46 protein-coding genes and 8 pseudogenes (2 of these 54 running past the window's edge) are annotated in these 56,589 nt (G+C 74.2%); 27 read left to right on the forward strand and 27 right to left on the reverse strand.

Annotation, left to right across the window (positions count from 1 at the left end):
* On the forward strand, positions 1 to 212 hold the end of the coding sequence (locus GA0070558_RS15175; protein WP_091280053.1) for a phospholipase D family protein. It extends 1,378 nt beyond the left edge of the window; the window shows 212 of its 1,590 coding nt (coding positions 1,379-1,590); the start codon falls outside the window, past its left edge; it ends in the stop codon at positions 210 to 212.
* Here GA0070558_RS15175 and GA0070558_RS15180 read toward each other — a convergent pair.
* The gene (locus GA0070558_RS15180) at positions 161 to 871 is read right to left on the reverse strand and encodes an acetoacetate decarboxylase family protein (RefSeq protein ID WP_091280055.1); all 711 of its coding nucleotides are present in this window, start codon (positions 869 to 871) and stop codon (positions 161 to 163) included. The genes GA0070558_RS15175 and GA0070558_RS15180 overlap by 52 nt on opposite strands.
* Positions 872 to 1,170: 299 nt before the next feature.
* On the opposite strand from GA0070558_RS15180, the gene GA0070558_RS15185 reads away from it, so the two are divergent.
* Positions 1,171 to 1,995: a SigB/SigF/SigG family RNA polymerase sigma factor gene (locus GA0070558_RS15185; RefSeq protein WP_091280057.1), complete on the forward strand. Its 825-nt coding sequence runs from the start codon at positions 1,171 to 1,173 to the stop codon at positions 1,993 to 1,995.
* A gap of 69 nt (positions 1,996 to 2,064) precedes the next feature.
* Here GA0070558_RS15185 and GA0070558_RS15190 read toward each other — a convergent pair whose 3' ends face one another.
* The 3 genes from GA0070558_RS15190 to GA0070558_RS15200 are packed head-to-tail and all read right to left on the reverse strand — an operon-like array spanning position 2,065 to position 4,856.
* Positions 2,065 to 2,661, reverse strand: coding sequence for a GNAT family N-acetyltransferase (locus GA0070558_RS15190; RefSeq protein WP_091280060.1), 597 nt, complete (start codon positions 2,659 to 2,661; stop codon positions 2,065 to 2,067).
* On the reverse strand, positions 2,658 to 4,184 hold the full coding sequence (locus GA0070558_RS15195; protein ID WP_091280062.1) for an APC family permease: 1,527 nt from the start codon (positions 4,182 to 4,184) through the stop codon (positions 2,658 to 2,660). Before GA0070558_RS15195 ends, GA0070558_RS15190 begins: the two co-directional genes overlap by 4 nt.
* A 45-nt stretch (positions 4,185 to 4,229) precedes the next feature.
* On the reverse strand, positions 4,230 to 4,856 hold the full coding sequence (locus GA0070558_RS15200; protein ID WP_077937187.1) for a GOLPH3/VPS74 family protein: 627 nt from the start codon (positions 4,854 to 4,856) through the stop codon (positions 4,230 to 4,232).
* 144 nt (positions 4,857 to 5,000) lie between these two features.
* On the opposite strand from GA0070558_RS15200, the gene GA0070558_RS15205 reads away from it, so the two are divergent.
* From GA0070558_RS15205 to GA0070558_RS35215, 4 genes and pseudogenes are all read left to right on the forward strand, one after another.
* A complete protein-coding gene (locus GA0070558_RS15205; protein WP_091280064.1) occupies positions 5,001 to 5,843 on the forward strand; it encodes a helix-turn-helix domain-containing protein in 843 nt (280 codons plus the stop codon).
* 39 nt (positions 5,844 to 5,882) lie between these two features.
* Positions 5,883 to 6,083 (forward strand): DUF397 domain-containing protein, encoded by a 201-nt coding sequence (locus GA0070558_RS15210; RefSeq protein WP_091280068.1) that lies wholly within the window; start codon positions 5,883 to 5,885, stop codon positions 6,081 to 6,083.
* Between the two features lie 30 nt (positions 6,084 to 6,113).
* Positions 6,114 to 7,619: pseudogene (locus tag GA0070558_RS35210) on the forward strand (helicase-related protein); the annotation flags it as partial.
* Positions 7,620 to 7,811: 192 nt separating this feature from the next.
* Positions 7,812 to 8,822 (forward strand): annotated as a pseudogene (locus tag GA0070558_RS35215) (ATP-dependent helicase C-terminal domain-containing protein); the annotation flags it as partial.
* 139 nt (positions 8,823 to 8,961) lie between these two features.
* Here GA0070558_RS35215 and GA0070558_RS15220 read toward each other — a convergent pair.
* Positions 8,962 to 9,690, reverse strand: coding sequence for a PP2C family protein-serine/threonine phosphatase (locus GA0070558_RS15220; protein WP_043962844.1), 729 nt, complete (start codon positions 9,688 to 9,690; stop codon positions 8,962 to 8,964).
* 208 nt (positions 9,691 to 9,898) lie between these two features.
* On the opposite strand from GA0070558_RS15220, the gene GA0070558_RS15225 reads away from it, so the two are divergent.
* Positions 9,899 to 12,520, forward strand: a complete 2,622-nt coding sequence (locus tag GA0070558_RS15225; protein WP_091280074.1) for a glycoside hydrolase family 9 protein — start codon at positions 9,899 to 9,901, stop codon at positions 12,518 to 12,520.
* Between the two features lie 110 nt (positions 12,521 to 12,630).
* Here the strand turns inward: GA0070558_RS15225 and GA0070558_RS15230 are convergent.
* From GA0070558_RS15230 to GA0070558_RS15255, 6 genes and pseudogenes are all read right to left on the reverse strand, one after another.
* A pseudogene (locus GA0070558_RS15230) lies at positions 12,631 to 13,197 on the reverse strand (snapalysin family zinc-dependent metalloprotease); the annotation flags it as partial.
* Between the two features lie 135 nt (positions 13,198 to 13,332).
* Positions 13,333 to 13,590 (reverse strand): UBP-type zinc finger domain-containing protein, encoded by a 258-nt coding sequence (locus tag GA0070558_RS15235; RefSeq protein ID WP_091280079.1) that lies wholly within the window; start codon positions 13,588 to 13,590, stop codon positions 13,333 to 13,335.
* Complete coding sequence (locus tag GA0070558_RS15240) at positions 13,587 to 15,161, reverse strand: Na+/H+ antiporter (protein ID WP_043962840.1); 1,575 nt, start codon at positions 15,159 to 15,161, stop codon at positions 13,587 to 13,589. The genes GA0070558_RS15235 and GA0070558_RS15240 overlap by 4 nt, the downstream gene beginning before the upstream one ends.
* 37 nt (positions 15,162 to 15,198) lie before the next feature.
* A complete protein-coding gene (locus GA0070558_RS15245; RefSeq protein ID WP_091280080.1) occupies positions 15,199 to 16,161 on the reverse strand; it encodes a TIGR03885 family FMN-dependent LLM class oxidoreductase in 963 nt (320 codons plus the stop codon).
* 31 nt (positions 16,162 to 16,192) lie between these two features.
* Positions 16,193 to 17,605, reverse strand: a complete 1,413-nt coding sequence (locus tag GA0070558_RS15250; RefSeq protein WP_091280085.1) for an NADP-dependent succinic semialdehyde dehydrogenase — start codon at positions 17,603 to 17,605, stop codon at positions 16,193 to 16,195.
* A 12-nt stretch (positions 17,606 to 17,617) separates the two neighbouring features.
* Complete coding sequence (locus tag GA0070558_RS15255; protein ID WP_077937179.1) at positions 17,618 to 17,881, reverse strand: DUF6343 family protein; 264 nt, start codon at positions 17,879 to 17,881, stop codon at positions 17,618 to 17,620.
* 219 nt (positions 17,882 to 18,100) lie between these two features.
* Here GA0070558_RS15255 and GA0070558_RS15260 point away from each other — a divergent pair, with 219 nt between their 5' ends.
* Complete coding sequence (locus tag GA0070558_RS15260; RefSeq protein WP_091280087.1) at positions 18,101 to 18,949, forward strand: GDSL-type esterase/lipase family protein; 849 nt, start codon at positions 18,101 to 18,103, stop codon at positions 18,947 to 18,949.
* A gap of 74 nt (positions 18,950 to 19,023) precedes the next feature.
* Here the strand turns inward: GA0070558_RS15260 and GA0070558_RS15265 are convergent, their stop codons facing one another.
* From GA0070558_RS15265 to GA0070558_RS15275, 3 genes are all read right to left on the reverse strand, one after another.
* Positions 19,024 to 19,842 carry an EcsC family protein gene (locus GA0070558_RS15265; protein WP_176734218.1) on the reverse strand — a complete coding sequence of 273 codons (819 nt, stop codon included), beginning with the start codon at positions 19,840 to 19,842 and terminating at the stop codon, positions 19,024 to 19,026.
* Positions 19,843 to 19,886: 44 nt separating this feature from the next.
* Complete coding sequence (locus tag GA0070558_RS33410) at positions 19,887 to 20,033, reverse strand: hypothetical protein (protein WP_176734219.1); 147 nt, start codon at positions 20,031 to 20,033, stop codon at positions 19,887 to 19,889.
* Between the two features lie 134 nt (positions 20,034 to 20,167).
* Positions 20,168 to 21,169 (reverse strand): peptidase M23, encoded by a 1,002-nt coding sequence (locus GA0070558_RS15275; protein WP_091280094.1) that lies wholly within the window; start codon positions 21,167 to 21,169, stop codon positions 20,168 to 20,170.
* Between the two features lie 436 nt (positions 21,170 to 21,605).
* On the opposite strand from GA0070558_RS15275, the gene GA0070558_RS15280 reads away from it, so the two are divergent.
* From GA0070558_RS15280 to GA0070558_RS15290, 3 genes are read left to right on the forward strand one after another with little or no spacing between them, the layout of a single operon-like run.
* The gene (locus GA0070558_RS15280; protein ID WP_077937173.1) at positions 21,606 to 22,526 is read left to right on the forward strand and encodes a proteasome assembly chaperone family protein; all 921 of its coding nucleotides are present in this window, start codon (positions 21,606 to 21,608) and stop codon (positions 22,524 to 22,526) included.
* 37 nt (positions 22,527 to 22,563) lie between these two features.
* On the forward strand, positions 22,564 to 23,361 hold the full coding sequence (locus GA0070558_RS15285) for an exodeoxyribonuclease III (RefSeq protein WP_091280099.1): 798 nt from the start codon (positions 22,564 to 22,566) through the stop codon (positions 23,359 to 23,361).
* Positions 23,362 to 23,374: 13 nt separating this feature from the next.
* The gene (locus GA0070558_RS15290) at positions 23,375 to 23,707 is read left to right on the forward strand and encodes an antibiotic biosynthesis monooxygenase family protein (protein WP_077937171.1); all 333 of its coding nucleotides are present in this window, start codon (positions 23,375 to 23,377) and stop codon (positions 23,705 to 23,707) included.
* Positions 23,708 to 23,723: 16 nt separating this feature from the next.
* On the opposite strand, the gene GA0070558_RS15295 is transcribed toward GA0070558_RS15290, so the two are convergent.
* Positions 23,724 to 24,437, reverse strand: coding sequence for a TetR/AcrR family transcriptional regulator C-terminal domain-containing protein (locus GA0070558_RS15295; protein ID WP_091280104.1), 714 nt, complete (start codon positions 24,435 to 24,437; stop codon positions 23,724 to 23,726).
* A gap of 107 nt (positions 24,438 to 24,544) precedes the next feature.
* Between GA0070558_RS15295 and GA0070558_RS15300 the strand changes: the two genes are divergently transcribed.
* Both GA0070558_RS15300 and GA0070558_RS15305 read left to right on the forward strand, forming a co-directional pair.
* On the forward strand, positions 24,545 to 25,303 hold the full coding sequence (locus GA0070558_RS15300; protein ID WP_091280108.1) for a DUF4386 domain-containing protein: 759 nt from the start codon (positions 24,545 to 24,547) through the stop codon (positions 25,301 to 25,303).
* Positions 25,303 to 26,013 (forward strand): VOC family protein, encoded by a 711-nt coding sequence (locus GA0070558_RS15305; protein WP_091280110.1) that lies wholly within the window; start codon positions 25,303 to 25,305, stop codon positions 26,011 to 26,013. The genes GA0070558_RS15300 and GA0070558_RS15305 overlap by 1 nt, the downstream gene beginning before the upstream one ends.
* Before the next feature lie 50 nt (positions 26,014 to 26,063).
* On the opposite strand, the gene GA0070558_RS15310 is transcribed toward GA0070558_RS15305, so the two are convergent.
* Together GA0070558_RS15310 and GA0070558_RS15315 are read right to left on the reverse strand one after the other, a co-directional pair.
* Positions 26,064 to 26,753 carry a class F sortase gene (locus tag GA0070558_RS15310; RefSeq protein ID WP_439709601.1) on the reverse strand — a complete coding sequence of 230 codons (690 nt, stop codon included), beginning with the start codon at positions 26,751 to 26,753 and terminating at the stop codon, positions 26,064 to 26,066.
* 8 nt (positions 26,754 to 26,761) lie between these two features.
* The gene (locus GA0070558_RS15315) at positions 26,762 to 27,487 is read right to left on the reverse strand and encodes a hypothetical protein (RefSeq protein ID WP_256091951.1); all 726 of its coding nucleotides are present in this window, start codon (positions 27,485 to 27,487) and stop codon (positions 26,762 to 26,764) included.
* A gap of 213 nt (positions 27,488 to 27,700) precedes the next feature.
* On the opposite strand from GA0070558_RS15315, the gene trmB reads away from it, so the two are divergent.
* The 3 genes from trmB to GA0070558_RS15330 all read left to right on the forward strand — a co-directional run bounded on the left by trmB (position 27,701) and on the right by GA0070558_RS15330 (position 31,964).
* Positions 27,701 to 28,333: a tRNA (guanosine(46)-N7)-methyltransferase TrmB gene (gene trmB, locus GA0070558_RS15320; RefSeq protein WP_439709604.1), complete on the forward strand. Its 633-nt coding sequence runs from the start codon at positions 27,701 to 27,703 to the stop codon at positions 28,331 to 28,333.
* Between the two features lie 137 nt (positions 28,334 to 28,470).
* Complete coding sequence (locus GA0070558_RS15325) at positions 28,471 to 30,984, forward strand: DEAD/DEAH box helicase (RefSeq protein ID WP_091280114.1); 2,514 nt, start codon at positions 28,471 to 28,473, stop codon at positions 30,982 to 30,984.
* A gap of 2 nt (positions 30,985 to 30,986) precedes the next feature.
* A complete protein-coding gene (locus GA0070558_RS15330) occupies positions 30,987 to 31,964 on the forward strand; it encodes a CehA/McbA family metallohydrolase (protein WP_256091952.1) in 978 nt (325 codons plus the stop codon).
* 94 nt (positions 31,965 to 32,058) lie between these two features.
* On the opposite strand, the pseudogene GA0070558_RS15335 reads toward GA0070558_RS15330, so the two are convergent.
* Positions 32,059 to 32,733 (reverse strand): annotated as a pseudogene (locus tag GA0070558_RS15335) (helix-turn-helix transcriptional regulator); the annotation flags it as partial.
* Positions 32,734 to 32,773: 40 nt separating this feature from the next.
* Between GA0070558_RS15335 and GA0070558_RS32835 the strand changes: the two are divergent.
* Positions 32,774 to 33,175: pseudogene (locus tag GA0070558_RS32835) on the forward strand (zinc-binding dehydrogenase); the annotation flags it as partial.
* Positions 33,176 to 33,282: 107 nt separating this feature from the next.
* On the forward strand, positions 33,283 to 33,930 hold the full coding sequence (locus GA0070558_RS15345) for a hypothetical protein (RefSeq protein ID WP_091280121.1): 648 nt from the start codon (positions 33,283 to 33,285) through the stop codon (positions 33,928 to 33,930).
* A 136-nt stretch (positions 33,931 to 34,066) separates the two neighbouring features.
* Here the strand turns inward: GA0070558_RS15345 and GA0070558_RS34370 are convergent, their stop codons facing one another.
* From GA0070558_RS34370 to GA0070558_RS15375, 7 genes and pseudogenes are all read right to left on the reverse strand, one after another.
* On the reverse strand, positions 34,067 to 34,258 hold the full coding sequence (locus tag GA0070558_RS34370) for a hypothetical protein (protein ID WP_256091954.1): 192 nt from the start codon (positions 34,256 to 34,258) through the stop codon (positions 34,067 to 34,069).
* Between the two features lie 145 nt (positions 34,259 to 34,403).
* Positions 34,404 to 35,015: pseudogene (locus GA0070558_RS34375) on the reverse strand (ABC transporter substrate-binding protein); the annotation flags it as partial.
* 51 nt (positions 35,016 to 35,066) lie between these two features.
* Positions 35,067 to 35,870, reverse strand: a complete 804-nt coding sequence (locus GA0070558_RS15355; protein ID WP_091280124.1) for an ABC transporter ATP-binding protein — start codon at positions 35,868 to 35,870, stop codon at positions 35,067 to 35,069.
* A 74-nt stretch (positions 35,871 to 35,944) separates the two neighbouring features.
* A pseudogene (locus GA0070558_RS34975) lies at positions 35,945 to 37,006 on the reverse strand (FecCD family ABC transporter permease).
* The gene (locus tag GA0070558_RS15365; RefSeq protein ID WP_256091955.1) at positions 37,003 to 37,698 is read right to left on the reverse strand and encodes a FecCD family ABC transporter permease; all 696 of its coding nucleotides are present in this window, start codon (positions 37,696 to 37,698) and stop codon (positions 37,003 to 37,005) included. The pseudogene GA0070558_RS34975 and the gene GA0070558_RS15365 overlap by 4 nt, the downstream one beginning before the upstream one ends.
* Before the next feature lie 90 nt (positions 37,699 to 37,788).
* On the reverse strand, positions 37,789 to 39,780 hold the full coding sequence (locus GA0070558_RS15370; RefSeq protein ID WP_091280127.1) for a multicopper oxidase family protein: 1,992 nt from the start codon (positions 39,778 to 39,780) through the stop codon (positions 37,789 to 37,791).
* A 94-nt stretch (positions 39,781 to 39,874) separates the two neighbouring features.
* Positions 39,875 to 40,249 (reverse strand): cytidine/deoxycytidylate deaminase family protein, encoded by a 375-nt coding sequence (locus GA0070558_RS15375; RefSeq protein ID WP_043962821.1) that lies wholly within the window; start codon positions 40,247 to 40,249, stop codon positions 39,875 to 39,877.
* Between the two features lie 124 nt (positions 40,250 to 40,373).
* Here GA0070558_RS15375 and hrpA point away from each other — a divergent pair, with 124 nt between their 5' ends.
* On the forward strand, positions 40,374 to 44,417 hold the full coding sequence (gene hrpA, locus GA0070558_RS15380) for an ATP-dependent RNA helicase HrpA (protein WP_256091956.1): 4,044 nt from the start codon (positions 40,374 to 40,376) through the stop codon (positions 44,415 to 44,417).
* 27 nt (positions 44,418 to 44,444) lie between these two features.
* Here the strand turns inward: hrpA and rfbB are convergent, their stop codons facing one another.
* Both rfbB and GA0070558_RS15390 read right to left on the reverse strand, forming a co-directional pair.
* Positions 44,445 to 45,485: a dTDP-glucose 4,6-dehydratase gene (gene rfbB, locus GA0070558_RS15385; protein WP_091280131.1), complete on the reverse strand. Its 1,041-nt coding sequence runs from the start codon at positions 45,483 to 45,485 to the stop codon at positions 44,445 to 44,447.
* Positions 45,486 to 45,655: 170 nt separating this feature from the next.
* A complete protein-coding gene (locus tag GA0070558_RS15390) occupies positions 45,656 to 46,591 on the reverse strand; it encodes a LysR family transcriptional regulator (RefSeq protein ID WP_091280134.1) in 936 nt (311 codons plus the stop codon).
* Between the two features lie 29 nt (positions 46,592 to 46,620).
* Here GA0070558_RS15390 and GA0070558_RS15395 point away from each other — a divergent pair, with 29 nt between their 5' ends.
* The 8 genes and pseudogenes from GA0070558_RS15395 to GA0070558_RS15430 all read left to right on the forward strand — a co-directional run.
* A complete protein-coding gene (locus GA0070558_RS15395) occupies positions 46,621 to 47,352 on the forward strand; it encodes a succinate dehydrogenase cytochrome b subunit (RefSeq protein ID WP_091280137.1) in 732 nt (243 codons plus the stop codon).
* Between the two features lie 2 nt (positions 47,353 to 47,354).
* Positions 47,355 to 49,292, forward strand: a complete 1,938-nt coding sequence (locus GA0070558_RS15400) for a fumarate reductase/succinate dehydrogenase flavoprotein subunit (protein ID WP_091280139.1) — start codon at positions 47,355 to 47,357, stop codon at positions 49,290 to 49,292.
* Positions 49,289 to 50,050 carry a succinate dehydrogenase/fumarate reductase iron-sulfur subunit gene (locus GA0070558_RS15405; protein WP_091280141.1) on the forward strand — a complete coding sequence of 254 codons (762 nt, stop codon included), beginning with the start codon at positions 49,289 to 49,291 and terminating at the stop codon, positions 50,048 to 50,050. Before GA0070558_RS15400 ends, GA0070558_RS15405 begins: the two co-directional genes overlap by 4 nt.
* A 585-nt stretch (positions 50,051 to 50,635) precedes the next feature.
* Positions 50,636 to 51,696: pseudogene (locus tag GA0070558_RS15410) on the forward strand (zinc-dependent alcohol dehydrogenase).
* Positions 51,697 to 51,950: 254 nt separating this feature from the next.
* The gene (locus GA0070558_RS15415; protein WP_256091959.1) at positions 51,951 to 52,958 is read left to right on the forward strand and encodes a serine hydrolase; all 1,008 of its coding nucleotides are present in this window, start codon (positions 51,951 to 51,953) and stop codon (positions 52,956 to 52,958) included.
* 110 nt (positions 52,959 to 53,068) lie between these two features.
* Complete coding sequence (locus GA0070558_RS15420) at positions 53,069 to 54,214, forward strand: MBL fold metallo-hydrolase (protein ID WP_091280144.1); 1,146 nt, start codon at positions 53,069 to 53,071, stop codon at positions 54,212 to 54,214.
* A gap of 166 nt (positions 54,215 to 54,380) precedes the next feature.
* The gene (locus GA0070558_RS15425; protein ID WP_091280148.1) at positions 54,381 to 55,586 is read left to right on the forward strand and encodes a glycosyltransferase family 4 protein; all 1,206 of its coding nucleotides are present in this window, start codon (positions 54,381 to 54,383) and stop codon (positions 55,584 to 55,586) included.
* A gap of 73 nt (positions 55,587 to 55,659) precedes the next feature.
* Positions 55,660 to 56,589, forward strand: the 5' portion of a protein-coding gene (locus GA0070558_RS15430; RefSeq protein ID WP_091280151.1) for a DegT/DnrJ/EryC1/StrS family aminotransferase. It continues 234 nt past the right edge of the window; the window shows 930 of its 1,164 coding nt (coding positions 1-930); the start codon lies at positions 55,660 to 55,662; the stop codon falls past the right edge of the window.

The following is a 56,589-nucleotide window of genomic DNA, read 5'->3' on the forward strand; positions in this document are numbered from 1 at the left end:
CCTCGGCGGTGCGGGCGATCACCTCGGCGGCCGACGCGCTGCAGCGCTGGCACGACTCGGGGCGGGTGGGCCCGCGCCCGCCGGGCCGGCTGCGCCCGCACCGCCCCGAGCGGCTGCCGTGGCACACCCGGGCCTGGGCGCTGCCGGCGTACCGGCTGGTCTACGACCCGGACGGCAGGCCGCTGCGGGCGCGCCGCTCCGGCACCTGGTGAGCGGGCGCGTACCCGCCCGTCCCGCCCGGGTACGCGAAGGAGGCGCGCGGCGAGTAGAAGCCCTCCGTGATGGTCAGCGGGTTGGCCGGGCGCAGCGCGTGGACGGGGTGGTCGGGGTCGAGGAAGTCGACGGACTCCACCTCGAACGGCGTCACCGGTTCGGCCACGTACGGGTGGACGCCGCCGGTCAGCTCGCCGTCGCGGGCGGTCACGTAGCGGTGGTGGCCGCTGCGGATGAGGTGACCGGTGTGGCCGACGTGCACCCGGGTGCGGATCAGCGGGACGCCGTCGACCTCGGTCTGCGCCACCAGCGTGTCGCCGCGCCGCTCCAGCCAGGTGTGCCCGGCCCCGACGGGTGCGCCGCGCGCGGCGGCGTAGCCGCGCATCCGGGGGCTGGAGCAGAGGTAGTGCGTCCACCAGCCGCCCGGGGCGCCCAGGCCGGCGACGCAGATGCCGAGGTAGGTCAGCGAGTACGCGCCGAGGCCGGAGGTCTGGGTCTCGTCGTCGACCACGTACTGGTTCATGAAGACGTGGGGGTCCGCCCCGGCGCGCAGGCCGGCCGGCAGTAGGGCGACGACCGCGTCCAGGGCCGCCGGCAGCCAGCAGAGGTAGACCATGCGGCTGTGCACGACGAGGTGCGGGTCGGCGGGGTCGAGCACGGCGCCTCCGGGCGGGGGAAGGTTCCCCGCGACGCTACGGGCCGTCCCGCGAGCGGGACAACGACGGAAAGCCGACAGTTCGGACCCATAACTGACCGGGAACCGGTAATCACGATCACAGATTCGTACGTTGCTGCCCCTTTTGGGGGTTTCGTCATCGAACACACCTTAAGTACATCGTACTTTCGGCTAGATTTTTGGGAGCCGATCAGGCTAAGGTGAGTCCCGAACGGCCCATCTGAAGCTAAACCAAAGCGTCACGTCTTTTATCCGCGGACGAGGTGCAGGGAGGACCACCCATGACCGCGCCAACGACCAGCGAGCAGACGACCACAGCGCCGGAGACCCCGGCCAAGCTCGACCCGCGTGCGCTCACCGACAGCGCCGCCGATCTGCTCAACGCGATGGCGGCACTGCCCGCCAACCACCCGTCGCGCGCCGCGATGCGGGACCGCGCGATCGAGGCCTGGCTGCCCCTGGCCAACCACCTCGCCCACCGCTACAGCGGGCGGGGCGAGCCGACCGACGACCTCGCGCAGACCGCCGCCGTCGGCCTGATCAAGGCCATCGACAAGTTCGACCCGTCGCGCGGCGTCGACTTCGCCGGCTACGCCATCCCGACCATCATCGGCGAGCTCAAGCGGCACTTCCGCGACCGCACCTGGGACATCCGCGTCCCGCGCCGCCTCCAGGAGCTGCGCCTGGCGATCTCCGACGCCAACAGCTCCCTGCTCCAGACGCTGGGCCGCTCCCCCACGGTCGCCGACATCGCCGCCCACCTCAAGCTCACCGAGGAAGAGGTCCTGGAGGGCCTGGAGGGCGCCCGCGCCTACAACGCGGTGTCGCTGTCCACCCCGACCGGCGACGGCGACCGGGCCACCGAGCTGGGCGACATGCTCGGCGGCGAGGACAACGAGTTCGAGCTGGCCGAGCTGCGGGTCGCCCTCGGCCCGGCGCTCGCCACGCTCGACGAGCGCGAGCAGAAGATCCTCACGCTGCGCTTCTACGGCAACCTGACCCAGTCGCAGATCGCCGAGCAGATCGGCGTCTCGCAGATGCACGTGTCCCGGCTGCTCGCCCGGGCGCTGACCAAGCTGCGGGGCCAGCTCGACGGCACCTACTAGGCCCGCCCGCACGATAGACGAGGGGGCCCGGCGCGCGCGTGCGCCGGGCCCCCTCGCGTGTCGGCTCCTTCAGCCGGTCGTCGCCGGCTCCCGCCACATCGGGAAGAACGGGGTGCCGTCCGGCAGCCGGAAGACCTCCCGGGGCCGGTAGCCGTGCCGGGCGTACAGGTCCCGGCCGATCTCGCTGCTCGCCTCCAGATAGCCGGGCACGCCGTTGGCGTCCAGCCAGGCGTGGTGGTGGCGCAGCAGCGCCGAGCCGATCCCCCGCCCCTGCCGGTCGGGTGTGACCGCGAGGAACGCCAGGTGGTGGTGCCCGTCGTGCGGGTGGCTGGCGGCGAACAGGTCGTCGAGGTGGCGGAACCGGTCGACCCACGCGCCGCACGCGGCGGCCAGCCGGGCGTCGTAGTCCTCCGGTGGTGGGACGTCGTCGCCGGTCTGCGGGAACCACACCGCGACCCCCGACCGGTCGGCCGTGGCGTGCACCTGGCCGTGCGCCATGGCGTGGCCCACCAGGATCTCGAAGTTGCCGGCCAGCACGTCCCGGCGGCGCGTGGCGTCCGGCACGAGCCAGTGGGTCGCCGGCAGCACCAGGAACGCCTCGGCGATCCGCTCGGCCACCAGCCGGGTCTCGGCCGGGCCGAGCCGCTCGATGCGTACGTCGCTCACCTGTGCGCCCCCGCGCCCGTGCGGGCCGGCTCGCCGTCGAAGCCCTGGGCGGCCAGCAGGGTGGCGCTCTCCGCGCCCAGCCCGATCCGGGCGTAGACGTCGGGCCGGCTGTTGCGCAGCACCAGCGCCCAGAGCACGCCGACCAGCGCGGCCACCGGGTACGCGGCCGGGACGGCCCAACGCAGCGCGGAGTCGGGGGCGACGCCGAGCAGGATGGCGAAGTTGTCCACCGCCACCGTGATGATGGCGACCAGCGCCACGGCGGCCAGCCCCGGGGCGATCAGCCGCCGCCACAGGTTCTCCTGCGCCCGGGTGCGGGCGAAGTAGGCCATCACCGCGATCGACGTGGTGGCGATCAGCAGCAGCACGCCGAACCCGCCGCCGGAGCCGGCGTAGTAGAAGAGCTGGAGCACCGGGTCCCAGCCGTTGACCGCGTACAGCACGATCACCAGCAGGCCCAGCACGCTCTGCGCGAGCGAGGCCACCCGGGGCGAGCCGGTGCGCGGCGAGGTCTGCCCGAACGCCGCCGGCAGCACCCGCTCCCGGCCGAGCGCGAACGCGTACCGGGCGGTGGTGTTGTGGAACGAGATCATCGCGGCCAGCACGGAGGTCATGAACAGCGCCTGGCCGATGGTGACGGCGGTGTCGCCGAGGTGCGCCCCGGCCAGGTTGAAGATCAGCTCGACGCTCTGCTCGCCGGCCTGCGCCGAGATCTGGTCCGGCCCGACGGCCACGGTCATCGCCCACGACGACAGGGCGTAGAGCCCGGCGATGATCGCCACCGACAGGTAGGTGGCCATCGGGACCGTGCGCCGGGGATCCCTGCTCTCCTCGCTGAACACCACGGAGGACTCGAAGCCGACGAAGCCGGTCATGGCGAGCACCAGCAGCGCGCCGGCCCCCGGGACGAGCAGGCTGTCGGGGGACAGCGCGGCGAGGCTCACCGAGCCGCCGGCCGGGTGGCCGAGCTGCCCGAGGTCGAACACGAGGATCACCGCGATCTCGGCGACCAGCAGCACCGCCAGGACCATGCCGTTGACGTCGACCCGCAGCAGGCCGAGCACGGCGACCAGGGCCCACGCGACCAGGGCCACCACCCACCAGGCCGGTGACGCGCCGAACAGCCGCTCCAGCACCGGCGTCGCCGCCGCGCCGACCGCGCCGTACAACCCGACCTGGAGCGCGTTGTACGCCAGCAGGGCGACCCACGCCGCGCCGACGCCAGCCGGGCGGCCCAGCCCCCGCGAGACGTACGCGTAGAACGCCCCGGCGTTCTCCACCCGGCGGGCCATCGCCACGTACCCGACGGAGAAGAGGGCGAGGACCGCGCCGACCACCAGGAAGGCCAGCGGCATCCCGGTGACGCCGGTGACGGCGTAGCCGGTGGTGACCACGCCGGCCACCACGGTCAGCGGCGCGGCCGCCGACAGCACGAAGAAGATCACCGACGGCACGCCGAGGCGGCCACGGGCCAGGGCGTCGGAGACGTTGCTCGGTCGTTCGAATGTAGTCGTGGGGGGCATCGACTGCTCCGGTTCGAGGAGGGGGGGGTGAGGGGCCGGCGGCCGTCAGGGCATGCCGCGCAGCACGGCCGCGCCGACGGCGGCCTCGGTGTGCGCGACGAGCTCCTTCAGGGGCGGGGGCAACGCCGGGATGAGAACACTGAGCCGGTGGTGGGCGCGGGGGCCGGCACTCCACAGCACCTCGCGGGTGAGGCCGGCGGCGGAGACCAGGCCGAGCAGCAGCGCGTCCGGCACGGTCGGGGGCTCCGGCCGGTCGAGCAGGGCCCGCAGCCGGGTCGCCGGCCAGGCCACCGCGTTGAGGTCGACCGGGACGTAGCTGACGCTGGTGCGCAGCAGGCGGCGGGTCTCCTGCCGGCGCAGCACGCCGGCACGGGCCAGCCGCTCCGCCACCGAGGTCGCCGCGCTCTGACCGAGGAAGCTCAACCAGGTGCGCACCGACTGGTGCTGGGACTCGCCGACCAACTGGTCCAGGACGGTGTGGGCCAGGGCGTCGGCAGGCGGGCGGCGGTCGACGACGGTCACGTTCCCGGCGGCGACGGTGACCTGTCCGAACAGGACCAACTCGCCGAGCAGGGCCGCCGCCAGGCCGATGCCCGCCGCGCTGGGGTGCAGCTTGGGCTTGCCCCGGCTGTCGTTGTGGGCGATCAGATAGAACTCGTCGGCGGTGAGCACACGAGCCTCCCGAACGGATTGTCCACAACTGATCGACGCCGGGTGAAAGGATGCACGTCAGCGGGTTGCAACGCAACTCCCACTTTCGACAGTTGCACTCCGTGTCCGAACGACCTGGGGATCTTGGCGTGACAGACTCGGAGGGTGACCGCCAGCCCGACCGTCCGCCGTCGTCGTATCGCCCGCGAGCTGCGCCACCTGCGCGAGCGCTCCGGGATGACCCTCGACGTCGCCGCCCGCCAGCTCGACATGTCCAAGAGCAACCTCTCCCGCATCGAGAACGCCCAGATCGGCATCAAGCCCCGCGACGTCCGGGCCGCCCTGGCCCTCTACCAGGTCACCGGGGCCGACGCCGAGGCGCTGATCGAGATCGCCCGGGGCGCGCAGCAGCGCGGCTGGTGGCAGAACTACAGCGACGTCCTCCCCGAGTGGTTCGAGTTCTACGTCGGGCTGGAGGCCGAGGCGGCGTCGCTGCGCACGTACGAGGCCGAGGCCGTGCCCGGCCTGCTCCAGACCGAGGCGTACGCCCGGGCGATCTACCGGCTGACCGCCGGGGAGGAACGCATCGAGCGCAAGGTCGCCGCCCGACTGCGCCGGCAGGACGTGCTGCACCGGGAGAACCCCGTCGAGTTGTCGGTGGTGCTCAACGAGGCGGTGCTGCTGCGACCGGTCGGCGAACCGGCGGCGATGGCCGAGCAGCTGGCCCACATCCACCACGTCGCACAACTACCGAACGTCACGGTGCAGGTACTTCCGTTCGCGGCCGGCGGGCACCCGGCGATGACCACTCCCTACGTCATCCTGGGCTTTTCCGACGACGCCGACGCATCCGTGGTTTACCTGGATAACCTCACGATGGGACTGGCTCTGGAGGAAGCCGATCATGTGTGCGGGTATAGCCTGTTGCACGAGAAGCTGTGCCGGATGGCGCTCAGTCCGGCGGATTCGTTGACCCGCCTGGAGGAGGCTTCTCGTAACTTTGCGTGACCGCATCGCGGCACGCCAGCAGAAGACGAGGTAACGGGGATGACCGCGCTCGACCTGTCCCGGGCGGCCTGGCGGACCAGCAGCCGCAGCAGCGGCAACGGCAACTGCGTCGAGGTGGCCACAGCCGACGGTCGGGTCGCGGTCCGCGACTCCAAGGACCGCGGGGGGCCGGCGCTGGTCTTCGCCCCGGGGGCGTGGGGCGCGTTCGTCGCCGGCCTCGACGCCGTACGCCCCCGCTGACGCCCGGCGGCCCGGTGCGACAGTAGGACGGTGCTCGCCGACGTAACCCTCGACCTGCCGGTCCGCCCCGCGCTGCCGGGGCTGCTCGACGCCCTGCGCGCGGCCGGCGGCGCGGTCCTGGTCGCACCGCCCGGCACGGGGAAGACCACTCTGGCCCCGCTGGCCGTGGCCGGGGCGGTCGCCGGCCGGGTGGTGCTCGCCCAGCCGCGCCGGGTGGCCGCCCGCGCGGCGGCGCACCGGATGGCCGCCCTGCTCGGCGAGCGGGTCGGCGACCGGGTCGGATACGCGGTGCGCGGCGAGCGCCGGGTCAGCGCCGCCACCCGGGTCGAGGTGGTCACCACCGGCCTGCTGGTGCGCCGGCTGCACCGCGATCCGGAGCTGCCCGGCGTCGGCGCGGTGCTCCTCGACGAGTGCCACGAGCGGCAGCTCGACGCCGACCTGGCGCTGGCGTTCACCGCGCAGGCGCGCGAGACCCTGCGCCCGGACCTGTGGCTGCTGGCCATGTCGGCGACCCCGGACGCGGACCGCTTCGCCACGCTGCTCGGCACCGGAGGCATCCCGGCCGAGGTGGTGCGGGCGGAGGCCGCGCTGCACCCGGTGGCCCGGGTCTGGGCCCCGCCGCCCCGCCCGGCCCCCGTGACCGCCTCCGGCCGGGTCGACCCGGCGCTGCTGGACCACGTGGCGGCCACCGTGCGCCGGGCGCTCGCCCAGCACGACGGTGACGTGCTGGTCTTCCTGCCGGGGGTGGGCGAGATCGCCGCCGTGACCGGTCGGCTGGCCGCCCTGCGGGGCACCGTGGACCTGCTGCCGCTGCACGGGCGGCTGCGCGCCGCCGAGCAGGACGCGGCGCTGCGCCCCGCCGGCCGGCGGCGGGTGGTGCTGGCCACCGCCGTGGCGGAGAGCAGCCTGACCGTGCCCGGGGTCCGGGTCGTGGTCGACGCCGGGCTGGCCCGGGTGCCCCGGGTGGACCTGTCCCGGGGGCTGGGGGCGCTGGTCACCGTGCCGGTGTCCCGGGCGGCGGCGACCCAGCGGGCCGGACGCGCCGGCCGGGAGGCACCCGGGCACGTCTACCGCTGCTGGTCGGAGGCGACGCACGCCCGGCTCGCCGCCCAGCCGGAGCCGGAGATCGCCACCGCCGACCTCACCGGCTTCGCCCTGGAACTGGCCGCCTGGGGCGACCCGGACGGCACCGGGCTGGCCCTGCCGGACCCGCCGCCGGCCGCCGCCATGACGGTCGCCCGGGACGCCCTGACCACCCTCGGCGCGCTGGACGCGGCGGGCCGGATCACCGACCGGGGGCGGGCCATCGCCGGGGCCGGGACGCACCCCCGGCTGGCCCGGGCGCTGCTGGACGGCGCGCCGGTGGTCGGCGCGGACCGGGCCGCCGAGGTCGTCGCGCTGCTCGCCGACGACACCGTCGCCGGGCCGGGCGACGACCTCGCCGCCGCGTGGCGGCGGCTGCGGGCGGGCACGGACCCGGTGGCCACCGCCCGCTGGCGCGCCGAGACCCGCCGGCTGCGCGCCGCCCTGCCCACCGGTACGACCGCCCCGACGACCTCAGCGCGCCCCGACGCCCCCGGCCGCGACGGCACGCCCGGACGGGACCGGATCGGCCAGCCGCCGGGGCGCGACCGCACCGACCAGCCGGCGGGCCGGGACCGAACCGACCGCACGCCGGGGCGAGACCGGATCGGCCAGCCGCCGGGGCGGGACCACACCGACGGCGCGCCGGGGCGGGAGCGGCCGGAGGGGCCGCTGCCCGACGAGCTGGCCGCCGGGCTGCTGGTCGGGCTGGCGTACCCGGAGCGGTTGGCCCGCCTCCGACGGGCCGGCGGGTCGACGTACCTGATGGCGGGCGGCACCGCGGCGGAGCTGGCCCCGGGGTCGGCGCTGGCCGGCACGGCGTGGCTTGCCGTCGCGGTGGCCGACCGGTCCCCCGGCGCGCCGACCGCCCGGGTGCGGCTGGCCGCCGGCCTGGACGAGGCGACGGCGCGGGAGGCCGGCGGGCCGCTGCTGCGCTCCAGGCGGGAGGTGGTCTGGTCCGGCGGGGACGTGATGGCCCGGGAGGTGGTCCGCCTCGGCGCGATCGAGCTGGTCGCCCGGCCGCTGGCCCACCCCGGGCCGGAGCTGGTGGCCGCCGCGCTGCGCGACGGGCTGCGCCGCGACGGCCTGGCGCTGCTCACCTGGTCGCCGGCCGCGCGGGCGCTGCGCGAGCGGATGGCGTTCTGCCGGCACGCGCTCGGGCCGGACTGGCCGGACGTGACCGACGACGCGCTGCTGGCCGGCGTGGCCGACTGGCTGGGCCCGGAGCTGGCCGCTGCCCGCCGCCGCGCCGACCTGGCCCGGGTCGACGTCGTCGCCGCGCTGCGCCGGCTGCTGCCCTGGTCGCTGGCGGCCCGGCTGGACGAGCTGGCCCCGGAGCGGATCGCCGTGCCCAGCGGCTCCCGGGTCCGGGTGGACTACGCCGACCCGGCCGCCCCGGTGCTCGCGGTGAAGCTCCAGGAGACGTTCGGCTGGGCCGACGCGCCCCGGGTCGCCGCCGGCCGGGTGCCGGTGCTGCTGCACCTGCTCTCCCCGGCCGGACGGCCGGTGGCGGTCACCGCCGACCTGGCGTCGTTCTGGCGCACGGGCTATCCGCAGGTCCGCGCGGAGCTGCGCGGGCGCTACCCCCGCCACCCCTGGCCGGAGGACCCGACCACGGCCGAGCCGACCCGCCGGGCGGCCCCCCGCCGCCGCTGACCCGGGCCCGCCCGGACCCGGCCCCGCCCGGACCCGGGCTCACCATGTCGGCGACATGGGGGTGTCCCGAGGCCCCGGATACCGCCATGTCGCCGACATGGCGGCGGCCACCCGGGCGGGCGGCGGGCGGGCGGGGGGGTCAGTCCTCGGCGACCACGTCGGCGATGACGACGGTGACGTTGTCGGGGCCGCCGGCGCGCAGCGCCAGGTCGATCAGCCGCCGGGCGCACTCGTCGCGGTCCGGGTGCCCGGCCAGCACCTCGGCGAGGGTGTCCGGACGCACCACGTTGGACAGGCCGTCGCTGCACAGCAGCCAGCGGTCGCCGGCCCGGGGCACCATGGTCGCGTACGCCGGGGAGACCTCGCCGCCCTGCAACGCCTGGGTGACGACGGCCCGGCGGGGGTGGCTCGCGGCCTGGTCGGGGGTGATCAGGCCCTGGTCGACGAGCATCTGCACGAAGGTGTCGTCGCGGGTGATCTGCTTGAGCACCCCCTCCCGGTAGAGGTAGGCGCGGGAGTCGCCGACGTGGGCCAGGGCGAGGCAGCTTCCGGTGCGGGCGAAGAGCAGGGCTGTCAGGGTGGTCCCCATGCCCTGCCGCTCGGGGTCCTCGCGCACGGCCTCGGCGATCCGCGCGGTCGCCTGCTCGATGCCGCTCTGCAGGGCGGCGACCAGGGCGTCCTCGGGTGTGGCCAGGTCCAGGGGTCCGACCGCGTCGATCGCGATGCGGCTGGCCAGGTCTCCGGCGGCCATCCCGCCCATGCCGTCGGCGACGGCGACGAGCCAGGTGCCGGAGTGCAGGGCGTCCTGGTTGCCGCTGCGGATCAGCCCGCGGTCGCTCGCCCCCACGGAACGCAGCTTCAGGGTCATGGCACGCAGCCTGCCAGTTGGAGGGCGCAGTTGTCTCTAGGAGATCGCGACGACGCCGCGTGGCGCGGCGAATCTCACGCGGCGGGACGGGCCGATCAATCTTATTCAGCCACCTCAATTGACACGGCAGACACCCGCTGGAAATATCAGGCGGATAATGGGAGCGCTCCCAGCATCGGCGCAGCCCCGTCCCCCGGAAGGATCCCCCGTGACGCCATCCCGACGACGTCGACGCCGCCTCGCGGTACTCGCCGCGGCGACCGCCCTGGCTCTCACCGGCACCACCGCCGGTGTGGCCCACGCCGAGGTCCCCCCGGACGCCCCCGAGCAGCTGAAGAACGGCGACTTCAGCGAGGGCGTCTCCCCCTGGTTCTCATACGGCACCGGCCCGCTCGGGGTGACCGACGGCCGGCTCTGCGCCACCGTCGACGGCGGGCTGGCCAACCCCTGGGACGCCGGCATCGGGCAGGACGCCGTGCCGCTGACCGGCGGCTCCGAGTACGAGCTGTCCTTCGACATCACCGCCACCCCCGGGGCGAACGTCAAGGCCGTGCTCCAGCTCGGCGCCGCCCCCTACACGCAGTACGCCAGCGTGGACGCCGCCGCCACCGGCACCAGCGCGCACTTCACCAAGACGTTCACCGCGAGCGAGGACAACCCAAGCGCGCAGATCATCTTCCAGGTCGGCGGTGCCGCCGCCGAGCAGACCATCTGCCTCGACAACGTCTCGCTGCGCGGCGGCGAGCCGCCGGTGCCGTACGAGCCGGACACCGGGCCCCGGGTGCGGGTCAACCAGGTCGGCTACCTGCCGGGCGGCCCGAAGAACGCCACCGTGGTCACCGAGGCCACCACCCCGTTCGCCTGGCAGCTGCGCTCCGCCGCCGGCGCGGTGGTGGCCAGCGGGCAGAGCAAGCCGCGCGGGGTCGACGAGGCGTCCGGGCAGAACGTGCAGACCATCGACTTCTCGTCGTTCCGCACGCCGGGCACCGGCTACACGCTCGTCGCCGACGGCGAGACCAGCCACCCGTTCGACATCTCCGGCACCCTCTACGACAAGCTGCGCAGCGACGCCCTCCAGTTCTTCTACATCCAGCGCAGCGGCATCGCCATCGACGGCGACCTGGTCGGCGAGGAGTACGCCCGCGCCGCCGGTCACCTCGGCGTCGCCCCCAACCAGGGCGACACCAGCGTGCCCTGCCAGCCGGGGGTCTGCGACTATTCCCTCGACGTGCGCGGCGGCTGGTACGACGCGGGCGACCACGGCAAGTACGTGGTCAACGGCGGCATCGCCACCTACCAGCTGCTGAACACCTTCGAGCGCACCAAGACGGCGGCCACCGCCGACGGCGGCGCGGGGCTGGCCGACAGCACGCTGCGGGTGCCCGAGCGCGGCAACGCCGTGCCCGACATCCTCGACGAGGCCCGCTGGGAGCTGGAGTTCCTGCTGCGCATGCAGGTGCCGGCCGGCAAGCCGCTGGCCGGGATGGCCCACCACAAGATCCACGACAAGAACTGGACGGGCCTGCCGCTCGACCCGGCCGCCGACCCGCAGCCGCGCGAGCTGCACCCGCCGTCCACGGCCGCCACGCTCAACCTGGCCGCCGTCGCCGCCCAGTGCGCCCGCCTGTTCGCCCCGTACGACGCGGCGTTCGCCACCCGCTGCGGCACCGCCGCGAAGACCGCGTACGCCGCCGCCAAGGCGCACCCGGCGATCTACGCCAGCCCCACCGACGGCACCGGCGGCGGCACGTACGACGACACCGACGTCAGCGACGAGTTCTACTGGGCCGCCGCCGAGCTGTTCCTGACCACCGGTGAGGCCGCGTACCTGACCGACCTGACCGCCTCGAAGCACCACACCGGCGCGGTCTTCGGCGACCAGGGCTTCGGCTGGCAGGGCGTCGCCGCGCTGGGCCGCCTCGACCTGGCCACCGTCCCCAGCGGCCTGCCGGCCGCCGAGCGCACCCGGGTCCGCGCCTCGGTGACCGCCGCGGCCGACCGCTACCTGGAGATCGCCGCCGGCCAGGCTTACGGGCTGCCCATGCCCGGCGACGCCAACAGCTACTTCTGGGGCGCCAACGGCAACATCACCAACAACGCGGTCGTGCTGGGCACCGCCTTCGACCTGACCCGCGACGCGAAGTACCGCGACGGGGCCGTGCAGGCGGCCGACTACCTGCTGGGCCGCAACGCGCTCAACATCTCGTACGTGACCGGGTGGGGCGAGCACACCGCGCGCAACCAGCACAGCCGGATGTACGCCAACCAGTTCGACCCCACCTCGCCCAACCCGCCCGCCGGCTCCCTCGCCGGTGGCGCGAACGCCGGCCTGCAGGACCCGTTCTCGTCGAACCTGCTCGCCGGCTGCAAGCCGATGTTCTGCTACGTCGACGACATCAACTCGTACTCGACCAACGAGATCGCGATCAACTGGAACTCGGCGCTGACCTGGCTGGCCTCGTTCCTCGCCGACCAGGACGACGCTCCGGCCGTGCCGGCGCCGGTCTGCTCGGTGTCGTACGACAACTACGGCACCTGGCACGGCGGCACCGGGTTCACCGCCCAGGTGACCATCCGCAACACCGGCACCGCCGTCGTGAACGGCTGGACCGCGAAGTTCGCCTTCACCGGTGACCAGAAGGTGCGGGAGGCGTGGATGGCGAAGGTGACCCAGTCCGGGGCCACCGTGACGGCGAAGAACGAGTCGTACAACGCCCGGATCGACCCGGGCGGCGCCACGACCTTCGGCTTCAACGCCACCACCAGCGGCGGCGCGAACCCCGCGCCGGGCCTGGTCACGGTCAACGGCGCGCCCTGCACCCTGTCCTGACCCGTCCAGCCGGAAAGGGTGGCCTCCCGTTCGGGGGGGCCACCCTTTCGGCGTTCCGGCCGGCGGCGTCGCCGCGCGGATCAGGGGGCGTCGTGCGCCCCGGCGGTGACCCCGCCCGCCATGCTCGGGGCGGCCTCGCCGCCGACCCAGACGTACGTCTTGCCGACCGTCGTCGTCGCGGTGAGCCCGCCGGCGAAGAGCTGGTTGACGCGGGACGCCTCGGCGGCGCTGGGGGTCGCGTTGGTGCAGGACACCGGCGCGCTGCTGCCGGACATCAGGTCGGAGCAGAGGCCGGTGCGCTTGTCGGGCAGGCCGAGGATGTGGCCGATCTCGTGGGTGGCGATGCGGGTGCGGTTGTAGCCCTCGTTCACCGCCTCCCAGCCCATCCAGACCCGGCCGTTGCCCAGCGAGGTGGTCTGCGCCCGGGGCCAGCCGTTGTCCACGTAGATGGTGATGTTGCCGGGGGTGGCGGGCAGCAGCCGGACGGTGCTGACGTTGCTGTTCCAGATCTGGGCGGCCTGGTCGAAGTTGGTGCGGAACTCGCCGGCCCGGCTCGCGTCGTAGTAGACGGTGCGGACGGCGGACGCGCTGGTGCCGGTGGCGGCCAGCACCCCGGCGGCGGCCAGGACGGTCGCGGCCAGGGCTCCGGCCGCACGCAGCAGGTGTCGTCGGATCACACGCACTCCTCGGAGGTCACGGCGGCAACACCGCACCAATCGATGTGCGTCGATGATAGATCCAGCCTGGCCGATCCATCCGCATAGCGGCTGCGTCATACGAGCCGCGTCGGCCCCGCCCTCCCGGGTGGCCGGTCAGCCGATCTCCTCGTCGACGAAGCACCAGCGCCACGCCTCCCCCGGCTGGATGGAGCGCATCACCGGGTGCCCGCTCTCCGCGAAGTGCTTCGACGCGTGCTGGTACGGCGACGAGTCGCAGCAACCCACGTGCCCGCAGGTCAGGCAGGACCGCAGGTGCACCCAGTCGGCGTTGCCGACGGTCACGCAGTCCGGGCACTCCGTCGTGGTGGCCGGCTCGACCGTGCCCGCCCCCGCCAGGTGCTCGCAGCTCATGACTCCTCCTCCCGCCGCAACAGCGACTCCTCCAGGTCCAGGTCGCGGTACGCCCGCACCAGCACCTCCTCCGGTATCCGGCCGGAGTCGCGGGCGGCCCGGAACACCTCCCGCTCCGCGTCGATCATCTCCTGCCGCAGCCGACCGTACGCCTGCGACGGCGTTTCCCGCTCGGTGCCACCCAGCCGCTCCCACGCCAGGTTGGTGCGCTCCTGCGCCACCCGGCGCAGCCGCTCCACGACCGCCGTCGGCGCCGACTCGGCCAGCTCGTCCAGCCGCTCCCGGGCGGCCCGGCTGGCCTGCTGCTGCACGCCCGCCGCCGAGAGCGCGTCCTGCACCGGGTCGTCCGGGGGCAGCTTCAGCCGGCGGGCCACCGCCGGCAGCGTCGCGCCCTGGCCGACCAGCGTCACCACGATCACCGCGAAGGCCAGCCAGATGAACAACTGCCGGGGGTAGGGGCGGTCCTGCGCGAGGGTCAGCGGCAGGGCCAGCGCGGCGGCCAGGGTGACCACGCCCCGCATCCCGGCCCAGCCGATGACGATGGGGAACTTCGCCAACGGGGCCGGGTCCCGCTGCCGCACCCGGGGCACCAGGCGGGCCAGGTAGGTGGCCGGGAAGAGCCACACGAACCGGGTCAGGAAGACGGTGACCAGCACCGCGCCGGTGATCGCGGCGAGGAAGCCCAGCGGCTCGTCCAGGTCCCGCACCACCTCGCGCAGCTGGAGGCCGACCAGCAGGAAGACCAGCCCCTCCAGCAGGAACCGGACCAGCCGCCAGAACGCGCCGATCTGCAGCCGGGAGGCCGCCGACATCAGCAGCGGCATCTTGTGCCCGATCCCGAGGCCGGTCACCACCACGGCGACGACCCCGGAGGCGTGGATCTCCTCGGCGGCGAAGACCACCGCGAACGGCACGATCAGGGACACCGCGTTGTCCAGCAGCGGGTCGGTGATCCGCTTGTGCAGGAACCCGAAGACCACCACCCCGAGCAGGCCCATCACGATGCCGCCGCCGGTGGCGACGAGCACCTCCCAGGCCACGTCGCCGACCCCGACCGACGTGCCGATCGTCGCCATCGTGGCCACCCGCAGCAGCACCAGCGCGGTGGCGTCGTTGATCAGGCTCTCGCCCTCCAGGATCGTCACCACCCGGCGGGGCAGGCCGATCCGGCGGGCCACGGCGGTGGCCGCGACCGCGTCCGGCGGGGCGACCACCGCGCCGAGGGCCAGGCAGACGGCGAACGGCACCGCCGGCAGCAGCAGGTGCACCACGAGGCCCACCGCGAACGCCGTGAAGATCACCAGCCCGACGGCGAGCAGCAGGATCGGCCGCAGGTTGAGCCGGAACGCCGGCACCGACGTCTCCAGGGCCGCCACGTAGAGCAGCGGCGGCAGGATGCCCACCAGCACCAGGTCCGGGTCGAGCCGGACCTGGGGGAAGCCGGGCACGAAGGAGAGCGCGAGGCCGACCACCACGAGCAGGATCGGCGCGAGCAGCCCGAGCTTGCGGGCCAGCGCCGCGCCGAGCGTCGCGATGGCGAGGAAGACGACGACCTCGAACAGGGGCTCCATGGGGTACGAGCCTAGGGCCCCATCCGGCGCGCACCGATCACGCGGCCCGCAGTTTCGGCAGCACCTGGGCGCCGAACGTGTCGATGAAGGCCCGCTGCTGCTGCCCGACGTGGTGCAGGGCGATCTGGTCGAAGCCCAGCTCCACGTACTCCTGGAGCCAGCCGACGTGCCGGCCGAGGTCGGCCGAGACGTTGACCGTCGAGGTGACCTTCGCCAGCGGCACGTCGACGGAGACCACGTCGAAGTGCTCGGCGGTCTCCAGGTCCCAGCAGATCGGCGGCGCGAAGACGTTGCTGCGCCACTGGTCGTACGCGATCGCCTCGGCCTCGGCCTGCTCGGGTGCCCAGCTCACGTGCACCTGCAGGTGCAGCGGGCCCCGGCCCCCGGCGTCGCGGTAGGCGTCGATCATCTCGCGCAGGTGGCCGGTGGGGGCGTTGACGGTGATCAGCCCGTCGGCCCACTGCGCGCACCAGCGGGCGGTGGCCACGCTGACGGCCGCGCCGATCAGGGCCGGCGGCTGCTCGGGGCGGGTCCACAGCTTGGCCCGGTCGACCGTGACCAGGCCGTCGTGGCTGACCTCCTCGCCGGCCAGCAGCGCCCGGATCACGTCGACGCACTCGCGCAGCCGCGCGTTGCGCACGTCCTTGCGGGGCCACGGGTCGCCGGTGATGTGCTCGTTGCTGGCCTCGCCGGTGCCCAGCGCCGCCCAGAACCGGCCCGGGTACATCGCGCCGAGGGTGCCGATGGCCTGCGCGATGATCGCCGGGTGGTAGCGCTGGCCCGGCGCGTTGACCACGCCGAAGGGCAGGTTGGTGGCCTGGAGGGCCGCGCCCAGCCAGGACCAGGCGAACCCGGACTCGCCCTGCCGGGCGCTCCACGGGGAGAAGTGGTCCGAGGACATGGCGGCGTCGAAGCCGGCCCGCTCGGCGTGGATCACCGCCTCCAGCAGCCTGGCCGGGTGGATCTGCTCGTGGGACGCGTGGAAGCCGAACACCGTCATGGGCGCACCTCCTACCCACGCCGGCGCCCGTTTACTCGGCGTGCGCCCCCGCGCCGGCCGTCGCCTCGCCCCGGCCCACCCAGACGGTCTTGGTGTTGCAGAACTCGCGCATGCCCAGCGCGGACAACTCGCGGCCGTAGCCGGAGTTCTTCACGCCGCCGAAGGGCAGCTCGGGGAAGGAGGTCGTCATCCCGTTGACGAAGACGTTGCCGGCGTCCAGGTCGGTGGCGAAGCGCTCCTGCTCCTGCGGGTCGGTGGTCCAGGCGTTCGCGCCGAGGCCGAAGGCGGTCCCGTTGGCCACCTCGACCGCCTCGGCGTACGACGACACCCGGAACAGCCCCGCGACCGGCCCGAACACCTCCTCCGACCACATCCGCATCTCCGGCCGCAGGTCGGTGACCACGGTCGGCGGGTAGAACCAGCCCGGCCCGGTCGGCTTCTCGCCGCCGCAGAGCACGGTGGCGCCCTGCTCGACGGCGTCGCGGACCTGGGCGTCGATCTCGTCGCGGCCCCGTTCGCTGGCCAGCGGGCCGACGTCGGTGGCGGGGTCCATCGGGTCGCCGACCCGCAGCGCGGCCATGTTCGCCGCGAACCGCTGCGCGAACGCGTCGAAGACGTCGGTGTGCACGACGAAGCGCTTGGCGGCGATGCAGGACTGCCCGTTGTTCTGGCAGCGGGCGGTGGTGGCGACCTCGGCCGCGCGGTCCAGGTCGGCCGACGGCATCACCACGAACGGGTCGCTGCCGCCCAGCTCCAGGACGGTCTTCTTCAGCTCCCGGCCGGCGATCTGGGCGATGGACCGGCCGGCGCCCTCGCTGCCGGTGAGGGTCGCGGCGCGCACCCGGGGGTCGCTCAGGATCCGGTCGACGGCGTCCGAGCCGACGAGCAGCGTCGTGAAGCAGCCCTCGCCGAAGCCGGCGCGGCGGAACAGGTCCTCCAGGTAGAGGGCGGTCTGCGGCACGTTCGAGGCGTGCTTGAGCAGGCCGGTGTTGCCGGCCATCAGGGCGGGCGCGGCGAACCGCATCACCTGCCAGAGCGGGAAGTTCCACGGCATCACCGCCAGCACCGGCCCGATCGGCTGGTAGCGCACGAAGGCGCGGGCGGCCTTGACGGCGCGGGCGTCGGCGGGCTCGTCGGCGAGCATCCGTTCGGCGTGGGCGGCGTAGAACCGGCACGCCGAGGCGCACTTGGTGACCTCGGCCTGCGCGGCGGCGTACGTCTTGCCCATCTCCGTGGTCATCAGCCGGGCGGTGTCGTCGCGCTCGGCGTCGAGCAGGTCGGCGGCGGCGGTCAGCCACCGGCCCCGCTGGGCGACGGTGGTCCGGCGCAGGTCGTGGAAGGCCAGGTCAGCCCGCTCGATGGCGGCGTCGAGCTGGGCGTCCGACATGGGGTCGTACGACGTGAGCACCTGTCCGGTGGCGGGGTTGGTGGTGGCGATGGACATCTCGTACTCCTGTCACTCGAACAGCGAGTGCCGCGCGCCCGGGGATTCCCGGCGGCGCGCGGCACGGCGGCGCTGGATGACGACCAGGTCGACCGCGGCGACGACGGCGAAGACGGCGCAGACGACGCCGAGCCACCCCACGCCGGCCCACACCGCCAGCACGGCGAAGATCACCATGGTCACGAGCCCGAAGCCGGCGAGCACGAGGCGGAGGTTCAACGCGCTGTACGCGTGGCCCACGGTGCCGCGGGCGCGACGGGGCTGCGATCTCGTCATCCCTGCGGGCTACCCCCGATCGGCCCGGTTAACCGGGCATCGGGTCACGGGCGAGCCGACTAGCACACGCGGGGACGCCCGGGGCGTCGAGTGCCGGAAAGCCGACAGCAGGCCACCGGCCGCGCCGGTGGCGCACGTAGGGTTGGCTGGCTGTCGCACTCCGCCGCGCGACAGGAAACGCGACAGGAAAGCAGCACTGGGGAAGCGGGACTGGGGAAGATGCCTCGACGCTGGGTCGCCGCCGTCGCCTGCCTGCTGGCCCTGGTCGCGCTCGCCTGCGAGAGCGACGGCGAGGCCGGCCCGCGACCTTCGGGCGGGTCACCGGCCCCGGGCACGCCGGCCGTCATGGCCGCCCTCGGCGACTCGATCAGCACCGGCTTCGGCTCCTGCCTGATGCTCAGCTCGTGCGAGCGCAACTCCTGGTCCACGGGTGACGGGCTGCGGGTGGACAGCCACTACCAGCGGCTGCTCGACCGCAACCCCAAGCTGCGCGGCGCGGCGCACAACCACGCCAAGCCGGGCGCGCGGGCGGCGGCGCTGGCCGGGCAGGCCGAGGCGGCCGTCCGCGACCGCGCCGACTACGTGACGGTGCTGATCGGCGCGAACGACGCGTGCCGCGACGACGTCGCCGCGATGACCCCGGCGGCGACGTTCCGCAAGCAGGTGGACGAGGGCCTGCGGGTGCTGCGCAAGGGCCGCCCCAAGGCGCGGGTGCTGGTGGTCAGCGTCCCCGACCTGTACCGGCTCTGGGAGGTCGGGCACACCGACTCCCGGGCGGTGCGGGCGTGGGGGCACGGGGTGTGCCCCGCGCTGCTGGCGAACGCCACCTCGACCGCGCCCGCCGACGTGACGCGCCGGGCGAAGGTGCGGGACCGCATCGACGCGTACAACGCCCAGTTGAAGTCGGCCTGCCGGGCGTACGGCTCGCGGTGCCGCTACGACGGCGGGGCGGTGCACCGCGTCCGCTTCACCCTCGACCTGGTCAACGCGCTGGACTGGTTCCACCCCAACGTCGCCGGCCAGGGCCGGCTGGCCGACGTGACCTGGCGCGCCGCCGGCTTCGACTGACCGGGCCGGGCCGGGCCTGGCCACCGGCTTCGACTGGCGGGGCCGGGCCGACGGGGCACGCTCAGCGGGGCCGTTCAGCGGGGCCGGGGGACGCCCCCGGCGGGGCCCATGCTGCGGTAGAGCTGCCGCGACCGCTCGGCCAGGTCCTTGGTCGCCGACGAGTTCGCCCAGGTGCCGAGGATGATCGCGGCCCCCGGGATCACCTTGGCGAAGATCCGCTTCGCCGCGCGGACCCCGGCCATCTGGGCCAGCCGGACGCCCAGTCGCAGCATCACCTTGCCGAGCGCGGCCTGCCCGCCGGAGCCGAAGAGGGCCCCGGCGCGCTCCCGCCCGGCGGCCACCCCCAGCGCCAGGCGGGCGGTCTCGGCGACCTTGTGCACCTTCTGCAGCACCAGCAGGTCGGTGGCCCGGTCCGGGTGCGTCGGGTCGATCCCGTGCGCCGCCGCGATGTGCAGGACCATCCGCGCCTGGGTCCAGGCCAGCACCCCGACGTCGATCACCGCGCCGGGGAGCCCGGCCGCGCCGGAGACCGCCCCGGAGAGCCGGGCCCGGTTGACGAACCGGCGGACGGCCTGCTCGGCCAGCTCCTCCGTCGGGGCACCGGGGCGCTCCGCCCGCGCGCGGGCGGCCCACCGCGCCGCCTCCGGCCCGAGGCGGCGCACCGCCTCCAGGGCCAGGTGTTCCGGCGCGTACTGCGGGTCCTCCCGCATGCGGTCCCAGAGCCGGGCCGGCGGCCCCTCCGGCGCGTCCTCGGCGGCGACCGCCGGGACCGGCAACCCCGGTGCCGCCTCCGGCACCGCCGCTGCCGTCTGCGGTGGCGCCGGTGCCGCCGGCGGCGACGGGACCGGCATGGGGACGGTGGGCTGGCCGTCGACGGGGGCGGAATCGGTCACGGAGGCTCCCGGGGTCGGAGACGGGCGGTGCGGCGGCGGCGCGGTCAGCGCCGGCTGGACAGGCGGGAGGCGAGCTGCTTCAGCTTGCGCTGCGTCTCCGGCTTGGCCAGCTCGCGGCGGCCCCGGTCGACGAGTTGCTGCCCCTGCGGCGACCGGAGGAACCGGGTGAGCCGCTGCACCAGTGCTGACATGTCGTCCTCCTGTCGGTCGTCCTCCTCCATGTGTACCCTGCCCCGGCAAGCGCCAATCGTCCACTGTGGTCGATCGAGGGGGCCGACGGGTGCCGCCGGCAGGCACCCGCGTGGGCGCCTGCGGGAAACCGGGGTCACATCCCGGCGGAGAGGAAGGCGTCCACCACCTCCGCGGCCCGCCACTCGTGCTGGGCGTAGAGGTCCGGGTAGGCGGAGATCTGGACGGACTGGGCCGCGACCGTCAGCGGCAGGTCCTCCCAGCCGGGGATCTCGGCGAGGGCGGCGAGGAACTGCCGGGCGGCGAACGCGGGGTCCATGAGCTGCCCCACCTCGCCCCAGCCGCTGCTGGCCCGCTGCTGGAACAGCCCGACGGAGTCGTGGTCCCAGCCGATGCCCTGGTGCGGGTACTCCTGCGACTCGGGCAGCACCCCGCTGGCGACGTTGTAGAGGTTGCTCTCCTGCATCGCGGTGGCCACCGCGATGACCAGCCCGCGCCGGGGGAAGCCCAGCTCCCGGCCGGTGCGCACGATCACCTTCGCGTTCGCCATCTGCGCCCGGGTCAGGCCGGCCACCGGCGCGGGGTCGGCGGGCCGCTTCGGCGCGGCGCGCTTGCGGCTGGCCGACGGCGACGCGGTGGCCGACGGGGCGCTGGCCGCAGACGTGGGCGTGGGGCTCGCCGAGGGGGTGGGCGTCGGGCCGGGCGCGCGGTCCAGCGACCGCGAGGCGGCCTCGGCGGCGGCGCGGCGGGCGAGGTTCGCGTCGGCGGCGGGGGGCGCGCCCCGCCCGGTGCCCGCCGGCTCCTCCCGGGCCTGGGCCAGGGCGGCCAGGCCCAGACAGCAGACCACTCCGGCGGCAACGGCCACCCCCGCCCGACGGCCCCGGCGGGGCGGCCCGACGCGGCCGGGGTCACCGGCCGCCGACCGGTCCGCCGGCGCACTCGGAATCGGGAGGTTACGTAGCCACCCGGAGGGGGTAGGAACCAGGCCAGCGAGGGAAGTGAGGGAAGTCCGGAGGCGCCCGGGGCGTGCGCCGCCGGCGATGGTGGTGGGTGGCCGTTCGGACGAGGGGGAAACGTCCGAACGGCCCACCGCCGTGTCCGGGCCGCGCTGGTCGTCGAGGATGCCGTCGTCACGCATTCGACGAGGCTAGGCAGGTCATTCCGGGATAACCCAGGCCCTCAGGGTGGCCCTCGCCACACCGACGGGCCGGCGATGCGGACACCCGGGCGACCGCCGTCACGGCCCGGCGCGGACGGGACGGGCCGGACGAACCTCCGGTACGCATCGACGGGCGCACCGGGCGGTCGACAACGTCCCGAAACCCGGGCGACCCGCCCCCTCCCCGCCCACCCCGCCGATCGGCCGACCCCGCCTCATCCGTCCGGCCCATCCCCGATGGGTGGCGGCGGGGCGGGAGGGCAGCCGGGGACCGGGGCCGTTGCCTGATTGTGATCATGGATCGGGCGTGGGACCGCCCGACGCAGGAATGCACGAGGATGGCGGGTACGTTGCCCGAACCGGGAGCCGTGCGCGTCACGGTCCCGTACGCGCCAGCCCAGGGAGGTCCGCACCGGTGCTCGACCCACACGAGCTCTACGAGCTCTCCGACGATCTGCCCGAACTCGGACAGCCGGTCCTGCTCCAGGCCCTCACCGGCTTCGTCGACGCCGGAAGCGCCACCCGGCTGGCCCGTGAGCAGCTGTTCTCCTCCCTCGACGCCCGCCCCGTCGCCAGCTTCGACGTCGATCAGCTCTACGACTACCGGTCCCGGCGTCCCCCGATGACCTTCGTCGAGGACCACTGGGAGGAGTACGACGCCCCCAAGCTGGAGGTGCACCTGCTGCACGACGACGACGAGACCCCGTTCCTGCTGCTCAGCGGCCCCGAGCCGGACCTGCAGTGGGAGCGGTTCGTGGCCGCGGTCGGCGGGCTGGCCGCCCGACTCGACGTCCGGCTCACCGTCGGGCTCAACTCGATCCCGATGGCGGTGCCGCACACCCGCCCGACCGGGGTGACCGCGCACGCCACCCGCCGCGAGCTGATCTCCGGGTACGAGCCGTGGCTGCAGCGCGTCCAGGTCCCCGGCAGCGTGGGGCACCTGCTGGAGTTCCGCCTCGGCGAGCAGGGCCGCGACGCGCTCGGCTTCGCCGCCCACGTGCCGCACTACGTCGCCCAGGCCGAGTACCCGGCCGCCGCCGAGGTGCTGCTGGCAGCGGTGTCGCGCAGCACCGGCCTGCTGCTGCCCCGCGACGGCCTGCGCTCGGCCGCCGAGGTGGTGCGGGTGGAGATCGACCGGCAGGTCGCCCAGACCGAGGACGCCGCCGCCCTGGTCTCGGCCCTGGAGGAGCAGTACGACGCGTTCGCCCGGGGGCGGGGCGAGAAGAACCTGCTCGCCACCGAGGGCGGTCCGCTGCCGACCGCCGACGAGCTGGGGGCGGAGCTGGAGCGGTTCCTGGCCGAGCAGGGCCGGCCGGGCGACACCCCGGGCAGCTGACCGGGCGGCCGGGGCGGGGATGCGGCAGGCTGGAGGCATGCGCCTGGCGACCTGGAACGTGAACTCGGTGAAGGCCCGCCTGCCCCGGCTGCTCGACTGGCTGGCCACCACCGCCCCCGACGTCGTCTGCCTCCAGGAGACGAAGTGCCCGGACGGGGCGTTCCCGGTGGCCGAGGTCGGCGAGCTGGGCTACACGGTGGCCAGCCACAGCGACGGCCGGTGGAACGGGGTGGCGATCCTGTCCCGGGTCGGGCTGGCCGACGTGACGGTCGGCTTCCCCGGCGAGCCGGGCTTCCCCGAGCCGGAGGCCCGGGCCGTCTCGGCCACCTGCGACGGGCTGCGGGTCTGGTCCGTGTACGTGCCGAACGGCCGCGCCCTCGACGACCCGCACTACGCGTACAAGCTGGCCTGGTTCGCCGCCCTGCGCGACGCGCTGGAGCAGGAGCTGACCGGCGGGCTGCCGCTGGCCGTCTGCGGCGACTTCAACGTCGCCCCGACCGACGCCGACGTGTGGGACCCCGCCCTGTTCGTCACCTCCACCCACGTCACGCCGGCCGAGCGGGCCGCCCTCGCCGCCCTGCGCGACCTGGGGCTGGCCGACGTGGTGCCGACCCCGATGAAGGGGCCGCACCCGTTCACCTACTGGGACTACCGGGCCGGGATGTTCCACCAGAACAAGGGCATGCGCATCGACCTGGTCTACGCGTCCGCGCCGTTCGCCCGCGCGGTCCGGGCCGCGTACGTCGACCGGGAGGCCCGCAAGGGCAAGGGTCCCTCCGACCACGCCCCGATCGTGGTGGACGCCGACCTGGTCCCGGCCGTGGAGGCGTTCTGAGTAGGGTGGGGCCATGGCAGTCGTGAAGATCAACGCGATCGATGTCCCCGAGGGCGCGGGCGAGGAGCTGGAGCGGCGGTTCGCGGCGCGGGCCGGCGCGGTGGAGGGCTCCCCCGGCTTCCTCGGCTTCGAGCTGCTGCGCCCGGTCGGCGGCGAGACGCGCTACTTCGTCTACACGCGCTGGGAGTCGGAGGAGGCGTACCAGAACTGGGCGGCCGGGCCGGCGCGGGCCGCGCACGCGGGTGGCGCGGGCGGCGAGCAGCGACGCCCGGTCTCCACCGGCGCGACCCTGCTGGAGTTCGAGGTGGTCCAGCAGGTGCCGGCCGCCGACGGGCAGGGGTCCTGACCCCGGGGTCGACCCGTCACGGCACTGCCGGGGCGGCCGACCGCCAGCCCGCCCGGTGCAGCCGTTCGGCGCCGTCGAGCAGCAGGTCGAGGGCGAACTCGAACTCGAACTGCTCGTCGCAGCCCTGACCCACGGCCGCCAGGTCGCCCCCGGTGGCCGCGGTGGCGATGGCCAGGATGTGCGGGAACCGCCGCGCGAACTCGCGTGCCGTCGCCTCCTGCTCGTCCGGGGCGGGCGGTCGCGGAGCGGCCGGCCCGGGGGCGTTGAACAGCTCGGGGCTGAAGCCCCAGACCCGGTTGCCCAGGGCGTGCATGACGTGGTGGGTGAGGTCGGCGGAGAAGCCGCCGGCCAGGAACGCGCCGGCCAGCGAGTCGAGATGGGCCAGGACGGTCGGCGTCCGGCTGGTGCGCGACTCGATGGCCTGCCGCGCCCAGGGGTGCCGGAGCACCATTCGCCGCGCCGCGAGCACCCGCTGCCGCACCGCGCTCTTCCAGTGCAGGCCCGGCTCCGGCGGCGCGATCCCGGCGATGACGGTGTCCACCATCCCGTCGAGCAGTTCCTCCTTGTCGGCGACGTGCTTGTAGAGCGCCATCGGCACCACGCCCAGGTCCTGGGCGAGCCGCCGCATGCTCACCGCCGCGATTCCGGCCTCGTCGGCGAGCGAGACGGCCGCCCGTAGCACGCGTTCCCGGTTGAGCCGCTCGCGCGCACCCACGTCGAAGCCCGGCATGACAAGTCCTCCACGATCGCGCCCTTGACGGTTTACGCCGTACACCTTACCGTGGGCCGCGAAGGTGTACGACGTACACCTCGCCGCCGGGGAAGGGGAGGGTGGAGATGACCGCCAGCACGGGAACCAAAGCCACACGGATGCGGGTGGGCTCGCCCGGGAGGAGGACGGCGCTGGTCGCGGGCGTGTTCTACCTGATCACCTTCCTCGCCTCGCTCCCCGCCGTGGCGCTCATCGACCCGGTGCTCAGCAACCCCGACTACATCGTCAGCGCCGGCAGCGACACCCGGGTGATCGCGGGCTGCCTGCTCGACCTCGTCAACGCCGTCGCCTGCGTGGGCACGGCCGTCGCGCTCTTCCCCGTGGTCAGGCGTCAGCACGAGGCCGCCGCGCTCGGCTTCGTCACCGCCCGCGTCCTCGAAGCCGCGATCATCGTCGTGGGCGTCGCGAGCCTGCTGGCGGTGGTGACGCTGCGGCAGCAGTTCACCTCCACGGCCGGCACCGACGCCCCCACCCTCGTCGCCGTCGGCGCGTCGCTCGTCGCGGTCCGCGACTGGACGTTCCTGCTCGGCCCCGGCCTCGTCCCCGCCGCCAACGCGCTGCTGCTCGGCTACCTGATGTACCGCTCCGCGCTCGTGCCCCGGATCATTCCCGTGCTCGGGCTCGTCGGGGCGCCCCTGCTCGTCGCCTCGGCCGTGGCCACCATGTTCGGGCTCAACGAGCAGGCGTCCGCGCTCTCGGCGGTGCTGACCATCCCGGTGGCCGCGTGGGAGCTGTCGCTCGGGGTCTGGCTGGTCGTCAAGGGCTTCCGGCCGGCCGGGCTATTTGCGTTGCCCACCTCCGGGCCCGTGTCTACTGTGCGGTGATGCCCTCGCCACTGCTCACGGTGACCTTCGACGCGCACGACACCGTTCGCCTGGCGCGGTTCTGGGCCGGCATGCTCGGCCGGGAGGTCACCGGGGACGCCCGTGGCGCGCTCCTCCCCGGCGACGACACCAAGCCCAGCCTCAGGTTCGTCCCGAGCCCCACCGAGAAGGCGGGAGCCAACCGCCTGCACCTGCACCTGACCAGCACCGACCCCGCCGACCAGCAGCGCCTGGTGACGACGGCACTGGGGCTCGGCGGCGGCCACCTCGACGTCGGGCAGCGCCCCGAGGAGGGGCACATCGTGCTGGCCGACCCCGAGGGCAACGAGTTCTGCGTGATCGAGCCGGGCAACCGCTTCCTCGCCGGGTGCGGCCTGCTCGGGGAGCTGGCCTGCGACGGCACCCGCGAGGTCGGCCTGTTCTGGAGCCGGGCGCTGGACTGGCCGCTGGTGTGGGACCAGGACGAGGAGACCGCCATCCAGTCACCGCACGGTGGCACGAAGGTCGCGTGGGGCGGCCCGCCCGTGGCCCCGAAGACGGCACGCAACCGGCAACGCTTCGACCTCGCCCCGCCCGCAGGCGACCAGCAAGCCGAGGTCGACCGGCTGGTCGCCCTCGGGGCGACCCGGCTGGAGACGGGCGCGGACGGTGCGGTCGTCCTGACCGACCCCGACGGCAACGAGTTCACCCTGCCCGCCCCGCCTCGGTGATCATGAGAAAGGCGGCAGAGTCGATCTCGGCGATGACGCGAACCTCTTGATCACCGCGGCTGCCGGGGGTCGGGGGGCAGGAGGGTGGCGAAGGCGATGACGTTGTCGGCGTAGCCCGTGCGGCCGCCGACCCACGCGCCGCCGCAGGTGATGAGCCGAAGCTCCGGCGGGCCGTCGTCGCCGTACACCCGGTCGGCGGGCAGCTCGTCCTTGCCGAAGTGCTCGACGGAGTCCACCGCGAAGACCGCCACGTCGCCGTCGGCGCGGGTCACCTCGATCCGGTCGCCGGCCCGCAGCCTGCCCAGGTCGTAGAAGACGGCCGGACCGTCGCGGGTGTCCACGTGGCCGACGATGACGGCCCGGCCCGGCTCGCCGGGGATCACGCTGCGGTCGTACCAGCCGGTCTCGGCGGCGGCGCTCAGCGGCGGCACGGCGATCGACCCGTCGGCCGCCTGCCCGACCGGGCCGACGGGCGCGGACACCCGGATCGCCGGCACCCGGAGGCTCACCGGTCGGCCCACGGCCGGACGGGGCGCGTCGTCGACGGCGGCTGCCGCCCGTTCGGCCGGCCGGGTCGCCCACTCGAACGGCCCCGCCGCGCGGCCGAGGCCGGCGCCGGTGGCGAAGACGCCGAGCAGCACCAGGGCCACGGCCGCCGGCACCGACCAGGGCCGGCGGCGGCCGTCCAACCCGGTGGTACGCGCGGACGCCGCGCCCGGGGCGGTACCTGCCGACGCCACGGCCGGCCTCAGCTGCGGTTTCCGCCGCGGCGGGACCGCGGTCGACGGGCCGTGGCCACGCCGATCGTCACCCCGGCCACGGTCAACGCCACGCCGCCCGGCAGCAGCAGCCCGTCGGTGGCGCCCCGGGCGGTGCCACCGAAGCCCGTGTTCGGCCCCCGGCTGGGATGGTGCGTCGGCGGGTACGTCGGATGGTGGGTCGGCTGGTAGGTCGGCTTGTGGGTGGGCGCGGGCGAGGGCTGCTTCTTGACCACCTGGAGCATCGTGGTGGCGGTCTCGCCGCCCCGGCATTCGAGCTTGACCCGGTAGTTGCCCGGCCAGATGCGCTCGCGGACCATCGGGGTGCCGGTGAGCAGGCCACGCTGCGGGTGCACGGCGACCCGGCCGAAGGCGTCGGAGACCACGATCGCCGGCACCGAGTTGTCGTGGCAGCTCGCCCGGATGCCCACGAGGTAGCCGGGCTGCACGGTGCTGGGGGTGACCTCGACGAAGACGAGCCAGCCGGGCTGCGAGCCGGGCTGCTGCCCACCGGCCGGGCCGGGCGGGCCGACCGGGGGCTCGGGGACGGGGGCGGCCACGGGGACGGCCTCGGGTGCCCCGGCGGCCCGCGCGCCCGCCGCGAGCGGGCCGGCGAACGCGGCGACGGCGACGGCGAACGCGGCGCCGATCCGCGCGGCCAGCCCCGTGCCGGGGCCCGTGGCCGGTCCGGCGCACTGGTGCGTGGCTGCCCCCATGACCCCTCCGGCGCGGTAGTGCGTCGCCGGGCAGCGGCCCGCCCGGCCTGCCGTACGGGATGAATCTTCTCATCCCCGGTCGTACCTCACAGCCGATCCGGCGCGCTGGTCGCGTACGCTCGGACCGCTGTGACCTCCACCGAAGCGAACCCCGTCGTGACCGTGCCGCCGCACGCGTCGCGGATCCGCACCTTCCACCCCCGCCGGGGCCGGATGACCGGCCGCCAGCTCGACGCCCTCGACCGGCTCTGGTCGGCGCACGGCCTGACGGTCGCCGACGATCCCGCCGCCGCGCCCGTGGACCTGCCGGCGCTGTTCGGCCGCCGGGCCCCGATCGTGCTGGAGATCGGGTCGGGGATGGGGGACGCCACGGCCGCGATGGCCGCCGCCGACCCAGGCCGAGACTATCTGGCGGTCGAGGTGCACACGCCGGGAATCGCCAACCTGTTGGGGCTGGTGGAGCGCCTCGGGCTGGGCAACGTACGGGTCGCCCAGGGCGACGCGCTGGACCTGGTCCGGGCGCTGCCCGACGGGTCGCTGGACGCGGTGCACGTCTTCTTCCCCGACCCGTGGCCCAAGTCGCGGCACCACAAGCGGCGGATCATCCAGCCGACGCACGTGGCGCTGCTGCGCTCCCGGCTGACGCCCGGCGGGACGCTGCACTGCGCCACCGACTGGGCCGAGTACGCGGAGTCGATGCGCGAGACGCTGACCGCCGACCCGGGGCTGGTGGACGTGCACGGCGGGTACGCCCCGCGCCCGGAGCACCGGCCGGTGACCAAGTTCGAGCGGCGCGCGCTGACGGCGGGCCGCCCGGTGTTCGACCTGGTCCACCGCCGCGCGTGAGGGTGCCGGCCGAGGCACGCCGCGCGGTGCGTGCGGTGCAAGGAAGGGCCCCCTGTTAACGCATTCTGTTGCACAGGGGGCCCTTCCTAACACCCGGTTGGCGCGGAGGGGCCTGCGACAGGCACGATGGACGGGCTATGACGCTCACCGCCGCGCTGCCGACAAGCGCCGACCCCGACACCCTCTTCGACGCGTTCGCCAGCTGGGCGAAGGAGCGCGGCCTCGACCTCTACCCCCACCAGGAGGAGGCGGTCATCGAGATCGTCTCCGGCGCGAACGTGATCATGAACACGCCGACCGGCTCGGGCAAGAGCCTGGTCGCGATCGCCGCCCACTTCGCCGCCCTGGCCGACGACCGGACGACCTTCTACACCGCCCCGATCAAGGCCCTGGTGTCGGAGAAGTTCTTCGCCCTCTGCGAGGTCTTCGGCGCCGACAACGTCGGCATGCTCACCGGCGACGCCAGCGTCAACGCCGACGCCCCGATCATCTGCTGCACCGCCGAGGTGCTGGCCAACCTCGCGCTGCGCGAAGGCGCGCGGGCCGACGTCGGCCAGGTGGTCATGGACGAGTTCCACTTCTACGCCGAGCCGGACCGGGGCTGGGCGTGGCAGGTGCCGATCATCGAGCTGCCGCAGGCCCAGTTCGTGCTGATGTCGGCCACCCTCGGCGACACCAGCCGCTTCGTCGACGACCTGACCCGGCGCACCGGCCGGCCGACCGCCGTCGTGCGCTCGGCCGAGCGGCCGGTCCCGCTCCTCTTCTCGTACGCGATGACGCCGCTGCACGAGACCCTCGAGGAGCTGCTGGAGACCAAGCAGGCCCCGGTATACGTCGTGCACTTCACCCAGGCCGCCGCCCTGGAGCGCGCCCAGGCGCTGATGAGCGTCAACGTCTGCACCCGGGCCGAGAAGGACCTGATCGCCGAGGCGATCGGCCGGTTCCGGTTCACCTCCGGCTTCGGCAAGACGCTGTCGCGGCTGGTGCGGCACGGCATCGGCGTGCACCACGCCGGCATGCTGCCGAAGTACCGCCGGCTCGTGGAGACCCTCGCCCAGGCCGGCCTGCTCAAGGTCATCTGCGGCACGGACACCCTCGGCGTCGGCATCAACGTGCCCATCCGCACGGTGCTGTTCACCGGCCTGAGCAAGTACGACGGGGTGCGTACCCGGCTGTTGAAGGCCCGCGAGTTCCACCAGATCGCCGGCCGGGCCGGGCGGGCCGGCTTCGACACCCTCGGCCGGGTCGTCGTGCAGGCCCCCGAGCACGTCATCGAGAACGAGAAGGCCCTCGCCAAGGCCGGCGACGACCCGAAGAAGCGACGCAAGGTCGTGCGCAAGAAGCCGCCGGAGGGCTCGATCGGCTGGGGTCGGCCGACCTTCGACCGCCTGGTCGAGGCCGAGCCGGAGCCGCTGACGTCCAGCTTCCAGGTCAGCCACTCGATGCTGCTCAACGTCATCGGCCGCCCCGGCGACGCGTTCGCCGCGATGCGGCACCTGCTCACCGACAACCATGAGGACCGCGCCGCCCAGCGCCGGCACATCCGCCGGGCCATCGCCATCTACCGGGCGCTGCGGGCCGGCGGCGTGGTCGAGGAGCTGCCCGAGCCGGACGAGACCGGCCGCCGGGTGCGGCTCACCGTCGACCTCCAGCTCGACTTCGCGCTCAACCAGCCGCTGTCGCCGCTGGCGCTGGCCGCGATCGAGCTGCTCGACGCCGAGAGCCCGTCGTACGCCCTCGACGTGCTCAGCGTGATCGAATCGATCCTCGACGACCCGCGCCAGGTGCTGTCCGCGCAGCAGTTCAAGGCCCGCGGCGAGGCGGTCGCCGCGATGAAGGCCGAGGGCATCGAGTACGAGGCCCGCCTCGAACTGCTCGACGACGTGACCCACCCGAAGCCCCTCGCGGAGCTGCTGGACGCCGCGTACGAGATGTACCGGCGGGGGCACCCGTGGGTCGCCGACCACCAACTCTCCCCCAAGTCCGTCGTGCGGGACATGTACGAGCGGGCGATGACCTTCACCGAGTACGTGCAGTTCTACTCCCTCACCCGCTCCGAGGGCCTCGTGCTGCGCTACCTCGCCGACGCGTACAAGACGCTGCGGCAGACCGTGCCCGAGGACGCCAAGACCGAGGAGCTGATCGACCTCATCGAGTGGCTGCACGAGCTGGTCCGCCAGGTCGACTCCAGCCTCATCGACGAGTGGGAGCGGCTGAAGAACCCGTCGGACGTCGCCGAGGCCGCCGAGGCGCACGCCGCCCTCGACGACCGGCCGCCGGCGGTCACCCGCAACGCGCGGGCGTTCCGGGTGCTGGTGCGCAACGCGCTGTTCCGCCGGGTCGAGCTGGCCGCCCTGCGCCGCTGGGACCTGCTCGGCGAGCTGGACGCCGCCGACGGGTGGGACGCCGACGCGTGGGCCGACGCGCTGGAGCCGTACTTCGAGGCGTACGACTCGATCGGCACCGGGCCGGACGCCCGCGGCCCGGCGCTGCTGATGATCGAGCAGGGCCGGGAGCGGTGGACGGTCCGGCAGATCCTCGACGACCCCGACGGCGACCACGACTGGCGCATCAGCGCCGAGGTCGACCTGGCCGCCTCCGACGAGGTCGGCGCGGCCGTCGTCCGGATCACGGACGTCGGCCAGCTCTGACCGTGGGCATCCGGCGGGACCGAGGGCACGGCTGGTACCGGGGCGACTGCCACGTGCACTCGGCGCGCTCGCACGGTGCGGAGCTGACGCCGGAGCAGGTGGTGGCCGGTGCCCGTGCGGTCGGCCTGGACTTCATCGCGGTCACCGAGCACAACACGTCGGACACGCACGCCGCCTGGGGTCCGCTCGCCGGCGACGACCTGCTGGTGATCCTGGGCCAGGAGGTCACCACCCGGACCGGGCACTGGCTGGCGCTCGGCATCGCCCCCGGGCAGGTCGTCGACTGGCGGTACGGCGTCCGCGACGGGATGATCGACCGGCAGCTGGAGCAGGTGCACCGGGCCGGCGGGCTCTGCGTGGCGGCGCACCCCCACGCGCCGTACCCTTCCGGCGTCTTCGCGTACCCGTTCGACGGGTTCGACGCGGTGGAGGTGTGGAACGGGCGGTGGCGCTCGGACCTGCCCTGGAACGCCGACAACGAGGCGGCGCTGGCCGAGTGGGGCCGGGGCCTGGCCGCCGGCATCCACGGCGGGCGGTGGCGGCCGGCGCTGGGCTGCAGCGACACGCACCTGGCGGGTCAGCTCGGGGTGCCGCACACCGTCGTGCTGGCCGAGGAGTCGACCACCGCCGCGATCCTCGCCGGCATCCGGGCCGGCCGGAGCTGGATCGCCGGGTCGGCCGCCGTCGAGCTGTCGCTCACCGCCGCCACCGGCGATGCCGGCGCCGGGATCGGCCAGCGGCTGGAGACCGGCGACGGGCCCATCGTCGTACGGGTGGACGTACGCGGCGTGCCGTCCGGCACCGTCACCTTCCACACCGACCGGGGCACCGTGCACCGCGTGCGCCTGCCCGACGGCGGCTCCGGTGCCCTGACCTGGCGCACCGAGGCGGCGGATGCGATGTTCGTCCGGGTCGAGGTGCGCCATCCCGACGGGCAGATGGCCGCGCTCACCAACCCCGTCGTCCTGGGCGGCCCCTGACCACGAGCCGGGTTGCTCGGCAGCGCGACGACGGTTCCCGCCGGGCCGCGTACGCGACAGAGCCGGTAGCCGTCCTCGCGCCCCTCGGCGCCACCTACGCCCCGCGCCGGTACCGGCCGGGGGCGGTGCCGTGCTGGCGCTTGAACGCGGTGGCGAAGGCGAACTCGGACGCGTAGCCGACCCGGGCGGCGATGGCGCGCAGCGGCGCGTCGGACTCGCGGAGCAGTCGGGCGGCGGTGGTCATCCGCCACCAGGTCAGGTAGGTCAGCGGCGGCTGCCCGAGCCGGGTGGCGAAGCGGCGGGCGAAGGGTGCCCGGGACAGTCCGGCCTCGGCGGCGAGTGTCGCGACGGTCCACGGCCGCGCCGCGTCACGGTGGATGGCCTGCAGCGCGGCGAGGGTGACCGGGTCGTTGAGCGCCGCCGCCCAACCGGCGGTGGTGACCGATGAGCGCTGCTCGTCGAGCCAGGCGCGCAGGATGTGGAGCAGCAGTGTGTCCAGCAGCGCCGGAACGACGGCGTCCGTGCCTAGGCGGGGTCGTTCCAACTCGGCGGCGAGCAGGTCAACGGTGGCGCGCAGTGCGGGGTGCCTGCCGAGGTGCGCGGGGAGGTGGACGAGTTCGGGCAGGTCCTCAAGGAGCGGATGGGTCCGGGCCTGGTCGAGTTCGTACGCGCCGCAGAGCGTCACGGTGGCCGGACTGTCGGTGCCGGTGGGGCCGCCGGCGGTGCTGGTGGCGTAGCTCTGGAGCGGCTGTGCCAAGCACGCCGGGGCCCATGTCGTCGCGACGGCCAGCCCGCGCAGCGCCGAGGCGGTCAGCCGGTTCGGCGCCGACCAGATCGTCGACTACACGGCTATCCGCCTGGCCGACGCCGTGGACGGCCCGGTCGACGCGATCCTCAACCTCGTCGTGGTGGACGCGAGGCAGGCGGCGGCTCTGGCGCGGTTGGTTCGGCCGGGTGGCGTTGTCGTGTCCGCCACGGCCCCGGTCGAGGTGCCCACGGGTTCCCCGGTGCGCGCAGTGCGCTTCGTGGCGCGCAACGACGTCGGCGACCTCGCCGCACTGGTCAGGCTCGTCGATGCCGGCACCGTCCGGGTCGACGTCGCCGCGTCGCGTCCGCTCGACGAACTGGCCTCGGTGCATCGCGACGCCGAGTCCGGCCGCATCCGCGGCAAGATCATCCTTGTGCCGAGTCCCGGCCCGTCCGTCGTCTGATCGGACCGGTCAACCAACGGCGACCAACCCTGTTTTCCCCTGGGCGATGTCAGACCCGTCGATTAGAATGTATGTACTAAACCAAGTCCTGACCTGGGAGGACTTCCGTGACCGCGCCCACCTCCAGCACCCTCCCGCCCTACGCCACCCTCCTCGGCTTCACCCGGTACGTCGACCGCACCGGGCCCACCAAGGCAAGCTTCGTCGGGGGCCTGCGCAAGCAGCGGGCCAGCAAGCACGGCTTCAACCCGCACGGTCAGTTCGTCAAGGCGCTCAAGGCCGACGTCGCGTTCCACACCGGCGGCACCCACCTGGCGCAGGTGGCCGACGCGGTCAAGCCGCGCTGGCAGCCGCTCTACCGGGCGCTCGTGCCGGGCGCGACGGCCTGGCTGCACTCCCTCGGCGAGCCGACGGGCGTCGACCTGGCGCAGACGCGTGACGCCCTGGCCATGCTCGGCGACCTGCCGGTGAAGATCAATCCGCACTTCGGCATCCGGCACGCCGCCGACGGCCGCGCCGAGGCCGTCCGCCTGCACTTCGACGAGACCCCGCCCAGCGAGGAGGCGGCCCTGGCCACCCTGCACCTGATGGCCCGGCACATGGACGCGGTCCTGCCACACGCCGCGCCCGTCCTGGTCGACGTGCGGCGGGGCGTGGCGCACCGGATGCCCGACGGCGTCAAGCCCCAGCAGGTCGAGCAGTGGCTGGCCGGCGAGGCGGCGGCGTTCCGCGCGATCTGGTCCACCGCCGCCTGACCCACCCGCCGCCCGGCCGAAGTCCGATCGCGCCACCTCCCACAGCGTCGAGGGAGGTGGCGCGATCGCGCATGGAGACCAACGGCGAGCGGCACGGATGCGGCGGGCCGGCGCCGAAATCGAGGCCGGGCGGGGGTCAGGCCGCCGGGACGTACTTCTCCAGGTCGTCGATGATCTTGTTGGCGGCGCCGACGCCGATCCCGGTCATCCAGGTCTCGTCGGAGACCACGTGCGCCCGGCCCGCCTTGACCGCCGACAGCCCCTTCCACAGGGTGCCGCCGGTGACGGTGGCCTGCTCGGCGGCGGCCTTCTCGCCGTACGCGGTCACGAAGATGACGTCGGCGTCGACCTCGTTGACCCGCTCGGCGCTGACCAGGTCGAACCGCTTGTCCTCCTTGCCGGCGAGCTGCTGCCGCTCGGGGCGGGCCGAGGCCGGTGTCGCCGACGACGATGCCGGAGAACGAGTCCGGCCCGTACACCCGGATCGCGCCGGGGATGAAGCGCACGATGGAGACGGTGCGGTCGGCGGCGTCGCCGAGCTTCGCGCCGAAGTCCTTCGCCCGCTTCTCGAACGCGGCCAGCAGGTCCTTGGCCTGCTGCTCCTTGCCCAGGGCCTGGCCGTCGAGGAGAAAGTTCTCCTTCCAGGTGATGCCCACCTTCTCGGTGAACACGGTCGGGGCGATGGCGGCCAGCTCGTCGTAGAACTTCTCCTGGCGGAACTTGCTGCCCAGGATCAGGTCGGGCTTGAGGGCGTTGATCGCCTCCAGGTCGGGTTCGGTGAGCACCCCGACCTCCTTGATGCCGGTCAGCTTCTCCTCGCCGAAGTAGGTGGGCCAGCTCCTCGCCTCGCCGGCGGTCGCCGCGCCGACGGGTGTGACCCCGAGTGAGAGCGCTGTGTCGATCTTGTCGGTGTCGAGGACGACGACCCGCTTGGGCTCGGCGGGCACCTTGGTGGTGCCCATGGCGTGGGTGATCTCCCGGGTCTGTCCGGTGGCGGTGCCGGCGACGGGGTCGCTCTCACCGCAGGCGGTGAGCCCGACGCCGAGGGCGACGGCCGCGGTGAGCACGGCGGCGAGACGACGCATGGTGGGGTTCCTTTCGAGGGGTTCAGCCGGCCGAAGGCCGATCCGAGGGGTTCAGCCGGCCGACGGGCCGGCGGCAGAGGCGGTGGTGAGGGCGGGCACGACCAGGGGCGCGCCGCTCACCGGGCAGGGCACCACCACGCAGTCGAGCCCGAAGACGTCGCGGACCAGCGCGGCGGTGAGGATCTCCCGGGGCGGGCCCGCGGCGACCACCGCCCCGGCGCGCATGGCGACGAGGTGGTCGGCGTAGCGGGCGGCCTGGTTGAGGTCGTGCAGCACGGCGACGACGGTGCGGCCCCGTTCGGCGCGCAGCCGGTGCAGCAGGTCCAGCACCTCCACCTGGTGGGCCAGGTCGAGGAAGGTGGTCGGCTCGTCCAGCAGCAGCGCCTCGGTGTCCTGGGCGAGGGTCATCGCGATCCAGACCCGCTGCCGCTGGCCGCCGGAGAGGGTGTCCACCGGGCGGTCGGCGAGACCGGCCACGTCGGCGAGGGCCATCGCCTCGTCGACGGCGGCGCTGTCGGCCGCCGACCACTGCCGCCACCACCGCTGGTACGGCTGCCGCCCCCGGCCGACCAGGTCGGCGACCGTCACGCCCTCGGGCACCAGCGGGCTCTGCGGCAGCACCCCGAGCCGCCGGGCGACCTCCCGCGTCGGCAGGTCCCGGATGGCGGTGCCGTCGAGCAGCACGGTGCCCGAGCGCGGGGTCAGCAGCCGCGCCATGGTGCGCAGCAGGGTGGACTTGCCGCAGGCGTTCGGCCCGACGATGACGGTGAACGCCCCGGCGGGCAGCGTCACGTCGAGGCCGTCCAGGACTGTCCGCTCGTCGTAGCCGACGACCAGGTCGCGGGTGGAGAGCATCGCGGCTCCTCGGGAGGGGTCGGCGGGGTCCGGCGCGCCGGAAAGGGTGTGCGGGGCGGCGGGCGCGGGGGTCGTCACGACGCCCTCCGCCGGCCGCGCAGCAGCAGGAACATCAGGTACGGTCCGCCGATCGCGGCGGTCAGCACGCCCGCCGGCAGCTGGGTGGGCGCGAACAGCCGGCGGCCGGCGAGGTCGGCGAGGACCAGCAGCAACGCCCCGAGCAGGGCGGAGCACAGCAGCGGGGGCCGCTCGGCGCGGACCAGCCGGCGGGCCAGTTGCGGGGCGACGAGTGCGACGAAGTCGACGGCGCCGACCTGCGCGGTGACCATCGCGGCGGCGAGCACGCCGGTGCCGGCCAGGGTGACCCGGCGGGCCACGGGGCGCACCCCGATGCCCCGGGCCGTGTCGTCGTCCAGGGCGGTGCTGCCCAGCGCTCAGCCGGCCCAGAGCAGCACCGGCAGCAGCGCCAGCAGGGTCGCGGCGATCCAGGCCGCCTCGGTCCAGCCCTTGCCGGCGAGGGTGCCGAGCAGCCAGATCTGGGCGCGCAGCCCGTCGATCGGGTCGGCGGTCAGCAGGACCACCTCGATGAGCGCCCGCAGGCCGAAGGCGACCGCCACCCCGGCGAGCACGAAGCGCTGGGCGGCCAGCCCGTGCCGGGCGCCGAGGGCGAACACCACGACGGCGGCGGCCAGGCCGCCGAGCAGCGCCGCCGGGGCGACCAGCACGGCGGCGGCCCCGCTGGTGAGGGCCACCGTCGCGGCGAGCCCGGCCCCCTGGGTGATGCCGATGACGTCGGGGCTGGCCAGCGGGTTGCGGGCCACGCTCTGGATCAGCGTGCCGGCGACGCCGAACGCCGCCCCGGCCACCGCCGCGAGCACCAGCCGGGGCAGCCGCAGGTCGAGCACCACCAGGTCGTACGGGGTGCCCGCGCCGGCGAGCGCGCGCAGCACGTCGGGCGTGGCGACGTACGGGGTGCCGAGGGAGAGGCTGAGCAGCCCGGCGGCGACGAGCAGCCCGACCAGCGCGGCGGCGACCAGCACGGGGCGGCGGCGCACCGGCACCCGCAGCGGGCCGAGCCGCAGCAGCGATCGGCCGGCGGGGGCGACCCGTCCACCGGTGGGGGCGAGCAGGTTCACGCGGTCACCACCCGGGCACGGCGCACCAGGAAGGCCAGCAGGGGCGCGCCGACCAGCGCGGTCACCACCCCGGCGGGCACCTCGCCGGGCGGGGCGACGAGCCGGCCCGCCACGTCGGCGCCGAGCAGCAGGGTCGGCCCGAGCAGCGCGGCGACGGCGAGGGTCCACCGGTGGTCCGCGCCGACCAGGGCGCGGGCCAGGTGCGGCACGGCCAGTCCGACGAACGCGATCGGCCCGGCCGCCGCCACGGCCGCGCCGGTGAGCAGCACCCCGGCCGCGCCGCCGCCGAGACGGACCAGCCCGACGCGGTGGCCCAGGCCCCGGGCCACGTCGTCGCCGAGGGCGAGCGCGTCGAGTCCCCGGGCGACCAGGGCTGCCAGCAGCAGCCCGGCGAGGACGAACGGCAGCACCTGCCCGGCGACCCCGACGCCCCGGCCGGTCAGCCCGCCGACGACCCAGAACCGGTACTCCTCGAAGGTGCGGGCGTCGATGCTGAGCAGCGCGTACACGAGGGCCCCGAGACTGGCGTCGAGCGCCGCGCCGGTCAGCGCGAGGGTGACCGGCGACGCGCCGTCGCGGGCCCGGTTGGCGACGGCGAAGAGCGCCAGGCCGGCCAGGAGCGCCCCGGCGATGCCGAACCAGACGTACCCGGCGAGGGTGCCGACGCCGAAGACGGCGATGGCGAGGACCACGCCGAACGCGGATCGGCCGCGCGGCGACGGTGGTCACGAATCTCCCTCGACTTAGGTACGCCTTACCTTAACCGAAGGGGGCGGGTGACCCTAACCGGCGCCCGTCGATCCGGCTCCGTCGCCACCCCTGCTGACCAGGGCGGCCGTGCCGCCGGACGATCCGTCCCCGCCCTCGGCGGCACCGGACGGCAACACCTCGATGGGGCGCATCATCTCGTTGTCCTCGTGCTCCAGCAGGTGGCAGTGCCAGACGTAGCGTCCCGGCAGGTCGAAGCGGACCTTGATCCGGGTCAACTGCCCCGGGTACGCGACCACGGTGTCGTGGAAGCCGCGCTCCGCGGGGCCGGGCGGGGTGCGGCCGTCGTGCCCCCGCCCGAGCACCTGGAACTGCACCTGGTGGACGTGGATGGGGTGGGCGTCCTCGGTGCAGTTGCGCAACTCCCACTCCTCGGTGACGCCGAGGGCGGGGGTCTCGGTCACCGGCGCGTCCCAGCCCAGCGGCACCGGCCGGCCGCTGGCGGCGACGACGCCCAGCAGGGCACGTACCGGGCCGGCCGAGGACTCCTGCTCGTTGAGCGAGAGCCGCCGGACGACCCGGGCGGCGGGCAGCGGGGCGCACGCCGGCAGGGACAGCTGCCCGGGCGGCACGCTGGCATCGGCGCCGGCCCGGTCGCCCACCACGAACTTGAGCACCTGCCCGGTCGTCCGCGGGTCGGCCGGGGGGAAGTCCGTCCCCGGCGCGCCGCCGCCGAACGGCTCGTCGGGGCCCTCGTTGACCAGGTAAAGCTCGGTGCCGGCCGGCACGTCGGTGAAGTCGACCACGACGTCGGCCCGCTGGCCGTTGGCGAGCAGGATCCGGGGCGCGGCCACGGGCTCGGGCAGGAACCCGCCGTCGCTGCCGACCTGCCACAGCGGCAGCGCCGGCCGGGCCGGGCGGCGGGTCGGGTGGTCGGTGACCGACAGCATCAGGAACCGGGCGTTGCAGCCGTTGAGCAGCCGGAACCGGTAGCGCCGCCGCTGCACCCGCAGCACCGGCCAGGTCGCGCCGTTGACCACCATGGTGGCGGCGAAGAACTCGGGGTTCCAGATCGGTGGCACGTCGGTCCCCGGCAGGTACGGGCCGGGGTAGTCGTCGAAGTCGGCGCGGCTTTCGGGGTACCAGAGCGAGCCGTCGGGGCGGAAGGTGCGGTCCTGGATCAGCAGCGGCAGGTCGTACGACGCCTGCTCCGGCAGCGATCCGGGCAGCGCCCCGGGCGGCAGGTCGTCGGGGCCGCCGCTGAGCCGGTAGAAGCCGGCCAGCCCGGCGTAGACGTTCACCCGGGTCATGCCCAGGGTGTGGTCGTGGTACCAGAGGGTCGTCGGGCGCTGGTCGTTGGCGTACTCCATGCTGGCCGTGCCGGGGGCGCAGCGGACGCCGGTCCGCTCGGCTGCCAGGTCCCGGAACTCGCTGTAGGCCGAGCCGCCGTCGGCGCACCCGGCGGGCAGGTCCCGGGCCACGGGGAGGAACCACGCCTCGGGGTGGCCGTCGCTCTCCTGCCGGTTGTGCCCGCCGTGCACGTGCACGACGGTCGGGACGGGTCCCCGGTACGGGCCGGGGGTGCTGGTGAAGTGCGGCCGGTGGTCCCGGCCGTCGACGCCGCCGGTCGGGTTGGCCCAGTGCAGCGTCGGGTCGACCGGCAGCAGGTGCGGCAGGTAGCGGCCCCGCTCGTCGACGAGCTGGTTGCACCAGGTCACCCGGACCGGACGGCCGACGGTGGCGGCGATGGTGGGGCCGGGGTAGGCGAAGCTGCGCGGGTGGGCGGGCGAGCCGAAGCCCCAGACCGTCGTGGCCGGCAGCCCGGCCGGGAGGACCTGCTGGCGGAACTGGCGGACGGCGACCACGTACTCGTCGACGCCGCCGCTGGTGCGGGAGGCGGGCATGGCCGTCGGCACGGGCAGCGGGGTGACGTACTTGGGCACGGCACGGGGGTCGATCAGGGCGGTCGGGGCGGTCGGGGCGCCGGCTGCGGTGCGACCGGCGGGCAGCAGCAGGGCCGCGCCGCCGGCCGCACCGGCGGCGATGAGTCGTCTACGGGTCACCATGCCGCGAGGCTAGAACGAGCATTGCTCACCAAAGTGCCGAAACGGCGTCGTTACTCCTTTATGAGGACGAAACGGTTTCTAACGGTCAGCGTCCCTACTCGCCGGGGAGCAGCTCGGCGACCGGCACGGCGCGCAGCGCGTCCGCCGGGCCGACGATGACCCGGATCGACGGGAAGTAGTCCCGCAGCACCTGCTGGCACGGGCCGCAGGGGGTCAGGACGTCCCGACCCCGGTCGCCCACCGCCACGATGGTCTCCAGCTCCGTCTCCCCCTGGGTGGCGGCGGCCCCGATCACCACCACCTCGGCGCACGGCCCGCCGGTGACGTGGTGGACGTTCACGCCGGTGAACACCCGGCCGGCGGCGGTACGCGCGGCCGCGGCGACGGTGTGCCGGTCGCTGCGGCAGCGCAGCTTCGCCACGGCCGTGGCCGCCTGCACCAGCGCCCGGTCGGTGTCTCGCATACTCATCCCAGGCCCCCGTGGTCGGCGTCGATCGGCGGTCAACTCTAGACGGCGGCCGTCCCGGCGGCAGCCCTGGCGACCGGTAACCCGGGGGCGGTCCGGCACGCGGCTGCCTATCCTTGGCGACGACATGCAGAATCCAGCCGCTCCCGCCGCAGCCGCCGGGCCCACCGCCGCCGCCGAGCCCACCGACGGGCCCGCCGCGTCCCACAGCCTCCGCGAGCTGCACCGCCGCCTGCCCGCCCTGATGTTCCGCGACCAGCGCCGGCTCCAGCGGCGCCTCGACGGGGTGCGCCGGCTGCGCGACCCGCAGCGGCGCGAGGCCGCGCTGGCCGAGATCACCGCCGACGTCGCCCGGGCCGAGCAGCGGCTCGCCGACCGCCGGGCGGCGGTGCCCCGAATCACGTACCCGGCGGGGCTGCCGGTCAGCGAGCGCTCCGACGACCTGGCCGCCGCGATCCGGGACCACCAGGTGGTGATCGTGGCCGGCGAGACCGGCTCCGGCAAGACCACCCAGCTCCCCAAGATCTGCCTGGAGCTGGGGCGCGGCGTGCACGGGCTGATCGGGCACACCCAGCCCCGGCGGCTGGCCGCCCGCACGGTCGCCGACCGCATCGCCGAGGAGCTCGGCACAGAGCTGGGCGACGTGGTCGGCTACAAGGTCCGCTTCACCGACCAGGTGAGCGACCGCAGCCTGGTCAAGCTCATGACCGACGGCATCCTGCTCGCCGAGCTGCAGACCGACCGGATGCTGCGCCAGTACGACACGCTGATCATCGACGAGGCGCACGAACGCAGCCTCAACATCGACTTCATCCTGGGCTACCTGCGCCAGCTCCTCCCCCGCCGCCCCGACCTCAAGGTGGTCATCACCTCGGCGACCATCGAGACCGACCGGTTCGCCCGGCACTTCGCCGACGCCGAGGGCCGGCCCGCGCCGGTGGTCGAGGTGTCCGGGCGCACGTACCCGGTCGAGGTGCGCTACCGGCCGCTGGTCGAGGTCAGCGAGAGCGAGGACGACTCCGGCGACGACGAGGAGAACGTCCGCGACCAGATCCAGGCCATCGGCGACGCCGTCGAGGAGCTGGCCGCCGAGGGGCCGGGCGACATCCTGGTCTTCCTCTCCGGCGAGCGCGAGATCCGGGACACCGCCGACGCGCTGGGCAAGCTGGTGCAGTCCAAGCGGTCGCTGCTGGGCACCGAGATCCTGCCCCTGTACGCGCGGCTGTCGGCCGCCGAGCAGCACCGGGTGTTCGCCCCGCACACCGCGCGGCGGGTGGTGCTCGCCACCAACGTCGCGGAGACCTCGCTGACCGTCCCCGGCATCAAGTACGTGGTGGACCCGGGCACCGCCCGGATCTCCCGCTACTCCAGCCGGCTGAAGGTGCAGCGGCTGCCCATCGAGCCGGTGTCGCAGGCGTCGGCCAACCAGCGCAAGGGCCGCTGCGGGCGCACCTCGGACGGCATCTGCATCCGCCTCTACGACGAGTCCGACTTCGACTCCCGCCCCGAGTTCACCGACCCGGAGATCCTGCGCACCAACCTCGCCTCGGTCATCCTCCAGATGACCTCGATCGGGCTGGGCGACGTGGCGGCGTTCCCGTTCATCGACCCGCCGGACCGGCGCAACATCGCCGACGGGGTCAACCTGCTGCACGAGTTGGGCGCGCTCGACCCGGCCGAGACCGACCCGGCGAAGCGGCTCACCCCGCTGGGCAGGCGCCTGGCGCAGCTTCCCGTCGACCCCCGGCTCGCCCGGATGGTGATCGAGGGCGAGCGCAACGGCTGCGCCACCGAGGTCGTCGTCATCGCCGCCGCGCTGTCCATCCAGGACCCGCGCGAACGGCCGGCCGAGAAGCAGGCCCAGGCCGACCAGGCGCACGCGAGGTTCGCCGACTCCGAGTCGGACTTCGTCGCGTACCTGAACCTGTGGCGGCACCTGCGCGAGCAGCAGCGGGAGCTGTCCTCCAGCGCGTTCCGCCGGATGTGCCGGGCCGGATACCTCAACTACCTGCGGGTACGCGAGTGGCAGGACATCGTCAGCCAGGTGCGCCAGGTGCTGCGTACGGCGGAGAAGGGTGACGGCCGGCGCGGGGCCGGCGCGGACCTGCCGGAGGAGATCGACACCCCGAAGGTGCACCAGTCGCTGCTGCCGGGCCTGCTGTCGCACATCGGCCTGAAGGACCCGCAGAAGCACGAGTACCTCGGGGCGCGGGGGGCGAAGTTCGCCCTGTTCCCCGGGTCGGCGCTGTTCAAGAAACCGCCGCGCTGGGTGATGGCCGCCGAGCTGGTGGAGACGTCCCGGCTGTGGGGGCGGGTCGCCGGCCGCGTCGAACCGGAGTGGGTCGAGCCCCTCGCGCAACACCTGGTCAAGCGCAGCTACAGCGAGCCGCACTGGGAGAAGAAGCAGGCGGCGGTGCTGGCCTACGAGAAGGTCACCCTGTACGGCGTCCCGCTGGTCACCGCCCGGAAGGTCAACTTCGGGCGGATCGACCCGGCGCTGTCGCGCGAGCTGTTCATCCGGCACGCCCTGGTGGAGGGCGACTGGTCCACCCACCACCAGTTCTGGCGGGACAACCAGAAGCTGCTCACCGAGATCGAGGAACTGGAGAACCGGGCACGGAGGCGGGACATCCTCGTCGACGACGAGACGATCTTCGCCTTCTACGACGAGCGGATCCCGGCCGACGTGGTCTCCGGCCGGCACTTCGACGCCTGGTGGAAGAAGGAGCGGCGGGAGCGGGCCGACCTGCTCACCTTCACGCGGGAGTTGCTGGTCAACGCCGGCCGGGGCGGGCTCGACGAGGCCGACTACCCCGACGAGTGGCGGGCCGACGGGGTCACCCTGCCGCTGACGTACACGTTCGACCCGGGCACCCCCACCGACGGCGTGACCGTGGACATCCCGCTGCCGCTGCTCAACCAGGTGCCGGCGGAGAGCTTCGACTGGCAGGTCCCCGGGCTGCGCGAGGAGCTGGTGATCGCGCTGATCCGGTCGCTGCCCAAGGCGGTCCGGCGCAACTTCGTCCCCGTCCCCGACTACGCGCGGGCCGCGCTCGCGGCGATCACCCCCGGGCAGGAGCCGCTGCTGGACGCGCTGACCCGGCAGTTGCGCCGGATGACCGGGGTCACCGTGCCCCGCGACGCCTGGGAGCCGGGGAAGCTCCCCGCCCACCTACGGGTCAGCTTCCGGGTGCTCGACGAAGAGAACAAACCGGTCGCCGAGGGCAAGGACCTGCCGGCACTGCAACGCCAGCTCCGCCAGGAGGTACGCCAGGTGGTGGCCGCCGCCGCCCCGGACGTCGCCCGCACGGGCCTGACGCAGTGGGACTTCGGCACCCTGCCGCGCACCATCGAGCAGGTGCGCGCCGGGTACGCGGTCACCGCGTACCCGGCGCTGGTCGACGAGGGGTCCACGGTCGGGGTGAAGGTCTTCGACTCCGAGGCGGAGCAGGCCGCGGCGCACTGGGCGGGCACCCGGCGGCTGCTGCGGCTGACCGTCCCGTCGCCGGCGAAGTTCCTCCAGGGGCGGCTGTCCAACGAGGCGAAGCTGGCGCTGAGCCGCAACCCGCACGGCGGCGTGCAGGAGCTGATCGCCGACGCCTCCGGGGCGGCGATCGACAAGCTGGTCACCGACGCGGGCGGCCCGGCCTGGGACGCCGACGGCTTCGCCGCTCTGCGGGACCGGGTCCGCGCCGACCTGGTGGACACCGTCGTCGACGTGATGGGCCGGGTGCGGCAGGTGCTCGCCGCCGCGTACGCCGTCGAGCAGCGCCTCGGCAAGACCCAGAACCTGGCCGTGGTGGCCGCCCTGGCCGACATCCGGGCCCAGCTGTCGGGGCTGGTGCACAAGGGGTTCGTCACCGAGACCGGCTACGCCCGCCTGCCCGACCTGCTGCGCTACCTGACCGCGATCGAGCGGCGGCTGGACCGGCTGCCGGGCAACCCGCAGCGGGACCGCCAGCAGCAGGACCGGGTGGCCGCGGTGCAGAAGGAGTACGCCGACCTGCTCGCCGCGCTGCCGCCGGCCCGGCGCGGGTCGGCGGCGGTGCGGCAGATCCGCTGGATGATCGAGGAGCTGCGGGTGAACGTGTTCGCCCAGGCCCTCGGCACCCCGTACCCGGTGTCGGAGCAGCGGATCTACCGGGCGATGGACGACGCCGAGGGCCGCTGAGCCGGGGCCGAGGGCCGCCGAGCCGGGTCAGTGCACCGGGGCGGGCACGGCCCGGCCGGTCGGCAGGCCCCGCACGGAGTTGGCCAGCGCGCCGAGGCGGGCCTCCGGGTAGGCGTGCGCCCACCAGGCCCGGTTCTCCCCGTACCAGTGGAAGACCTCGGCCAGCCCGTCGGCAAACCGGATCTGCGGCTCGAAGCCCAGTTCCTCGGAGATCTTCGTGTAATCCAGGCTGTACCGCTGGTCCTGCACCTTGCGGTCGGCGACGTGCCGCACCCGGTCCCAGCCGGCACCGGCCAGCAGCAGGATCTTCTCGGCCAGCGCCCGGTTGGTCAGCTCGACGTCGCCGCCGATGTTGTAGACCTCCCCGGCGCGGCCCTTGGCCAGCACGAGGGCGATCGCGCGGCAGTGGTCGTCGACGTGCAGCCACTCGCGCACCGCGCCGCCGTCGCCGTGCAGGGTGATGTCCCCGCCGGTGAGCAGGCTGGTGACGAAGCGCGGGATCACCTTCTCCACGTGCTGGTACGGCCCGTAGTTGTTGGCGCAGCGGGTGATCGACACGTCGACGTCGTAGGTGCGCCAATAGGAGCGCACGACGCAGTCGCTGGCCGCCTTGGACGCCGCGTACGGGGAGTTGGGCTCCAGCACGCAGCGCTCGGTCCAGGAGCCCTCGGTGATCGACCCGTAGACCTCGTCGGTGGAGACGTGCACGACCCGGCCGACGGCGGCGCGGGCGCAGGCCGCCAGCAGGTGGTGCGAACCCATCACGTTGGTCTCGAAGAACGGCGCGGGGTTGTCGATCGAGCGGTCCACGTGCGACTCGGCGGCGAAGTGCACCACGGCGTCGTGCCCGGGGACCAGGTCGGCCAGGAGCGGGCGGTCGCAGATGTCGCCGCGCACGAACGTCAGCCGGGGGTGGTGGGCGGGCAGGTTGTTGCGGTCACTGGCGTAGGTCAGCTTGTCGAGCACCGTGACGTGGCAGTCCTCGAAGCCGACGTACCGCCCTCCCAGCAGGCACCGGGCGAAGTGCGAGCCGATGAAGCCGGCGCCGCCGGTAACCAGGATCCTCATGTGGTGGCCTCCCTGCCACGCGAGCCCGCGCGCTTGGACTGTTCCCCGGCAGGCCGACGGGCGTCATGCCTGCGCAGGGCTTCACCATAGGCGACGAAACAGGCATAGAGGCCCCAATATGGGGCGTATAGGGAATATTCGTCCCAAATTCGGACCAGTGCCCCGACGCCTCAGCGGAGCTCCACCCCGGGCGGCAGGTCGTCCCGTCCGGCCGCCTCCCGCACGTACTCCAGGAGGATGCGGCGCAGCTCGCGGCCGGCGTGGGTGGGCTCCACGTCGCGACGGCGGGCCACGGCGATGGTCCGGCGGACGCCGGGCGGGGCCAGCCGGGTGACCCGGACGCCGGGCCTGCGGGCCACCACCATGCCGGGCACCAGCGCCACCCCGAGCCCCGCCTCGACGAAGCTGAGCACGGCGTCCATCTCGCCGCCGTCGACCGACAGGGTGGGCTCGAAGCCGGCCTCCCGGCACGCCTGGAGGGTGGCGTCGCGCAGGTCGTAGCCCTCCCGGAACATCACCAGGGGCTGGCCCCGCAGGTCGGTGACCCGCAGCTCGCCGGCGGCAGAGGTGCCGGGCACCTCGGCCAGCGAGGCCACCACCAGGCTCTCCCGCAGGATCTCCTCGGCGTGCAGCCCTGGGTCCGCGCCCTGGGCGGGCATGATGATCAGCGCAAGGTCGAGGTCGCCACGCAGCAGGTCGCGGACGAGGTCCTGCGAGCCACCCTCCTCCACCCGCAGGTCGACGGCGGGGTGGGCGTCGCGGAACCGGCGCAGCACGGGCGGGGCGAGCGAGGTGGCCAGGCTCGGGGTGGCGCCGAGGCGGACCCGGCCACGCCGCAGCCCGACCAGCTCCTGCACCTCCCGGGTGGCGGTGTCGACGTCGGCGAGGATGCGCCGGGCCAGCGGGAGCAGCACCTCGCCGGCGGCGGTGAGGGCGATCCGGCCCCGCACCCGCTCGAACAGCGGGGCCCCGAGGCCGGTCTCCAGGGCGTGAATTTGCTTACTCAGCGAGGGCTGGGTGATGCCGACCAGGTCGGCAGCTTGGGTGAAATGTCGTAGTTCCGCGACGGCGACGAAGTACCGGAGCTGGTGCAGCTGCATCGGCATAGCCTACGGCTATCGACACTGCGAGTTCGATGCATTGGACGACTGATCCCAGGTCTCCTAGCGTCGGTCGGGTGGTACTCACGAAATCCCGGTCGCCCATCCGGTCCAACGTCGGCCTGAAGGCCGTCATGGCGGTGACGGGCATCCTGCTGGTGCTGTTCCTCGTCGCGCACATGCTCGGCAACCTGAAGATCTTCACGGGCGAGACCGCGTTCGACCACTACGCGCACTGGCTGCGCGAGATCGGCACCCCGCTGCTGCCGTCGACCTGGTTCCTGTGGATCCAGCGCACCGCGCTGCTGGCGGCCGTGCTGGCCCACATCGGGGCCGCCACGGTGCTCGCGGTGCGCGCCCGCGCCGCCCGCCCGGTCCGGTACGCGCACCGCAAGAAGGTCAACGGCAGCTACGCGGCCCGCACGATGCGCTGGGGCGGCGTGATCATCCTGCTCTTCGTGATCTACCACATCCTGGACCTGACCACCGGTCACCTGAACCCCGAGGGCGTCCCGGGCCGCCCGTACGGCAACGTGGTCGCCGACTTCGCACCGGAGCGGTGGTACGTCACCCTCTTCTACACCCTGGCGGTCGTGGCGCTCGGGTTCCACCTGCGCCACGGCGCGTTCAGCGCGTTCCGCAGCCTCGGCCAGCAGACCCCCGCCGGGGAGCGCCGGGCGCGCGCCGCCGCGCTGGGCTTCGCCGTCGTGCTCTGCGCCGGCTACCTCGTGGTCCCCTTCGCCGTACTCACCGGATTGGTGGCCTGACCATGGACCTGTTCACCGAGGGCGACCCGATCGCCGACGCCCGGGCCCCGCAGGGCCCGATCGAGACCCGCTGGGACCGCCGCCGCTTCGAGGCGAAGCTGGTCAACCCGGCCAACCGGCGCAAGCTGACGGTGATCGTGGTCGGCACCGGCCTGGCCGGCGGCTCGGCCGCCGCCACGCTCGCCGAGCAGGGCTACCGGGTCCGGTCGTACTGCTACCAGGACAGCCCGCGCCGGGCCCACTCGATCGCCGCGCAGGGCGGCATCAACGCCGCCAAGAACTACCGCAACGACGGCGACTCGGTGCACCGGTTGTTCTACGACACCGTCAAGGGCGGCGACTTCCGCTCCCGCGAGTCCAACGTGCACCGGCTGGCCGAGGTCTCGGTCAACATCATCGACCAGTGCGTCGCCCAGGGCGTGCCGTTCGCCCGCGAGTACGGCGGCCTGCTCGACACCCGCTCCTTCGGCGGCGCGCAGGTGCAGCGCACCTTCTACGCGCGGGGCCAGACGGGTCAGCAGCTCCTGCTCGGGGCGTACCAGGCCCTGGAGCGGCAGATCGGGCTGGGCAACGTGGAGATGAACGCCCGCCACGAGATGCTGGAGCTGATCGTCGTCGACGGCCGGGCCCGGGGCATCGTGGTGCGGGACCTGGTCACCGGCGAGATCACCAGCGAGTTCGCCGACGCGGTGGTGCTGGCCTCCGGCGGCTACGGCAACGTCTTCTACCTCTCCACCAACGCCAAGGGCTGCAACGTCACCGCCACCTGGCGGGCGCACCGCAGGGGCGCGTACTTCGCCAACCCCTGCTACACGCAGATCCACCCGACCTGCATCCCCGTGTCGGGCGACCACCAGTCGAAGCTGACGCTGATGAGCGAGTCGCTGCGCAACGACGGCCGGGTGTGGGTGCCGAAGGCCAAGGGCGACGACCGCGCCCCGAAGGACATCCCTGAGGAAGAGCGGGACTACTACCTCGAACGGATCTACCCGTCCTTCGGCAACCTGGTGCCCCGGGACATCGCCTCCCGGGCGGCGAAGAACGTCTGCGACGCCGGGCGCGGCGTGGGCCCCGGCGGGCTCGGCGTCTACCTCGACTTCGCCGACGCCATCGACCGCCTTGGCCGCAAGGCCATCGAGGCCAAGTACGGCAACCTCTTCGAGATGTACGAGCGGATCACCGGCGAGGACCCGTACGAGGTGCCGATGCGGATCTACCCCGCCGTGCACTACACGATGGGCGGCCTCTGGGTCGACTACGACCTCCAGTCGACCATCCCCGGCCTGTTCGTCATCGGCGAGGCGAACTTCTCCGACCACGGGGCGAACCGGCTCGGCGCGTCCGCGCTGATGCAGGGCCTCGCCGACGGCTACTTCGTGCTGCCCAACACGATCGCCAACTACCTGGCGGCCGGCCCGTTCGAGCGGGTCGACGCCAGCCACCCGGAGGCCGTGGCGGCGCGGCGCGACGTCGAGGACCGGATCCGGCGGCTGCTCGCCGTCGACGGCGACCGGACGGTCGACTCGTTCCACCGCGAGCTGGGCCAGATCATGTGGGAGCACTGCGGCATGGAGCGCAGCGAGGCCGGGCTGCGCAAGGCCATCGACGAGATCCGGGCGCTGCGCGAGGAGTTCTGGAAGCGGGTCCGCGTCCCCGGCGACGACGACGGGCTCAACCAGTCGCTGGAGAAGGCCGGCCGGGTGGCCGACTTCTTCGAACTGGCCGAGCTGATGTGCGTCGACGCACTGCACCGCGAGGAGTCCTGCGGCGGCCACTTCCGGGCCGAGCACCAGACCCCCGACGGCGAGGCGCAGCGCGACGACGACCGGTTCGCGTACGTGGCGGCCTGGGAGTACACCGGCGGCGACGAGCCGGCCGTGCTGCACAAGGAAGACCTCAAGTTCGAGTACGTGCATCCGACGCAGCGGAGCTACAAGTGAACCTGACCCTGCGCATCTGGCGCCAGTCCGGCCCCGCCGACAAGGGCCGGATGGTGACCTACCAGGTCGACGACGTCTCCCCCGACATGTCGTTCCTGGAGATGCTCGACGTGCTCAACGAGCGGCTGATCCTCTCCGGCGAGGAGCCGGTGGCGTTCGACCACGACTGCCGCGAGGGCATCTGCGGCATGTGCGGTCTCATGATCAACGGCGACGCGCACGGCCCGCAGCGCGGCACCACCGCCTGCCAGCTGCACATGCGGCAGTTCTCCGACGGCGACACGATCGACATCGAGCCGTGGCGGGCCCGGGCCTTCCCGGTCATCAAGGACCTGGTGGTCAACCGGAACGCCTTCGACAAGATCATCGCCGCCGGTGGGTACATCACCGCGCCGACGGGCAGCGCCCCCGAGGCCCACTCGGTGCCGGTCGCCAAGGCCGACGCCGACGCCGCGTTCTCCTCGGCCGCCTGCATCGGCTGCGGCGCCTGCGTGGCGGCCTGCCCGAACGGCTCCGGCATGCTGTTCACCGCCGCCAAGGTCACCCAGCTCTCGCTGCTGCCGCAGGGCCAGCCGGAGCGGTACACCCGGGTCGTCGGCATGGTCGACGCGCACGACGAGGCGGGCTTCGGCGGCTGCACCAACACCGGCGAGTGCACCGCGGTGTGCCCGAAGGGCATCCCGCTGAACACCATCGGCCGGCTCAACCGCGACTACCTGGCGGCCACCGCCAAGCGGGGCGGCACCCCCGGCTCCTGACCCCGCCGCCCGCCCCGTCATGCCGACACGCCGTCACGCCAGCACCCCGTCACGCCGGTGCCGCGGCCGCCGCGCCCGCTCCGGGCCGGCGGCCGGCTCGGTTCGCGGCTGCCGCAGTCCGCGGGGAGCGTCACCTGTCGCGGGCCCTAGGGAGCTGAGTCATCTACGACATCACACCCGCGACCCGCCGCGTGCCCGGATCCCGGCGCGCTCCAGACCGCATGCCGGATGCTGCGTGCCGGGGTGCCGGGGTGCCGGATGCCGCACGCCGGGTGCGGCGTGCCGGGTGCGGCGTGCCGGGCACCAGATGCCGCGTGCCGGACGCCGCACGCCGCCTGCCAGCGCGCTGACGTGCCGCGAGTCATCTACGACATCAGCTCCCTAGCGTCCGAAGTCACCACGGCCTCAGCTCCCCAGGCCCCCACCGTCCCCGGCCTCCCAGCCCTCCCCGGCCCTGCCCGAGCGCCCGAGCGCCCGAGCGCGCGAGCGCGCCCGCGTCAGGTCCGCAGTCCATCGGAGCGGTTCAAGCCCTGGGAGCCGGGTAGCAGTCCGGGGGACGGCACGCCGACGAGGGGACACGCGGGCATGAAGGCACTGACCTGGCAGGGCAGGCGGGACGTCCGGGTCGAGGACGTCCCGGACCCGCGCATCGAGGAGCCGACGGACGCGATCGTCCGGATCACCTCCACCGCGATCTGCGGATCCGACCTGCACCTGTACGAGGTGCTCGGGCCGTACCTCAAGCCCGGCGACGTCCTCGGCCACGAGCCGATGGGCATCGTCGAGGAGGTCGGGACCGGGGTGACCCGGTTGAAGCCGGGCGACCGGGTGGTGGTCCCGTTCAACATCGCCTGCGGGTCCTGCTGGATGTGCGACCGGCAGCTCTACGCCCAGTGCGAGACCACCCAGGTCACCGCCGAGGGCAAGGGCGCGGCGCTGTTCGGCTACACCTCGCTGCACGGGTCGGTGCCCGGCGGGCAGGCCGAGTACCTGCGGGTGCCGCACGCCCAGTTCGGCCCGATCAAGGTCCCGCAGACCGGCCCGGACGAGCGGTGGCTGTACCTGTCCGACATCCTGCCCACCGCCTGGCAGGCGGTGAAGTACGCCGACACCCCGCCCGGCGGCACGCTCGCCGTGTTCGGGCTCGGCCCGGTCGGGCAGTTCTGCGCCCGCATCGGCCGGCACCTCGGCGCGGGCCGGGTGATCGGCCTGGACCTGGTGCCGGAGCGGCTGGAGATGGCCCGTCGGCACGGCGTCGAGACGCTCGACGTCAGCCAGCTCGACGACGTGCCGGGCGCGCTGATCGACCTGGTCGACGGGCGCGGCCCCGACGCCGTGATCGACGCCGTCGGCATGGAGGCGCACGGCTCCACCTCCGGCAAGCTCGCCCAGACCGCCGCCGGCCTGGTGCCGGACCGGCTGGCCGACTGATGGAGATGTTCGACCGGGGCGTCCAGCTGCGGATGGGACAGTGCCACGTGCGCCGGTGGACCGACGAGATCGTTCCGCTGCTCGCCGGCGACGACGACCCGCTGGGCGTGGCGGACCTGCGGACCCACCGGGTGCCGCTGGCGCGCGCGCCGCAGGCGTACGACATGTTCCAGAAGAAGGAGGACGGCTGCGTCAAGGTCCTGCTCGCGCCGTGACCCGCACGGTCGTCGTCACCGTCGCGACCAGCGGGATCGGCCGGGCGGCGGCCCGGGAGTTCGCCGCGCGCGGCGACCGCCCCGCCGCGAGGTGTCGGTGGGCCGGGCCAACCTGGTGCTGCGGTTCGGCTTCACCGTCGGGTGGCGACCATGACGCGCCGGTCACGATGAGCAACAGCAGGAGGCACGGGGAGCGACGACTTCGCCTAGGGTGGCGGGACGGAAGATCCGTTACCACCCACGGGGAGAGACGAGTGACGATCAGAGTGAACCGCAGGGCCGCGCTGGGCATCGGCACGGTGGCCACCGCCGGCACGGTGCTCGGCGCCGCCGCGCCCGCGTCCGCCGCCGGTCGGCCCCGGGTGGCGACCACCCCGGCCCAGGCCGCCGCCCAGGTCGCCGCGAGCTATGCGCGGCAGACCGCGCGGGCCGGGGGCAACTGGCAGGCGTACGTGAGCGTCGCCGACGGCGCCGCCGCGCCGCTGGTGGCCGTCGCGGACGAGGCGGACCGGCGCATCGAGGCGTACAGCGTAAACAAGATCGCCGTGGCCGTGGCGGTGCTGGACAAGGTCGACCGGGGGCTGCTCACGCTCGCCCAGCGGGTCGACGTGACCGCGTCCATCGTGATCCCCGGCGGGGACGGGATCTTCAGCCTCGACGGCGCGTACCCGAGCAGCGTCACCCTGGGGCACGCCCTGGCGGCCCTGCTGACGGTCTCCGACGACACCGCCGTGCGGCTCTGCGGCCTGGTCTGCCCGGCCGCCGAGCTGAACCAGATCCTGGTCGCGAAGGGCTTCCCGAACACGCAGGTGCAGCCGGTGGCCAACCCGAACCGGTTCTACCTCGGCACCAGCACGCCACGGGAGACGCACGACCTGCTGCGGGCGCTGGTGGGCGGCACGCTGCTATCGGCGTCCTCGACGGCGTTCCTGCTCGGCCTGCTGCGCTCCCCCATCGCGTTCACCGACGGGGTGCGGCGCGAGATGTCCTCGGCCGAGCGGGCCCGGGTCGCCACCAAGGCGGGCTGGTTCGACACCGCCCGGCACGAGGCCGGGATCGTCTTCGACGCCGTCGGGGCGCCGGTGCTGACGTACGCCCTGTTCGCTGACGGGCAGGCCGGCGCGGACGACTTCGGCGCGACCCACCCGGCGGTGCAGGCCCGGGCCCGGATGGGCTGCGTCTTCCTGGCCGCCGTGGCGGGGCTGGCCGGCGCCGGCCCCACCCACCGGGCGGCCGCCTGGCGGCCCAGCAACGGCGGCTGACCCCGCGCCACGCGGCGGCCGGGCGGCACCCGCGCGGCCGGCTGCCGGGCGCGCGGGTGCGGTGGCGGACTACGGTGTACTGCGGGACTCGGCGGAGGGGGCGGGACACGATGGGGGCACCAGCGGAACAGGTCGCCCAGCGGGCGTTGGCGCGGCGGCTGCGCGGCGCGGCCGGGCTCGCCGCCCTGGCCGGCCTGGCCTGGGTGGCCCGGGACGTGCCGGCCGCCCTCGGCGGGCGGCTCAACGGGGCCCGCGCCGAGCGGGCGGCCCGCTCCCCGCAGTTCCGCGACGGCGCCTTCCGCAACCGGGCGAGCACCCGGACGATGGCCGGTGCGCCCGACCGCAACCTGGTCCGCGAGCTGATCTTCGGCAAGCAGAAGCGCCGGCCGACCGCCGCCGTGCCGCTGGTGCGCCCGGCCGACCCGGCGGCCACCGCCGCCGACGAGCGCGAACTGGGCGTCGTCTGGTATGGCCACGCCTCCGCGCTGATCGAGATCGAGGGCCACCGGGTGCTGGTCGACCCGGTGTGGAGCGACCGGTGCTCGCCGTCGGCGCTGGTCGGGCCGCGCCGGCTGCACGAGCCCCCGGTGGGCCTGCACGAGCTGCCCGCCGTGGACGCGATCCTGATCTCCCACGACCACTACGACCACCTCGACATGGCCACCGTGCGGGCGCTGACCGCCGGCCAGTCCACGCCGTTCGTGGTGCCGCTGGGGGTCGGGGCGCACCTGGAGCGGTGGGGCGTGCCGGAGGACCGGATCGTCGAGCTGGACTGGGCGGAGAGCCACCGGGTTGGCGGTTTGACGATCACCGCGACCGCCGCCCAGCACTTCTCCGGCCGGGGGCTGCGCCGCGACGGCACGCTGTGGAGCTCGTGGGTGGTGGCCGGTGCGCACCGTCGGGTCTTCTACACCGGCGACTCCGGCTACTTCGACGGGTACGCCGAGATCGGCGCCGAGCACGGCCCGTTCGACGTGACGCTGATGCAGATCGGCGCGTACGACCGGGCGTGGCCGAGCATCCACATGTTCCCGGAGGAGGCCGTCGCCGCCCACCTCGACCTGCGCGGTGGGCTGCTCCTGCCGGTGCACTGGGCGACGTTCAACCTGGCGCTGCACGACTGGTCGGAGCCGGTGGACCGGCTGTGGGCGGAGGCGAAGGCCCGCGACGTGCGGCTGGCGGTGCCCCGCCCCGGCGAGCGGGTGGTCGTCGACGACCCACCGGCGGTCGACGGCTGGTGGCAGTCGATCGCCTGAGGGACCGCCGCCCGTCGCGGCCCGCCCCGGCCTGCCGCCCGGCTCGTAACCCGGGGCGTCTCGCCTCGTTGGACCAGACCTAGTCGCCGTTATCGGCACCCGTCGCGAACGGGCGTCGCCCGCACCGGGCAGCGCCGTTCGCAGAGGAGACGACAAGGACACGGTCGTGGGCAACCTTCGCATCGCCATCCTGCTGCGCACCGCCGAGGGCTGCCTCTGGACGCTTCCCCAGATCGACGAGCTGCGGCGGCGCGACCACGAGGTGATCGCGATCCTCCCGGCGGGGCCAGGCGCGTTGCGGGATCAGTTGCGGGCGCGCGGCGTCGAGACGCTGGACTCCCCGTTCGACTTCCGGTTCCGCCCCACGCCGGGGACGGTGCGGGGGCTGTGGCGACTGCGCCGGCTGCTGCGCGGGCTACGGCCGGACGTCCTGAACTACCACCTGTACGCGGCGGCCCTGGCCGCCCGGGTAGCGGCGTTCCGGCTTCCGCTGCGCCGGGTGCACATGGTCGCCGGGCCGCTCTACCTGGAGTCGCCGGTGGTCCGTCCCGTGGAGCGCCTGCTGTGGCGGCTGGACGACCTCATCATCTGCTGCACGCAGCACATCTCCACGCACTACCAGGCCCTCGGTTGCCCGGCCGAGCGGCGGCCGGTGGCCCAGTACGGGGTCGACCTGGGCCACTTCGACCCCGCCCGGGTGGCGCCGGGCCCCGCCGCCTCGGCCCGCGCCTCGGTCCGGGCGGAGCTCGGCCTCGACGACGACGTGTTCGTCGCGCTCATGGTGGCGAACACGTACACGCCGAAGCGGATCGCGTTCCCCGGCCAGAACATCAAGGGCCACGACGTCCTGCTGGAGGCGTGGCGCGACTTCCACGCCGCGCATCCACGGTCGCGGCTGCTGATGGTGGGGGTGGGCTTCACCGAGGCCGGCGAGGCGCACCGCAGGCGGCTGATGGACATGTTCGCCGACGACCGGAGCGTGGTGTGGTTGGGTCGCCTGCCCGACCTGCGCCCCTACTTCCTGGCCGCCGACGTCAACGTGACGCCGTCGCTGTCGGAGGGCAGCAACGGGGTGGTGCGCGAGGCGTCCGCCATGGGCTGTCCCAGCGTCGTCAGCGACGCCGGAGGGCTGCCCGAGGCGGTGGACGACAGCTTCGCCTGGATCGTGCCGCGGGGCGACCCGGCCGCCCTGCGGGAGTCGCTCTCGGCCGCCCACCGCGCCTTCGCCGCCGGGGATCTCGCCGCCATGGGTCGTCGCGCGCGGGAGCACGCGCTGCGGGCGTTCGACCGCACGGCGGCGGCGGAGGCCGTGGCCGACATGATGACGCGCCGTCGTCCCCGGGACCGCGCCGCCGACGTGCCGGTTCCGTAACGTCCACGCGCGATCTCGGTTAACTGGGTGTAAGCGCCACGGATCACCACGTACCTGTCGCCCGGAGGCCCTGATGGTGGACCAGTACTGCGGAGGCCGACCTGCCAGCCGGCGGATCCACCTCTCCCCGCCCGACGTCGGTCCCGCCGAGGAGGCCCTCGTCGTCGCGGCGATGCGGTCGGGTTGGGTGGCGCCGGCCGGTCCCGACCTGGACGCCTTCGAGCGTGAGGTGGCCGAGCGGGTGGGCTGCGGGCACGCGGTGGGGGTCAGCAGCGGGACGGCCGCGCTGCATCTCGCCCTGCTCGCGGTCGGCGCGGGGCCCGGGACGGTCGTGGTGGTGCCGACGCTGACGTTCGTGGCGACGGCCAACGCGGTGACGTACACCGGCGCGGAGCCGGTCTTCGTCGACTGTGACCCGGCGACCGGGAACCTGGACGTCGACCTGCTGCCCGACCTGCTCGACGACCTGCGCCGCCGGGGCCGGCGGATCGCCGCCGTGGTGGCGGTGGACATCAACGGCGCCTGCGCCGACTACGCCCGGCTGCTGCCGGTCTGCGCGGCAGCGGGCGTGCCGGTGGTCGAGGATTCGGCCCAGGCCCTCGGCTCCACGTACCAGGGGCGGTACGCCGGGAGCTTCGGGCGGGTGGGCATCTTCTCGTTCAACGGCAACAAGATCATGACGACGTCGAGCGGCGGCATGCTGGTCTCCGAGGACTCCGGGCTGATCAGCCGCGCCCGGCGGCTCTCGACGCAGGCCCGCGAGCCGGTGGCGCACTACGAGCACCGCGACGTCGGCTACAACTACCGGCTGAGCAACGTGCTCGCAGCCCTCGGCCGGGCCCAGTTGCGCCGCCTCGACGGGATGATCGAACGGCGGCGCGCGATGCGGGAACACTACGCCAAGGTCTTCGCCTCGGTGCCGGGTACGCGCATCCTCGGCGACGGCGACGCCGGCTCGAACTGCTGGCTGACCTCGCTCGTGGTGGATCCGGCGACGGCCGGT

Source organism: Micromonospora haikouensis, assembly GCF_900091595.1.
GTDB classification, from domain to species: Bacteria; Actinomycetota; Actinomycetes; order Mycobacteriales; family Micromonosporaceae; genus Micromonospora; species Micromonospora haikouensis.

Excerpts from the sequence above, each read along its gene's own strand:
- GA0070558_RS15185 (WP_091280057.1), top strand. The coding sequence starts at position 1,171 with ATGACCGCGCCAACGACCAGCGAGCAGACGACCACAGCGCCGGAGACC.
- GA0070558_RS15195 (WP_091280062.1), bottom strand. The coding sequence starts at position 4,184 with ATGCCCCCCACGACTACATTCGAACGACCGAGCAACGTCTCCGACGCC.
- GA0070558_RS15210 (WP_091280068.1), top strand. The coding sequence starts at position 5,883 with ATGACCGCGCTCGACCTGTCCCGGGCGGCCTGGCGGACCAGCAGCCGC.
- GA0070558_RS15220 (WP_043962844.1), bottom strand. The coding sequence starts at position 9,690 with ATGACCCTGAAGCTGCGTTCCGTGGGGGCGAGCGACCGCGGGCTGATC.
- GA0070558_RS15235 (WP_091280079.1), bottom strand. The coding sequence starts at position 13,590 with ATGAGCTGCGAGCACCTGGCGGGGGCGGGCACGGTCGAGCCGGCCACC.
- GA0070558_RS15240 (WP_043962840.1), bottom strand. The coding sequence starts at position 15,161 with ATGGAGCCCCTGTTCGAGGTCGTCGTCTTCCTCGCCATCGCGACGCTC.
- GA0070558_RS15245 (WP_091280080.1), bottom strand. The coding sequence starts at position 16,161 with ATGACGGTGTTCGGCTTCCACGCGTCCCACGAGCAGATCCACCCGGCC.
- GA0070558_RS15250 (WP_091280085.1), bottom strand. The coding sequence starts at position 17,605 with ATGTCCATCGCCACCACCAACCCCGCCACCGGACAGGTGCTCACGTCG.
- GA0070558_RS15255 (WP_077937179.1), bottom strand. The coding sequence starts at position 17,881 with ATGACGAGATCGCAGCCCCGTCGCGCCCGCGGCACCGTGGGCCACGCG.
- GA0070558_RS15260 (WP_091280087.1), top strand. The coding sequence starts at position 18,101 with ATGCCTCGACGCTGGGTCGCCGCCGTCGCCTGCCTGCTGGCCCTGGTC.
- GA0070558_RS33410 (WP_176734219.1), bottom strand. The coding sequence starts at position 20,033 with ATGTCAGCACTGGTGCAGCGGCTCACCCGGTTCCTCCGGTCGCCGCAG.
- GA0070558_RS15275 (WP_091280094.1), bottom strand. The coding sequence starts at position 21,169 with ATGCGTGACGACGGCATCCTCGACGACCAGCGCGGCCCGGACACGGCG.
- GA0070558_RS15285 (WP_091280099.1), top strand. The coding sequence starts at position 22,564 with ATGCGCCTGGCGACCTGGAACGTGAACTCGGTGAAGGCCCGCCTGCCC.
- GA0070558_RS15290 (WP_077937171.1), top strand. The coding sequence starts at position 23,375 with ATGGCAGTCGTGAAGATCAACGCGATCGATGTCCCCGAGGGCGCGGGC.
- GA0070558_RS15295 (WP_091280104.1), bottom strand. The coding sequence starts at position 24,437 with ATGCCGGGCTTCGACGTGGGTGCGCGCGAGCGGCTCAACCGGGAACGC.
- GA0070558_RS15300 (WP_091280108.1), top strand. The coding sequence starts at position 24,545 with ATGACCGCCAGCACGGGAACCAAAGCCACACGGATGCGGGTGGGCTCG.
- GA0070558_RS15305 (WP_091280110.1), top strand. The coding sequence starts at position 25,303 with ATGCCCTCGCCACTGCTCACGGTGACCTTCGACGCGCACGACACCGTT.
- GA0070558_RS15315 (WP_256091951.1), bottom strand. The coding sequence starts at position 27,487 with ATGGGGGCAGCCACGCACCAGTGCGCCGGACCGGCCACGGGCCCCGGC.
- trmB (WP_439709604.1), top strand. The coding sequence starts at position 27,701 with ATGACCGGCCGCCAGCTCGACGCCCTCGACCGGCTCTGGTCGGCGCAC.
- GA0070558_RS15325 (WP_091280114.1), top strand. The coding sequence starts at position 28,471 with ATGACGCTCACCGCCGCGCTGCCGACAAGCGCCGACCCCGACACCCTC.
- GA0070558_RS15355 (WP_091280124.1), bottom strand. The coding sequence starts at position 35,870 with ATGCTCTCCACCCGCGACCTGGTCGTCGGCTACGACGAGCGGACAGTC.
- GA0070558_RS15370 (WP_091280127.1), bottom strand. The coding sequence starts at position 39,780 with ATGGTGACCCGTAGACGACTCATCGCCGCCGGTGCGGCCGGCGGCGCG.
- GA0070558_RS15375 (WP_043962821.1), bottom strand. The coding sequence starts at position 40,249 with ATGAGTATGCGAGACACCGACCGGGCGCTGGTGCAGGCGGCCACGGCC.
- hrpA (WP_256091956.1), top strand. The coding sequence starts at position 40,374 with ATGCAGAATCCAGCCGCTCCCGCCGCAGCCGCCGGGCCCACCGCCGCC.
- rfbB (WP_091280131.1), bottom strand. The coding sequence starts at position 45,485 with ATGAGGATCCTGGTTACCGGCGGCGCCGGCTTCATCGGCTCGCACTTC.
- GA0070558_RS15390 (WP_091280134.1), bottom strand. The coding sequence starts at position 46,591 with ATGCCGATGCAGCTGCACCAGCTCCGGTACTTCGTCGCCGTCGCGGAA.
- GA0070558_RS15395 (WP_091280137.1), top strand. The coding sequence starts at position 46,621 with ATGCATTGGACGACTGATCCCAGGTCTCCTAGCGTCGGTCGGGTGGTA.
- GA0070558_RS15400 (WP_091280139.1), top strand. The coding sequence starts at position 47,355 with ATGGACCTGTTCACCGAGGGCGACCCGATCGCCGACGCCCGGGCCCCG.
- GA0070558_RS15420 (WP_091280144.1), top strand. The coding sequence starts at position 53,069 with ATGGGGGCACCAGCGGAACAGGTCGCCCAGCGGGCGTTGGCGCGGCGG.